The organism is Shewanella sp. A22 (assembly GCF_053850585.1).
The window spans coordinates 1-42,614 of record NZ_JBSQBN010000024.1; the positions used below are offsets into that span (position 1 = coordinate 1).

Sequence of the window (42,614 nt, forward strand, 5' to 3'; positions counted from 1 at the left end):
CTCAGGTATTCCACTTCTGTGTTACATCGATTTAAAAGGCAACAACCATTTCTACATCAATGTGCCTTGAATTGAAAAACCTGAGAGACTCTGAACTGACCAGATATTTAATGGGATTGGTATAACACTCATTTGTTTGACTGAGCGTAGTGACCCTACCGTGATTAACTAATGAGGATACAACAATGAGTAAGTTAAATGCCGAAGAGCGTAAGGCTCGAGATAACGAACGTTTTTCACAGCGTGTTGATGAACGTAGAGTAAAAGGCGAAGATGTGGTTGCATATGCACTTGCCAATGATAAAGCGTTTAAGTTTCTGACCAAGACAGAAAAACACAGCTTTAAAGAAAGAAAAGCAGAGCTTGAAGAACAAGCAAAACTGAAAAAACAGCAACAATTTGATCTTAAAGCCCAGCAAGAATTAGAAAAGGTTGAAGCAGAGTTTACCGATACCCAAGAGTAAAGCCCCATCAACAGCCATTGTTAATAATGATGGCTATTCAAATGAGTTTACTCTGTACTCTGCCCCTATATATGCGGCTAATCGCAAAAACCTAATCACTCAATCACGCGTTTCACACACACAAACAAGGCATTGCCAGAATCCAAATCCCACGGGATGATTTTGTCGTAATCGTGTTCAAATATATGAATATCGAAATACGGGCTTAACAATGCGTTAAGTTCAGTAAAGCTAGTGGCAACCATCGCATGAGAATCTTGCCATAACTGCGTTGCATCAAACTGGGTTTTACCAATGCTTAAATTAAGCGACTGCATATCACCTTCACCGCTGTAATGCCAACCCGATTCAAACACAAACTGACTACCATCAAATTCGGCACTGTGTTTCACCAACGACTTGTTATTGATTTTATGTTTATCAACCGAGTTAAAACAAAACAGGCCGCCAGGATTTAATGCGTTATGCACACTGGCAATACAGGCTTTAAGCGCCTCGGTTCCTGGGGAGTAGTGAATAGAGTACAAAAAGCAGGTAATCAAATCGAGTTTTTCTTCAACATAAAACTCAGTCATATTTTGTAAACTAAACTGCGCTTCAGGACAACGACGCATAGCAATATCAAGCATAGGCTGATTAATATCGAGCCCACTGCTTTGAAAACCTAAATCGATAAAATGCCTAACATGCGGCCCGGTTCCACAAGCTAAATCTAAATGCTGTTTACCATTGTTTCCCAAAAACTGGTGTAAGCGCGCTACGCTATTGCTTTGTTGTTGGTAGTTAATGTCGCGACACATTAAATCGTAATAACCGGACAAGTCGGTATAAAGGGCATTAGTAGACATAAAAAGGGATCGAAGGCTTAGGCACATTTAGGGTGGCGCATCATATATCAAAACGCACGATTGCGGAATAATAAATCGCTAGCATCTAATAAGGACTTAAACAGATTAGAAAATAATTTATTTTACCTCCACACGTTCTGTCGTATAAACCACTCTATATAAAAGTGTAGCAACATACACTTTTTGGGAAGATAAGCCTTAAACGGGTCATGAAGTGTAACTTCATACACTATTTCTCTGGCTCAGATATTAAAAAGCCTCGATACGATTATGTATCGAGGCTTTCTTGAAATAGGGGCAAAACAACTCAATTATCACCAATATAGACCCGATAAAAGCGGGTTATGAATCACTTAATCGCTCACCTAATCACTGATAGCAATCACGCAAAAATGACTAACGTACCCATCGCATAAGCTGATTAGCATCTATGACGGCAGGCTGCCTTTTAATTAACGTTCCAGCTGAATCAAAGAGCAATAGTTCAGTGCTCCTCGCACTATACTTAGCAATGAACGCCTGTCCTTCTGGTGTCGCCTTTCTGGCAAGAAGAAAAAACACGTTATCACCAAGATGATCGCGAGCTTCATTCATCTGCTCAGTCTGGGTGATACTTGACACAAGGTTAGGGTCATACACAAATACCACCGCAGGCTTACCCGTACCAATTTGTTCATGAGTCGCCTTAAAACCCTTGGGCATCTGCGTTAGCAATATTCCGAACAGCAGCACTATGGCGGCAATAACACTTATCGTCACCCAAGGCAATTTACGAGGCGCGTTTGAATTCTGTTTATCCATAATGATAGGTCTCTCTTTTTAAGTCTTGAAATTCATAACCATGCAACACAGTGTAGTCAACTAACCTGAGGCCTAGATTAAAAATGATCAAAATAAACAACCAACAAATGATTTACCCTTGTTACAACATCTAAAGACATGATGCATCCCAAATGTATAAATGACACATCATCAAGCTTGCCACAGTATGCAAGCACAGTTACAGTTCATTATATTGTTGTTTTACAATGACTGGTTAGATCAACTGCTAGCGTATTTTATTTAAAGGGTTACTATTTTTATGGAAAAAGTGTTTGAAAAATTGATGTATGCATCGCGCTGGATCATGGCGCCTATTTATTTAGGATTAAGCTTTGTCTTATTTGCCTTAGGTATAAAGTTCTTTCAAGAAATCTTTCACATCATACCCAATATTTTCTCAATAGCTGAAGTGGATCTCGTGCTAATAACACTATCACTTATCGACATCACCTTAGTCGGCGGCTTGATTATCATGGTGATGTTTTCTGGTTATGAAAACTTTGTATCACAGCTTGATGTCGGTGAAAAAAGTGAAAAACTCAACTGGCTTGGCAAGATGGATTCAGGCTCCCTTAAAAACAAGGTAGCAGCGTCAATTGTCGCGATTTCATCCATTCACCTGCTTAAAGTATTTATGAATGCCGAAAATACCGCTAACGACAAAATCATGTGGTATCTACTCATCCACATCACGTTTGTATTATCGGCCTTCGCCATGGGATATTTGGATAAAATTACCCGCAAGTAACCATCCATATCCAAATAAAAAGCCCTGATACATCACTGCATCAGGGCTTTTCCTTTGCTATCGATTAGTACCACACATTAGGATCAGCGTTATGATTCTGCGCTGTATCAATACTAATTCCCAGACCATTTAGAATTTTGAACACTGTCGAGATATAAACATCATTACCTTTCTCAACACGGATTAACGTCTTTTTGGTCACGCCACACAGCATCGCCGCCACATCTTGAGTCAGTGCAGCGCTGTTTCTGGTTTCTTTAATGAGTAAGCCTAAAGATTGTTGATTAAGTGCAGGTGCCATAACGTTAGTCCAAAGTGTACATTGCTACACTTTAGCTCTGAATGCTTGATATTTCAACAGTAAAAAACTAAAACACTGCAAATGACCAAAACACCGCAAACGATAGCGGGTCAAAAACAAGAACAGGATGTGGCCTTCTTCTTACGTCGCGCATTTAAAGATCATCCCGAAGTTCTGGTTATCAATGACTTCAAATTCAGCTTTAACGATGAAACCGCTCAAATCGATCACTTGATCGTGTATACCTATGGCTTCGTGCTCATTGAATCAAAAAGCATAAAAGGTCACGTTAAAGTAAACAACCAAGGCGAATGGACACGCAGCTATAACAGCCAATGGTCAGGTATGTCTTCGCCCATTAAGCAAGTTGAGCTGCAACAAGCCTTGTTGAAAGAAATGCTCATGCATCATAAGAGTGAAATATTAAGCAAGTTACTGGGTATAAAACAACAAGGCTTCAGTGGCCGCTGCTGGCACTATTTATGTGCGGTATCTAGTAATGCTGTGATCGACCGGAAAACCATGCCCAAAGAGATTTCGGACAAACTGTATAAAACCGAATTTCTGGTCGATGAACTCAAAAACATCATGAAGCTTAAACACAAACTGCTCCGCTTGGTCAGCGTAGCAGACACCCGTCCAGACTTTAGTCAGCAAGAACTCAATTCAATAGGCCAATTTCTTATTAGCCAACATATCGACTCAAATATTCAGCAAGTTGACACTGCACCGGCACAACTAAAGCAAACCCAAGCGATAACAAACACACCAGAGCTTGAGCCAGAGCTTAAACCAATGTCTGCGCCCACTAATCATCTAGCTCAATCTACTGCCGCAATACTTGCACCGGTAGCCGCATTACCACCAGACCAACACCCAATACTAAGCTGTAAATATTGCGGTGAATCAACACTATATACACCGATGTATGGCAAGTTCGGTTACTACATCAACTGCAACCAGTGCAGTAAAAATACATCGATGAAACAACCATGCCCACAATGCATGAGTAAAAACACCAAGGTCAGCAAACGCAAAGAAACCTACACATTGAATTGTGTAGATTGTGGATTTGAAAAACAGATTATTTAATCATTAACAGCACTTACAGGCATAAACTGTAATGATCTGACTAGGACGTCAATATGAAAGATAAAATCGCAGTATTTATTGATGCTGATAATGCACCAGCTAAGAAAATTGATAAAGTACTGGCAGAGCTTGCTCGCTATGGTGTGGTAAACATACGTAAAGCATACGGCAATTGGAAAAACGCTAATCTAAAAGCTTGGGAAGATGTATTACATGAGTATGCGATTCAGCCCATACAGCAATTCGATTTAACTAAAGGCAAAAATGCCACAGATATGGCACTTGTTATCGATGTGATGGATGTTTTATATACAAAAAATGTGGATATTATTTGTTTAGTTTCATCAGATTGCGATTTTACTCCCTTAGTCACGAGAGCTCTCGCCGATGGTAAAACCATCATAGGATTTGGTGAACGCAAAGCTCCGATGCCATTTGTGAATAGTTGTTCTCGCTTTTTATTTCTCGATGATGACCCAAGTGAAGATATTCCATTACCTACAGCCACTAAAAGCTTAAACAAAAATACAAAACTCATCAGTTTATTGAGGCAAGCTATTGAGGCTGTAGAAGATGATGACGGGTGGGCAATGTTGGGGCCTATAGGTACTCATATTTCGAATCATGCCTCGTTTGATCAACGTAATTATGGCTTCAAGAAGTTGAGTGATTTATTCGTATCTATAGATCTTTTTGAAATGAAGAAAACCCATGGTTCAGTCATTTGGATAAGGGATAAGAAAAGACATAAAATAGTAAATAGCAAGGGGAAATAACAATTATCTTTTCTCTTCCTTTTGCTCAATCAGATCACATTTGTAAACTTTGCGTAAATGTTCTTCCTTATATCGAATTCCTTTCTTATTGTTTCTAAAACAGTTTCTAAAACAGTTAGTTGGTATTCGATTTTTTGACTATTCCATGGAGGTTTTTATGTTTAAAAAAATTATATTATCAACTTACCATCCTTTCTTATTAGCTAATGATGATTACTTGCGAAAAGACTTAATTCACTACCCAGATCTATCCGTATATTCAGGAGTAGAATTTACGGTAATCAACAGACGAAGATTAGAAAGAGCAATAACTAAGTTTTATGCTCAAGAAATAAATAATGCCTCAGTAGGATGCTTAGACATTTATGAATGGGGAGAATCAAGACTCCTTGTAGATATAGTCCCCGATGCGAGTTTTGTTATTAATCATGGAGCGGTATTTTCAGGGATGTCTTGTGAATATTCATTCTAGAAAGTTTTTAAAGTTTTTTCGTTGCGCAATATTGATGCTTATAGCATCAACTATTGGTTTTTATGTACTCATAAATAATGAATATATATATATTTCCCCACAAGATGAATTATCTGAACATATAGTGAAAAAGCAAAGTGATTTAATTACTTTGAAAAAAAAATCAGATTCAACATCTTTATCTAATTCCTCTCAAGTAAGTGTAAATACTTTGGAAACATGGCTTGATTTGATTTCAGATACAAATATCAAGGAATCAGAAAAGTATTCAATATGTCTTCGTCTTTCGGATCAAGAAAACTATCCGAAAGCTATGTTGCAACGACTGGCTAGCACTTTTGACTTCTGCCGTTTGGTACGAAATCGTTATGGTATTAGCGCTGAACGCTTAGAAAAATGGAAAGAAGTCCGTCAAATAATACGAAATGACGGCTGGGAGGTATTAATTAAAGGCATAGAATTAGGACTTTACTCTGTAGATATATCATTACAAGAGGGAGAACCTAGACACGACTTGTTTGTGGCATTTGCAGCAGAAGGAATACAAGATATTGAAGCTTATAATGCATTGTCCAATTTGGGTTTAAAGCCCAATATTAAACTTCTATCGGTAGGTCTAGCAAATAACAATTTAAAAATATTGGATTATTACACTCAAAACGCTGACCTTTTCGCTGTTGATGATATGGGGTATAACGTTTTTTATACAGCAGCAATATTTGGAGCTGGACAGCTTGATTCAATGCAGTATATGCTCGATTTAGGTGTAGCTTATCAAGATAAGCTTGGTCGAGATGCTCTAGCTGAAGTGATAACTCGACATGGCGTACGCGTCAACACGGAGCAATTCCTAACCTTCATTGATAACAACCAATTGCCGGTGAACCCTCAGTTACTTCAAGCGGCTAAAAAATTCCCTGAGTTACATCAAGAATTAAAAAAACGACAGTCTGTAGATTAATGGTTTTGTCGCAAACAATGGTGGTAGGTTATGATCCCTCAACTGTAATGATCAGCCCCTCCGCCACATGAAACGCAACACTTTATACTCTACGCTGCTTCAAATGCTGCATAAATATGTCGTAAGGTGAATAATACCGCCCTCTGGTGTTTAAGATGCGCTCTGAGCGGTTCACCGACTGTTTATGTTTGAATTTGTAACTTTTTCAAGTTTGTTTTCACTGAAAACACTTAATTGAACTTAAATCTTACTCGAAACGTGAGTGGCATCAACTTGCTTTTTTTTGTGCACTTTTGGTTTTAAACTTTCAATTCCAAACAGTACCTTTTCGATGAGAATAGCTACCTAAAAGATAGCTTTCGTTAGCTAGAGCTGGGGTAACACCTATTTTCAGTGGTTAAGTGGCCTATTTAACATAACTGCCAATTGGACGAAGTTATGTTAGTTATGGGATTACTTATATAGTACCTAAAAAGTATTGACGATATTGTCAATGATGAATTAATATTACACAATAATTGTGTAAAAAATTCCTATTACTAAGGGTTAAATATGATTTTATTTTTAGATAGCGAAAGCGGTCCTGGCCCAATCATCTTGGCACCTTTATATGTGCTTACTTTCATTGTTTTTTAAAATCTTCAATAAATCAGAAGCACCTTTCCTATAACTATTAGACGATGAACGGCTTTTAAGTGAACTACAACCAAAAACACTGGAATTCATCAAGATAAAAAACTCTTCAACTGCATCAAATAAAGCAGAAATCTCACCTTCTACAGGATCGACAATACTTGAGTTCATCATAGTTGAATAATCAGCATGGGCTTGTAATTTATTTCTAAATTTTACCAGCGGTTTTCTATATAGTTCAATTTTATGGATATATACATCAGTGATCTCTTGATATTTGGCGTTTTTTTTAACCTCACTAGTACCTAATAAGTACTCTAAAGTAAGATTCTTATTTACACCCTGCTTTGCTGGGTCTGTCAGCTTACACAATTGCAATATCATTGAGTCACGGAAAGACCAATGTACTAATCTAAAAAACTCGAGTGAAGCCTCTGAAATAATCTGTCGATTTTCTGCATCACTATAGAGCTGTTCATACGTGAGCTTAAGATGCTTAATCTCGTAAAATATCTCTCTAGCCTTAATAAACTCGCTCCTAAACGGCTCCATAATTTGCCCTTCAATAATTGTTTGAAATCTAGGTAATCCGGTATTCATCAAGTTATACACCGCAATGAGGCATAAGAGGAGGTTTAAATTTATGAAGTGGCATCACTCAATATTTGATTTAATGATTTCAGGTCGCCTAAATACCCTTGAATGTTTGCATTTACCCATTCATCTTTCGAAATATCAGGCCAATTAACACTCAGCTCAAAATAGAAAAAGAGTTCTTCAAAGAAAAAACGTTGTGTTCTTCCATTACCCTCTCTAAATGGGTGAATAATGTTCAGCTCACAAAAAAATATCGGCAATTTCAGTGATTAATTTATCTTTTGAATCCAATCGTTCCAATAATACGATTCGAGAGAATTGTTTGTTCGCTTCGGCCTCAATTCTTGAGCAGGTACAAAACCGCGTGTCACCCTTAGCAATATCAACGGTTCTGATGTCACCAGCCCAATGGTAGATATCTTGGAATAATTGCCTGTGCAGGCTTTGAAGATGTTTTAGGTTAAAGTCGTATACCGAGGTGATTGTTGATGAGTATTCACTATACCGTATAGCAGTAAAGGCTAATTCTGCTTCGGCGAGGTTGTCGTAATCTTGAATATTAAGCTTATTTTGCAGTACTTCAGAATTGGAGTAGCAGTAATTATCGTGACTTACCCCGTATTTATCGCGCATACTTCAGTTTCAAATCATTGATCGATTTTCCGGTATTTTCTTTCTTCACAGATAAACCTTCATAACTAGAGCTCATTTCAAAATTGCTCATTTTCGGTGTGAAAATTCGAGCGTTTTTAGGGGTTTTATCTTTTGTTGAATTTGCCATTATACCCTCCACGATAACACTTATATTATAACCTAGTTCAGCCTACTCTTCTAGATAGCCCAGTCTTTATCCATGAGATAAACGCCCTTAACAAAAAGCCCCGATACCGTGAGGTATCGAGGCTTTTTCTATTCTTTTACAAGAAGTTTGTCTTTAAGCTTTTAGGCTTGAAACAACATTTGATCTAACGCAGGAATAATCAGCTTAGAGCAAGGCTTTTTGTCACGAAGCGTAGTGTTTTTCTACGTGAGTGGCAAAGTAACGCCGCTATAACTGATTTTAACCAGTTAGATTACATGCCCATGCCGCCCATTCCACCCATACCACCCATTCCGCCCATATCTGGAGCAGAATCATCTTGTGGTACTTCAGCAATCATCGCTTCTGTGGTAATCATTAAGCCTGCAATAGATGCTGCGAACTGTAGCGCACTACGAGTCACTTTAGTTGGGTCTAGGATACCCATTTCTAACATGTCACCGTAAGTGTCGTTGCCTGCGTTGTAACCGTAGTTACCTTCACCGTTTTTAACAGTATTCGCGACAACTGATGCTTCTTGACCTGCGTTAGTTGCAATTTGACGTAAAGGCGCTTCCATAGCACGCAGCGCAATCACTACACCGTGCTTTTGGTCTTCGTTTAATACTTCAACGTCTTTAATTTTGCTTGCTACGCGAACAAGGGCTACACCACCACCGGCGACCACACCTTCTTCTACCGCTGCGCGAGTTGCATGTAATGCATCTTCTACACGGGCTTTTTTCTCTTTCATTTCAACTTCTGTTGCTGCGCCAACTTTAATTACTGCAACACCGCCAGCTAACTTAGCCATACGCTCTTGAAGTTTTTCTTTGTCGTAGTCAGATGTTGACTCTTCAACTTGTTGTTTGATTTGCGAAACACGTGATGAAATTTGTGCTTGATCGCCGCTACCATCAATGATGGTGGTGTTATCTTTAGTGATGATAACGCGCTTAGCTGTACCTAAATCTTCTAGAGTCGCTTTTTCAAGTTCTAGGCCGATTTCTTCAGCGATAACAGTACCGCCAGTTAGGATAGCAACGTCTTGTAACATTGCTTTACGACGGTCACCAAAGCCAGGCGCTTTAACAGCAGCAACTTTAACGATGCCACGCATATTGTTAACAACCAATGTTGCTAATGCTTCGCCTTCAACGTCTTCTGCAACAATAAGCAATGGCTTACCTGTTTTAGCTAGACCTTCAAGAATTGGCAATAATTCACGGATATTAGAGATTTTTTTGTCTACTAATAAAATGAATGGGCTGTCTAATTCAACGCTACCTGTTTCTGGCTTGTTGATGAAGTATGGTGATAGGTAACCACGGTCAAACTGCATACCTTCAACAACGTCTAATTCGTTTTCAAGCGCTTGGCCTTCTTCAACGGTGATAACGCCTTCTTTACCGACTTTTTGCATTGCTGTTGCAATGATTTCGCCGATAGACTCATCAGAGTTTGCAGAGATAGTACCGACTTGAGCAATGGCTTTAGAGTCTGAACATTCTTGAGAAAGCAATTTAAGTTCAGCAACGGCGGCAATAACGGCTTTATCGATACCGCGTTTAAGGTCCATTGGGTTCATGCCTGCGGCAACAGCTTTTAGGCCTTCAACAACAATAGATTGCGCTAATACTGTTGCTGTTGTGGTACCGTCACCAGCGGCATCGTTGGCTTTAGAAGCAACTTCTTTCACCATTTGTGCGCCCATATTTTCGAACTTGTCTGTGAGTTCGATTTCTTTGGCAACTGACACACCATCTTTAGTGATTAGCGGAGCACCGAAGCTCTTGTCTAGAACAACGTTACGACCTTTAGGGCCTAACGTTACTTTAACTGCGTTGGCTAGAATGTTAACGCCTGCAAGCATTTTTACGCGAGCGTCATTACCAAATAATACTTCTTTTGCTGCCATTTTTTGATGTTCCTTTAAATTTAATGATTAATTGGAAAGTCGAGTTGATGCGTGAGGCTTAGCCTACAACTGCCATCAGGTCAGCTTCTGACAGGATTAAGACTTCTTCACCGTCAATTTTCTCTTTTTTAACGCCATAACCTTCGTTGAAGATCACCACGTCGCCCACTTTAACGTCAAGTGGTGTAACTGTGCCATTTTCTGAGATGCGACCATTGCCTACAGCAAGGATTTCACCGCGAGTCGATTTTTCTGCAGCGCTGCCAGTAAGGACGATGCCGCCTGCTGATGTAGACTCAACTTCTAAACGTTTAACGATAACGCGGTCATGTAATGGACGAATATTCATCTATGAACTCTCCTAATGATTTGATGCCCAAAAAACGAGGCTATTGACTAACAAATAAGGGTTTCCCCCTTGATGCATGTGATATGGGGGTGATTGATCACAGATCCAAGGGGAATTTAAAAAAAAACTACACTTTTTTTAAGTCTGTTTTATTAATGAAGTGCTAATCCTGATAGAATCCTGTTTCTTCGAAATACTTAAGCTGAGAATTAATGAAAGACAGACACGGGTTGCTTACTGCGCCAATTGGTCGTGTACTGCTTAACATGACCTTGCCTAACCTAATTGGCATTATGACCATTCTCGGTGGCAGCCTAGTAGACATTTTCTTTATTAGCCAACTTGGCACAGAAGCGTTGGCGGCTGTGAGCTTTACGTTTCCGGTAACCTTAGTGATTTCAAGTATTGGTATTGGTATTGGTGCAGGGGTGTCGACCAACCTAGGGCGCTTAATTGGTTCTGGGCACGCGCCAGAATCAAGGGTGTTTTTGTATGACACCTTGTGCATGACCTTATTAATTATTTGGGGGTTATCCATACTCGGCTGTATTTTTATTGAGCCCATTTTTAGTTTGCTGGGGGCCAATAACGCCAGCTTGCCCTTAATTAATGACTATATGTGGTATTGGTATTTAGGCGCTCCGGCATTGGTATTGTTGATGGTGGGTAATCAGGCATTACGTGCCACGGGTGACACTCACTCACCGGCTAAAATTATGATATTAGCCGCCATTGTAAACTTGATCCTCGACCCGTTACTTATTTTCGGCCTTGGGCCTTTTCCACGTTTAGAAGTACAAGGCGCAGCCATTGCCACAACATTGTCTTGGTTTGTGGCAATGTCATTAGCTGGCCACTTGATTATTGTAAAACGTAAATTGGTCAAGTTTGCTGAATTTGATATCGGACGGTTAATTTTACATTGGAAAGCGCTTGCCCATATTGCCCGCCCAGCGGCATTAATGAATGTGATTAATCCGATTGCCAACGGCATTATTATGGCGATGTTGGCACGAATTGATCATGCTGGTGTGGCGGCATTTGGTGCGGGTATTCGCTTAGAGTCAGTGTTGTTGATTGTAGTGATGGCGTTGTCGTCGAGTTTACTGCCCTTTATTGCGCAAAACTTGGGTGCAGGCCAAACGGTAAGAGCCAAAAGGGCGTTGTTAGTGTCGTTGCAATTCGTGTTTGTATTTCAAACATTGCTGTTTATTCCGCTGTATTTTAATGCCGACTTTATCGCCGGACTATTCACTCATGACCCAATGGTCATCGACTGGCTAAGTTTTTATGTCATGGTATTGCCTGCCGCTTATGGTCCACTAGGCATTGTGATTATTTTTGCTACCAGCTTGAACGCTTACCATAGGCCATTAAGTTCACTGCTGATTAATTTAAGTCGTTTAATGTTGTTGATGTTACCGCTAGCGATATTGGGCGGTATTGTAGGAGGGGTAAAAGGCATTTTACTCGCGTTGCCTATTACCAATACGCTTATGGGAATAGCTTGCTACTATTTGGCGACCAAAATTACTGAACCCGACAACATTAAACACACTGTTGCTAAGCCTAAGTCGGATGATACCGATGAGCAAGCCGATAACAGAAACTCAGCCTCTCACCTAAAAGAATATTAAACTGTGTTAATCATGCTTATCGAACTTGATTTTTAATCACTGTAAGGTGATTAATACCAATATAGTAGACGAATACAGTGACGTTATAATGAAAAAATCCATTTACGCCGCCATGCTTTCTGGCATTATTTGTCCTGGTAGTGGTCAACTCTGGTTAGGTAAAAAGTTACTCGGCTGGGGATTTATCAGTGTCAGTGTGGTGTGTATTTTAGTGCTAATGAATCAAATTATTATCCGCGCCCAAGTGATCGCAGAGCAAATTTTAGCGGGCTATATTGGTAACGATTTGGGCTCTATTTATGCGGCGGTCTCTAATGTGGCACTCGACACAGGCAGCTCAAGCATGGCAACACTCACTTGGGTATTTATTGCTAATTGGAGCTTAAGTATTATCAGTGCATTTTGGCTTGGTGCTCAACAAGACAAACAGGTCCAATAAACACAGCCAAGTAGTGCTCGACTTGGCTGACCATCAAACTGAATGACATTATAATGGCTTGTTGTCATCTTTAGGCTGAGTAGGCTCTACATCAATGATGTCATCATCTGTTGTATTGTGTTCAATATGGTGACTGCGAGGTTGACCGTCTTTGTGTTCAAAGTCGCCGTCAAAGGTATTACCCTGCTGATCAAATGGCCCGGATTGCCCAAAGGGACTGTTGCCACTACCAAACCCTGGGGGGAAACCACCATTAGCGACCACTTTAAGTTGCATTCTTTTATATAAAAACGCAGCAATAGGTGCACGGGTTAACGGCGTTAACAACACCAAACCAATAAAGTCGGTGACAAAACCAGGTATAAGTAATAACACCCCTGCGGCAGCTAACATCATGCCTTCAACAATTTCTTGCCCCGGGGCTTCACCACGGGCTAGCTTTTGTTGCATTGTCATTAATGTACTTAACCCTTGGCTGCGCACTAATGACACGCCAACAATTGCGGTAAATAACACCAAACCAACGGTGGCCCATGAGCCAATAGAGCTAGCAACTTCAATAATAACATTGAGCTCAATAACCGGGACTAAAACAAATATTAACAATAAAATAAAAAACATATTGGCCTCTAATGATCGCTTTTTGATAGAGTGGCGATCGATAAAATCACTGTTGCCGATGAAACTTAAATGGGGGTGAACGGGTCTATTTTCAAGACACGTCACGAATATCACCTCAGTTTAATGAAAATGCGCCCCAAAAAGCGTAATGTGATGACATTTAGCATGATAACAGTATTAACTTAAGTAAACTTTAAGACAACTTATGTATAAACCTGAACAGCTACTTATTTTAACCACTTGCCCCGACGCCAAAACGGCTAAAGGCATTGCCAATGCACTCATTGACGCGCACCTGGCGGCTTGTGTACAAATAGGCCAAGCCGTTGAGTCAATTTATTGTTGGGATAACAATATTTGCCAATCGCAGGAAGTGCCAATGCAAATAAAATGCATGGCATCTCATTATCATGCCATTGAACAACTCGTGATCCAAATGCATCCTTATGAAGTACCAGAATTCATTGCCACTCCGATTATCGGTGGTTTTGGCCCTTATTTACAATGGATAAAAGACAACTCACCATCATGAAAAAAATCGTCGCAATATGCCTCACATCATTGTTACTAATGACCTCAATCATACTCGCACCAATGGCAAGCAGTGCCAATGCCTCGAGTAGTCAATTCAGCTTCTTAAGTAGCGAACCTGAGTTATTAAAAGTTAACGATGCTTTTGTGTTTGATTATCAACAACAAGGTAATCAACTCAAAATCAACTTTGTGATAGCCGATGGGTATTATTTATACCGCGACAAGTTACAATTTTCTGCTGATGGTGCCGTCATTGGTGACATTGCATTGCCCCATGGTAAAAACCACCACGACGATTATTTTGGCGACCAAGAGGTATTTTACTCGTTTGTTGAAATCCCGATTGCCTTTAAAGAAGCACAAGCCGATGCCGTATTTCATGTCACCTTTATGGGTTGTGCTGAAGGCACCTTATGTTACCCCCCTACCAAACACGATGTAACATTAACCGCCATCGAGGCAAACGACGGCACGTTAACCACTAAAAAAGTGATTGGCGCCTCTGAGACATCACGTTCAACAACGGCAACCGATGCCCCTATTACCCAGCAAGACACGTTAAAGCAAATGCTCCAAAACGATAGCCTACTTTGGACCTTAGTGATTTTCTTTGGTTTAGGCATTGGTTTGGCGTTAACGCCTTGTGTGTTTCCGATGTACCCTATTTTGTCCGGCATTATTGTTGGTCAAGGCAAGAAGTTATCTACCGCTAAGGCCTTCACCCTATCGATGGCTTATGTACAGGGGATGGCAATTACCTACTCGATATTAGGCTTGGTAGTTGCTTCTGCAGGCTTGAAATTTCAAGCAGCTCTGCAACACCCCGCTATTTTGATTTTCTTGGCGGTGATGTTTGTGCTACTAAGCTTATCAATGTTTGGCATGTACGACTTAAAACTGCCGTCAAAATGGCAAGAAAAAATGAACTCGATGTCAAACAATCAAAAAGGTGGCAACCTAATTGGTGTGTTTATGATGGGGGTTATTTCTGGCTTAGTGGCTTCACCTTGCACTACGGCGCCATTATCTGGCGTACTTATTTATGTGGCTCAGTCTGGTGATTTATTACAGGGCTTTTTAGCCTTATATGTGCTGAGCATGGGCATGGGATTACCATTATTAATCATTGGAACCTCGGGAGGTAAAATTTTACCGCGCGCAGGAGCTTGGATGGATATTATTAAGACTGTTTTTGGCTTCTTATTAATATCGGTGTCTATTGTGATGATTGGTCGCATTTGGACCGGTCTAGTGTCCGATTTACTTTGGTCTGTATGGGCAATAAGCTTGATTGGCTACTTGATGCATCAAAACAAGCGAACAGAATTTAACTGGAAGCAAAGCACCCGCGGGGTATTGTTATTGCTGGCACTACTGGCAAGTTTTTCATATGGTTTCCAAGCCATAATGGCAAGCTTTGGCCATAATGCACCCAATATGACCCAAGCAAGTATTGATGGTAAAACCTTAGCCAAAACCGAAGCGAATCACTTTATCCGCATTAAGTCGCTTGAAGACTTAGAAGTGGAGTTAGATAAAGCCAGTATTAGCGGTAAAACGGTAATGTTAGATTTATACGCCGTCTGGTGTGTGGCCTGTAAAGAGTTTGAAGCCATTACCTTTAAAAACGATGAAGTCGCCACGCGCATGAGCCAAATGGTGTTATTGCAAGCCGATGTGACCGACAGTGACGACGTTGATAATGCCTTGCTTGAACATTATGGTGTATTGGGTTTACCTACGTTATTGATGTTTGATCAAAACGGTAAGCAACGTGAAGACTTAAGAGTAACGGGGTTTATGGGCCCTAAAGACTTTGCGGCCCATTTAGACTTGTTATTAGCAAAATAGATTAAAAAACTAAGTAAAAACAGCACCTTTAGCAAATAAAGGTGCTGTTTTGTTTGTATTAACAATATTAAAATCATCGAAAGTTAACCTTTTTCTTATACAATGTAGTTTTATATCCTTCATTCAAGGCGTTTTATGGAACCCGCTATTCTTATCATTACCCTACTGTGCGGCATGCTGGTGAGTCGAGTTGGCCTGCCGCCACTCATTGGTTATCTTGTTGCTGGGTTCGTATTATTCACTTTAGGTATCGAAGACTCTAGCTTACCCATTTTACAGCAACTAGCAGACTTAGGTGTCACCTTACTGTTGTTTTCCATTGGCCTTAAACTTGACCTAAAGAGCCTCTTTAAAGCCGAAGTGTGGGCGGGTTCAAGCTTACATTTAATCGGTTCGATTATCTTTTTTGTGCCAATGCTGAAGCTTTTAGGCTTTTTAGGCATAGAGCAGCTCGACGGATTTAGTTTTAATCAGCTCATGTTGATCTCATTCGCATTAAGTTTTTCCAGTACTGTATTTGCGGTAAAAGTACTTGAAGACAGCGGTGATATGCAGTCGCTTTATGGTCGAGTTGCCATTGGCATCTTGATTATGCAAGATATCTTTGCGGTAATATTTCTCACCATTTCAAAAGGTAACATCCCTTCGGTATGGGCCTTTGGCTTATTATTATTACCACTTGCCAAACCACTCATTTATAAAATTTTCGATCGCGTCGGCCATGGTGAAATGTTAGTGTTATTTGGTTTAGTCATGGCCTTGGTCGTGGGGGCATGGTTGTTTGAAACTGTGGGCTTAAAACCTGATTTAGGCGCACTGATAGTGGGTGTTTTACTGGCCGGACACGCCAAATCATCTGAACTAGCCAAATCAATATATTTCTTTAAAGAACTCTTCTTAGTCGCCTTTTTCTTAACCATTGGTTTAAACGGATTACCGACATTAGCTGACATTGGTTTAGCGGCCATTTTGGTTATGTTAATCCCAGTGAAAATTTTGATGTTTGTCTATCTGCTAACTCGCTTTAAGTTACGGTCTCGCACTTCATTGCTGGCTTCATTCAACTTAGGTAACTACAGTGAGTTTGGGTTAATCGTGGCCGCTGTTGCCGCACATAAAGGTTGGTTGCCGCCAGAATGGTTGATTATTATTGCTGTGGCATTGAGTATCAGCTTTTTGTTTGCCGCACCGCTTAACAACAGTGTCAGCAAAATTTATCAACGCTTTCAATCTAAACTAGCCAGATTTGAGCGCCATCCATTACACCCAGAAGACAGACAGATTCGTATTGGAGACCCGCGCTTTTTGATTTTAGGTATGGGCCGGATTGGTTCAGGTGCTTATGATGAATTGCAGGCTAAATATACTGGTGAAATTTTAGGGATAGAACATAAACAAGAACTGGTTGATTTTCATCGCAATCAAAGCCGCAATGTGGTTAAAGGTGACGCTGGCGATACTGACTTTTGGGAAAAGCTCGAACGTGCTCCTAATTTGGAACTCGTGTTACTGGCGATGCCAAATCATATTGGTAACTTATTTGCCGTTCAGCAGCTAAAAAAGCTTAACTACGAAGGTAAAATCAGTGCAATTGTACAATATGCAGAGGATGCTGAATCACTCAAAGAGTCAGGTGTCCAAGCTGTGTATAATTTGTATGAAGCCGCAGGAGCTGGTTTTGTTGACCATGTGATAAAAGAATTGCTCGATTCACAGCCAGAATTGATCCCCGATACCGCTTCTAACAACGAGACGGGAACTGACAATTCACCCCTTGAGCAGCCACAAACACCATCGCCATCATAAAACTAATGGTAATAAACAGACGCCTAGATAAGGCGCTAGGCGTTTTTGTTTACGACAGAGGATTTTCATTTTTACTTCGGATAAAAAAATCTAAGTTACAGACACGGTAAAGTCATGCTATAACTCCATTAATAGCACTTTTCTTGTCACCTTTTGTTGGATTTTTTGAAGTATGTCAAACCCTGCTCAACGCGCCACTAAATTATTTGTTCAAACATTTGGCACTAAGCCCGATGATTTATATCAAGCGCCTGGACGAGTGAACATTATGGGCGAACATACCGACTATAACGAAGGACTCGCACTGCCTGCGGCAATTAATTTTCATACCGTAATTGCGGTAAAACACCGTGATGACCATCTATTTAGGGCGGTAACCACCGCTTTTCCTGGGCAAATAAAACAGTGGCAGTTTGGCGAAGAAGGTTCTGTGGCCGCGGGGGATGATTGGAGTCATTACCTCAAAGGCGTTACCGCTGCCATGAGTCAGTCAGGTTTACACGCCAAAGGGTTAGATTTAGCCATTGTTGGCGACGTGCCTCTCGGAGCGGGCTTGTCGTCGTCGGCTGCACTTGAGGTCGCATTTGGTACTGCCATCAGTTATGCCAGCCAATTACATTTATCACCTTTAGCGATTGCTCAATTAGCCCAGCGGGGCGAAAGCCAGTTTATGCAATTAGATTGCGGCATCATGGACCAAATGATTAGCGCGATGGCCGAACCAGATCATGCATTATTGATTGATTGCTTAGAACTTGAAAGCGAACCCGTATTATTACCTGAAGAATTAAGCCTAATCGTCATTGACGTAAAACAAGATCGTCAGCACTTTATACAACAATTTGAACAACGTAAACGGGAATGTAATCATATTACCGAGTTACTTGAGCTTGATTCACTAAGGGATTTATCTTTAAGCCAGCTAGCACTACATAAACATAGGCTCAGCGATGAACAGTTTTGTCGCGCTCGCCATATAATTACCGAAAACCAGCGGACCAGTCACGCAGCGCGGGCGTTACAACAACATAATATTTCCCGTTTTAGTCAGTTAATGGCGCAATCTCAAGCATCAATGCGCGATGATTTTGACATTATCAGCCCCGAAATTGACACCTTGGTCTCGATGATTTCGATGCTTATCGGCGACCAAGGCGGTGTACGCATGAGTGATGGCTGTGTATTAGCGTTAATTAATCACGACCTTACTGACGACGTGATTAACTTAGTCGAAAATCAATACCTTAAACAAACAGGTATTGAGGCAACTATTTACTTATGTTCAGCCAGTGGCGGTGCAGGACGCATCGGATAACACGTTACAGTTTAGAGAGGCATCAATGGTACGTTTTAGTGTGCTGGAACCTTGGCAAGATCCCCGTGGCGGTGAAATTGAACGGGTTAGAATTGATAATGGCATCATCGCACTTGAAGTATTAAGTTTAGGCGGCATCATTCGCTCACTATGGACTCCAGATCGCTATGGTGAACGTAAAAATATTGTTTTAGGTTGCGATAGCGCCGATGATTATTTAGCCCAACAAGCCCATTTAGGTGCTATTGCCGGACGCTATAGTAACCGAATTGCCAACGGTAAAACCCAGTACAATGGCGAGCAGTTCCAATTAAGCGTTAACCAAGCGACTAACTGCCTACATGGTGGTGTTGAAGGTTTTAACCGCAAATTATGGCAGCTAGGCACCTTAAGTGACGGCGTACGTTTAACCTTAAAAAGCCCAGATGGTGACATGGGATTTCCCGGTAATTGCACAGTACAATTAGACTACCGTTTAGTGGGGAATAATTTATATGTTGAAATACTCGCCAGCACAGATAAAGCCTGTCCGATTAGCTTGACTCAACACAGCTATTTTAACCTAGAGGGTAATCGTAGTGACACCAATAGCCAACATACCTTGCAAGTCGATGCTAAAGCTTATCTCACCATGAACGATGTGGGTGTACCTACGTCAATACAGCCTACTGCTGGCAGCGACTTAGAGATGAGCAATGCAACACCTATGTCGGTACAAACTGAACGCGCCGCACTCGCGGCCACTAACGGTTTTGACCATTGTTATGTATTAGACAATCCCGGTGCAGATTTGCAACGCTTTGGCTGCTTAACAAGCCCCAATAGTGGTCGCAGTATGACGGTTTATACTAACCAACCAGGTGTTCAAGTTTATGGGGCTAACTTTTTACATGGCGTTATAGGCAAAAAACAGCGCGTATTTAACGACCACCAAGCTGTGTGTATCGAACCACAAATGCTACCCGACTCACCTAATCAACCCAACTTACCCGGTGAGGCTTGGCTAACGCCAGGTAAGGTGTATCACCACATTAGTCGATATCAATTTGATGCAAAATAACCAACCAGTTAAACCCACTTTTAATGCCGAAGATATCGGCCAGATTGCCGTTGGGGCTTTTGCGCTTTCAGTCCCGATTGCATTTTCGGAAGAAGCCTGGCGATTATCGGCCAGCTTACCAACATTAAACTTGGTGCTAGTGGTAGTGTTGTCACTGGCATTTATTACCCTATTTGCTTATCAAAGCGTATTTCAAGCCAACATTATTAAACGCAGACGCGCCTTTTTGTTGCGGGTAATTGCAGCGTACATATTAACGTTATTAGTGGTGAGTATTGTGCTACTGGCATTAAATAAATTGCCATTAATGACAGAGCCAATATTGGCGTTAAAGCGGATTATTTTAATTGCGATGCCCGCGTCAATGGGGGCCATTATTGTCGACAGTTTCGACAAAGAATAAACGACATAAAGAATGGTTAATATTCTTTATGCCGTTAACTTGAATAATAACGATTAACGATTAACGATTAATCATCAATGTTATCTCCCATTTCATCATAGTCATCATCGTCGTCATCGTCTGAATCATCAAAGTCTGGAATATCATCATCTGAATCAACGACCTCATCTGGCTCAACCACTGGTTTGGCTTTACGAGGTGGTGCCGTATCTGGCACTTTTGACAAGTCTATCCGTGATTGGTGCTTTAACATAAACTCAGCACGTGCAGCTTTCCAAGCATCCCCAAACTCAGCCATAGCAGCCTTTGTTTGTTCGTCATCTAAGTCATGTAAGTTAACTTTAACGATGTCTTCTACGTACTCAACAATCGTATTACGGATGGTGTTGTACATGAAAATTCGTCCTGGTGACGCTTCTGGCAGCTGATTATCATGAACTACAATCGTGTTACCTTTTGCGGTTCTTAATTCACCAAACCAAAGTTGTTTCTTTGCTGTGTTATACATATATGCTAACGCCCTTAAATCAACACATATCCTAAAAATGATGCAAGGAATGGGCGTAAATCGCCCAAACTGCACCACGATTACCTGTTCTGTATTTACGTGGGTATTTAAACAGAATATTTCTGAGAATCAATGCCTAAAACAATGAAATTTTCGCGTAATTGCACAAAATTGCCCGTTGGAGCCAATTTTTAACACCTTAATGCTATATGTTTCACAAAAAAATTCTCAATTGAAAATTGATTAGCCATATTGGCCCAATCATCTTTCACCACGACTTTAGCCTAAAAAAATCAAGCTTCAAGTTTTTTATCAAAAAATATCGCAATCAATCACAACCATTCGTCTTGCGAAATAAGGTGCCCCTGACAACGACTCACCACTTAAGCTTGCAGGTTTAATACAATTTTACCTTTATGCAGCCCCGACTCCATACGCTGATGTGCTTCGATCACCTGTGAAAATGCAAATACACTGTCAACTGGAATGCTCATTTCTCCACTATTTAATAGTGGCCATACGTATTGCGCTAAACCGTGAGCAACTTGAGCCTTATTCACCACACTTTGCGGCCGAAGTGTTGACCCTGTCCAAATAACCCGCTTAGCCATAATGCGGAAAATATCAACAGTGGCTTGCGGACCACGTTGCATGGCAACCGATACCATGCGCCCATCTGTTGCGATGGCTTTGAGATTTTCATTAATAAAGTCGCCACCCGCAATGTCCATAATCACATTGACACCTTGGCCACCGGTTGCCTCTAGGATTGGCTCCACAAAGTGTTGCTCGTTGTAATTAATTGCCACACTAGCACCTTGTTCAAGACAGTATTGGCATTTCTCCGCACTGCCTGAAGTGGCAAAAACTCTCGCGCCTAAACGGCTTGCCATTTGAATAGCGGTAGTGCCAATACCACCTGACCCACCATGGATAAGCACCGTTTCGCCTTCTTTAAGTCCACCGCGAATAAACAAGTTACCCCACACAGTAAAAAAGGTTTCAGGTAAAGCCGCTGCTTGCACATAACTGTAGCCGGTTGGGATAGGTAAGCAATGAGCTGCGTAAGTGTTGACTAACTCTCCATAGCCGCCACCGGGCACTAAAGCACATACTTTATCGCCAACTTGCCATTGAGTAACATCATCTGCCACATCAACAATCTCACCCGCTACTTCTAAACCAAGGATCGGACTGGCGTCTGCCGGCGGTGGGTAAGCACCAACCCGTTGTTTAATGTCTGGGCCATTAACGCCCGCGGCATAAACCTTAATGGTCACTTGGCCTTTTGAGGGCATTGCCAGTGTTGATTGGGTCATGGCCATGACATTGGGTTCACCGGGCTGGTCTACCACTACATGGGTGAATTGCCTATTTAATGTCGACATTAAATATTACCTCCGTCAATTGTTAATTAAATGAAACGCAAATGAGCTGCTTGTTATCAGTTTTCTGCAAACCGTTCACAAAACCAACGTCATTTGTTAGTAAACACTAAAGTAGTATCTTTTTTGAGCAAAAAAGGTTGCCTATAAACGTTAAACAACTACTATACCCGCCCCTTTTACATCATGGAGCAAAATACTTGCTAAAGTACTTGATCGTTTTACTGTCTCTATTCAGTATTCACGCCCATACAGCGCCTATACGTATTGCCTCAGATATTTGGTGCCCCTATATCTGCGAAAATCAAACAGGTTATCTTGTTGAACTCACCCGCCGCGCGTATGAAGTACAAGGTAAGCCGGTTGAGTTTATTACAATTCCTTATAAACGCGCCTTAATTGAACTGCAAAGGAACAATGTTGACGCTGTACTCGCATTAACCCCAAGCACGATAGTCGAAAAGCAATTACTCAAAGCTGATGTGATTTTGGGCTACAAGAGCAACGACTTTTATACTCTTGCGGCTAGCGATGAGTCATTTACAAATATTACGGATCTTAATAAGACCCAACAAGCGGCAGTCGTAAACGGTTACAACTATGGCCCAGAACTCGAAAACTGGTTTCGAGATCATGCCAATACTTATTTTGCATCCGGGAGCGACCCACTAGCGATGAACATTATTCGCCTAGTGAAAGGACGTCACTCAGTGATTGTCGACAACAAAAATGTCATTGAATACACCGCTAGACAATTGCACTTAAGTGAACAACTTCGTTATGCGGGCACGATAGGTAACCCTGTGCCCTTGTATGTGGGTTTTAATCAACAAAACGAGGCCCATGCAAAAACCTTTACTCACGGCATCAATATGCTAAAGGCCAATGGCGAATATCAACAAATTATCAATAAATATAATGCATTACCTAAAGTTACTTTTGATAAAACCCGCCACAAAAATCTACGGAAATTTCTTCCTTCCTTAAAATAATGTCACTCGCTGTTTTATGCCATACGGAATTGGCATCAGCAAGGTGCAAAACTTCGTAACATTCTAATCACTGCATAAGCTCGCCAATTTAGTTACACTCCGCCGACAAAAAGATAAAGAATAGTATTTTGAAATATTGGTATCAGCTCACTGACGCCAAAGGAGTGTTTATGCGCGTGTATCGTCAACTGCTGTTATTGGCATTAACCAGTTCAATTATTTTTTCTAGTTCGGCTTCTGAAATAGTGCAAAGCAAAGGTCATTTTGACGACAAGTTTCGTCAACTGGAAGAAAGCCTCCCAACACCAAACGACTACCGCAACGCCGCTGGAGAGCCAGGTAAAGACTATTGGCAACAACAAGTTGATTACCAAATCAAGGTCACTCTTGATGAACAACAACGCAGCATAAGTGGCGAACAAGTGATTACTTATCACAATAACTCACCTTACACGCTTAAGTACTTGTGGTTGCAACTAGAACAAAACCGCTTTAAATCAGACTCAATAGCTGAGCGAAGCGCCACCTTTACAGGTGTGGATGATAGCGTCAATGCCAATGAAACTTATGGTGATAAAGCGTTTGCTAAAATAGATTTGCATACTCTACGTCGCCAACAATTTTTAGCCGATAACGACATGGGCTATCGCATCAATGGCGTGACAGACACAAGTAACAAGCCATTAAAATACACCATAGTGGGTGCGCAAATGCGGGTTGATTTACCGCAGCCGCTTAAAGCCAACAACACCACTAAGTTAAAAATTAACTACGCATACAATATTTTAGAAGAAGATGCTGTAGGCGCGCGTTCAGGTTATGAGCATTTCCCTGATGACAAGCGTGAAGGCGGCAATGACATCTTCCTATTGGCGCAGTGGTTTCCTCGCGTGGCCAGTTATTCCGATTACGAAGCTTGGCACAACAAAGAATTTTTAGGCAGTGGTGAGTTTACCTTAGAGTTTGGTAATTACGATGTCAGCATGACGGTACCCAGTGACCATATTGTCACCGCCACTGGCGTTTTGCAAAACAGCAAAAACGTATTGTCATCTCAACAACTACAGCGTTTAGATAAGGCGAAAACCGCCGACAAACCAGTATTTATTGTCTCAAAAGACGAAGCGATCGCTAACGAGTCTAGTACCGAAAAAGGCACTAAAACCTGGCATTTTAAAGCCGAAAATGTGCGTGACTTTGCTTGGGCATCATCACGCAAATTTATTTGGGACGCACAAGGCTATCAGCAAGGCGGCAGTAATCCGCAAGTGATGGCGATGTCTTTCTACCCTAAAGAAGGTGGCGAACTGTGGCAGCGTTATTCAACCGCATCCATAATCCACACGTTAAAGGTCTATTCACGCTTTACCTTTGACTATCCTTACCCTACGGCCAATAGCGTCAATGGCCCAGTAGGCGGCATGGAATACCCAATGATTAGCTTTAATGGTCCGCGCACTATTTGGCATGACGATGAAAGCCGCACGTATACCTTGTCTGAAAAACAATTCTTAATCGGCGTGGTGATCCATGAAGTGGGCCATAATTATTTTCCGATGATTGTAAACTCAGACGAACGCCAATGGACCTGGATGGACGAAGGCTTAAACAGCTTTTTAGATGGTATTGCCACCCGCGAATGGGACCCAAATCTGTCGTGGGGTCGTGAGCCGAGTGACGTGCTCGAATACATGAAGTCTAACGTACAAGTGCCAGTAATGACCCAGTCAGACAGTGTGTTACAGCTTGGGCCAAATGCTTATGTTAAACCTGCGGTGGCATTAAACATTTTACGCGAAGTGGTTTTAGGCCGTGAGTTATTTGATTTTGCCTTTCAAGAATACAGCCGCCGCTGGATGAATAAGCGCCCAACACCAAGCGACTTTTTCCGCACCATGGAAGAAGCCTCTGGAGTCGATTTAGATTGGTTTTTCCGCGGCTGGTTTTACACCACAGATCATGTGGATATTTCACTCGACCGTATATACAAATTACGTTTAGATACCAATAATCCTGATATTGATTTTGAGCGCCGTCGTCAGGCATACCAAGAAAAACCGCTGCCATTGTCGGTTGAACGTAATCAGCAAAGTGGCCAAAAAACCTGGGTTGAATTAAATGCTGACAGTGCCGATTATCATGACCAGCATGATCAATTTAGCGTCACCAATAAACAACGTAATAAATACAATAAAAAGCACGCGGAGCTCGATCCATGGGAGCAACAAGCTCTGGCAAGAGCATTAAAAGAAGATAAAAATTATTACGTGTTTAACTTCAGTAATCTTGGCGGCTTGGTGATGCCGATTTTACTCGAGCTCACTTTTGAGAATGGTGATACAGAATCAATGATGATTCCAGCTGAAATTTGGCGTCGTTCACCGTTTGAAGTCAATAAACTGATTGTGACTGACAAAGATAAGATATTGGTGTCTGCGGTAGTCGATCGTCGTGGTGAAACCGCCGATGTTGATATTGAAAACAATTATTACCCAAGACAAATTATTCCGTCACGCATTGAAGCCTTTAAAGAAGAGGAGCGTAAAGGGAATAAGTATCGCGATATCATGCACGATAACAAAGAAGCACTAAAAGACCCTGACATTAAAGTGAAGAAGAAATAATGCGTATTTCAATGTTCTTTTGGCTCAGTCTGGTGGGTTTATTATGTTTTGCTGGTGCGGCTAATGCCCACCAGCAAAAAGAAGCTTATACCAGTATCGTGTTTAATCAGCACAGCGGAATGCTGGAAATTCAACATCGATTTTATCTGCATGATGCTGAACATGCGGCACAACGAGTGATTGATAAAAATACTGATATTATTAGCGATCCCGTTAGCCGTGAAGCATTTGCTTATTATGCTATTTCAATGTTTTCGATGCTGGATCAACAGCAACACCCATTAACCTTGACCTACGTTGGCACTGAATTACAAGGTAAGTATTTGTGGGTTTATCAAGAAACACCGATAACAGCTGACATGGAAGGGTTTTATTTAAAAATGACCACTTTGCAAGAATTATGGTCAAAACAGGTTAATCACATCAATGTTGAGCGCGACAAAAAAGTGAATTCTGTCAGGTTACATGTTGGCGAAAGTTGGCATTATGTTGAAGTGGCAAAGTAATTCTTAACGTTGCCTGGCTGAAAGACTCTATCCATTTAAACTCACACGCATGGCTGCGTGTGAGTTTGTAAGTTAGTCATACCAATTCCACTAATGATAATAAACGGCTATCAAACAGACTTATTCCCTGCTGTTATCGATCCTCTAACATAAACTATTTGGGCTCAGGTACCGCCACAGCATCGAGGGCGTCAGCCAAAGTAGAATAAGTCACACATTGTACACCATCGGGCTTAAAGCCTGCTTTAGCCAAGGTTTTAAGCGGTTGAAATTGAAAGTCAGCCAGCAATACTCGAGTATTATGGTGATGACATTTATTGATAAATTTATACAAGGCAGACACCCCACCTGAGTCGAGTATAGACACCCCATCAAGATATAAAATTACCCCATCTTCGTCGGTACTTAAATAGCCTAATTCGCCAAAAACACTATCTGCGGCGGCAAAAAACAATGGGCCATTAATTTTAAAGACTTTCCAGCGTGGAGGTAAGGTGACATTAACCAGCTTTTTATGTTCGCTAATATCATGAACCTTGGTCATATCGGCCACTTGTTTCATAAACAATAATGACGCCAAAATAATCCCGAAACTGATCGCTATCACCATGTCGAAGAAAATCGTCAATAACAAGCACACCATTAGAACCAGTATTTCACTTGAAGGGGCTTTTTTAATTAAATGAACAATTTTTGGTGCTTCACTCATGTTCCATGCCACCATCAGCAACAATGCCGACATACCAGCCATAGGAATATAAGCCAAAATAGTCGTAAGAGATAACAATGACACTAACACCACAACGGCATGGATCATTGCAGCAAATGGCGTAACCGCACCGGCTTTATAGTTAGCAGCCGAACGAGCAATAGCAGCGGTGGCAGTAATACCGCCAAAAAATGGCGCAATAATATTACCAATACCTTGGCCGAGTAACTCGCTATTCGCGCTGTGTTTCTGCCCCGACATTCCATCTAGCACTACTGCACATAATAATGATTCAATGGCGCCTAACATGGCAATGGCAAACGCTGCAGACAATAAATCACTGGCCAATTGCCAACTGAATACCAATGGCACGTCATCTACCTGAGTGCGTAACCAAGGCCATTGAAAATCGGGTAACATTGATGGAATACCCGCCCCTGTGGTGCCATCAGCCAAGGTAAAGCTAAAAGTGGAACCGATAGTCGCCACATTAAATCCTTGTAGGTTCAATACTAAGGCAACGAGACTAGCAACGACAACGGCAGGAAGATGGGCTGGAACGGGCAACTTAAATTTAGGCCATATGATAAACACCAGTAATGTGCTTACTCCCACAACCACTGTCGGTAACGACAATTCAGGTAACGCTTGCGATAATGCCGCCACTTTACCCACAAAGCTTTCGGGCATTTCCTCAATGCTTAGTCCAAAAAAGTCTTTTACTTGCAGCACCGCAATCACCACGCCAATACCGCCGGTAAAACCTAAAGTGACTGGTTCTGGAATATATTGAATATATCGCCCTAGCCGAAACAGCGCCATGATGATCAAGATAATTCCAGATAAAATACTGGCAAGCAATAAACCAGACAGGCCATATTGGTGAACAATGGGATATAGAATCACAACAAACGCGGCAGTAGGACCCGATACGCTATAACGAGAACCACCAGATAATGGAATAATAAACCCGGCAATAATGGCGGTATATAACCCATATTGAGGTGCTACACCTATGGCAATGGCCAACGCCATCGACAGGGGTATAGCAATAATGCCAACCGTTAAGCCAGCTAATAAATCTTTAGAAAAAGTACTGGCTTTGTAAGGGGCGTCTTTTAAAGACTCTCTAAGCGCATTGCCAATACGAAGTGAAAATAAATGTGAACGGTATTTCATTGAGGCGATCCCATAACCTAATGCGGCGTCGGTATGTAAGAGATACCCCTCATTATAGGCCGATTACTGCCCAGCACAATCAAATTATATTACCACTTAGTGATAACATGATTATCATTTCATTATAATGTAAATAAAAGTAATACGTTGGGATTCCGCACATACAAAAATGCCACCTATTGTTGTAGATGGCTTTTATAGCTTAATGCCTTACAGGCTAAAATTGACAGAAACTTTACGGCCACCGCTATCCGTTTCAATATTTTGATAATCCCAATCATATTGGGTAATCAGTCTTGTGGTGAGTTCAAGCCCTAAACCAAAACCTAAATCATCATTACTGTTAGTGTAAGATTCACACTGATTAATAATACTCACCGACGTGCCCGACTGATGAATAGTGACACTCCCTTCAATGGTGTGCTGCAAAGCGTTACGGATCAGATTGGTCATAATAATCCTGCACAGGGTTTCTGGCAGTTGATGCTCTGAATCATCGGTTGTGATTTTAATTTCAATGTTTTTACCGTGAGTTAAATAGGTTAAATCTTGCACTAACTGGTTAATAAGATGCCCTAAATGGACATTGTTTATAGGTAAACTTTTATTATCTCGTCGTGTTAACCACAATAACGTCTCGGTGAGATCGGTCATGGTCAGCCCGGCACGCTCAATGCGATTAACAACTGGCGCTTGTTTTTCAGCACTACCACCTTTGCTTATCAGCTTTTGCAGTAACTCAGTATTAGTACGAATAACCGCAATGGGTGTGCGCAGTTCATGACTGGCATAACTTAAAAACTGCTGCTCTCGGGTTAAGCTGTCTTGAACCGAGCTTAAACTGGATTTAATGATATTCGCTAAAGTGTTGAGCTCGCTGTAATGAAAGTCGGGCATTGGCTGCTCAAGCTGTTGGGTGTTGAGCTCTTTAGCCCAATTCTTTAAATTTCCCATAGGCCGTGCCACTTTGCGCATCATCAACACCAGCACAATAGTAAACATGACAATACCTAAAACAGCCGTGATTAATATCACCAAAAAAAATGGCATTCTTCCAGATTGAGAAATGTTATGAGTTTGGCTATCAAAGGTACTCGAGACATATCGGACCTCATCGCCTTTAAGCACTTTTATCACAAAAAAGCCTTTTTCTGGTGGCTTAATAGGGGATCCGCCAATGATGTTTTTATGTAACACATTAAAAGCGCTCGGTTCTGGTGTAATATTTTGTTGGATCGCTTCTGGCAAATCTTGCCAACGTGAAGCCACAGTAAAAAGACGTGTTGTTTTTGGCTGGCCATCCACGACCTGCTGCTCTTGTGCTTGAGCATACATTACAGATTCTAAGGTTTGATCCATACCAAAAATAAAATAATGCACACTGAGCACAGATAAAATTAAAATAGTGCTAATACCGGTAAACAGCATAACCAGCAGCACAAACAGTCGCAGACTCGGAGTCAGTTTCATTTAATCACTGTCCTGTTGGCTATTTTTAATCGCAAAACCATGGCCACTTACGGTATGCAGCAACTTTAGCTCATTGTCGCCATCAACTTGTTTGCGTAAATTAAAGATGTGTACTTTTAAACTGTTACTGTCGGGTTGTTCATCGCCCCACACGCTTTGCATCAGCTTATCCCGCGTAACCGGGTTTGGGCTGGCGCGCATTAACACCGTTAGGATTTTTAATGCTGTTGGCGACAGCTTTAATGCAATATGACTGCGATAAGCCTGCTTTTGCTGTAAGTCGACACTTAAGTCTGCAACAGTAAGGCGTTGTACTTGGCCACTGCGGCGCCTTGCTAACACTTTAACCCGTACAATCAATTCTTCCATGGCAAACGGCTTAACTAAGTAGTCATCGGTGCCGTTAGCAAAACCGCTAAGTTTATCATCTAGTGTATCGCGGGCTGTTAACATTAATACTGGCACATCAATGCCTTGAGCCCTCACAGAGTCGCATACTTGCAAGCCGCTCATTTTAGGCAAATTTAAATCCAAAATAACGGCGTCATAATGATTTTGCTGGATCAAACTAAGCCCTGCGAGCCCATTTGCGCTGTGATCACACAGAATATCTTCTAACTCTAAATACTCGATCACCGCCGTAGCTAAGTCGAGATCATCTTCAACCAATAACAACTGCAATTTAGCGGTGAACATCAAGTGTACTCCTTAGTGTGACGACGATATTGGCGTTACCGTATTGCTATTTGGATGTAACTTACTCTTTATTTTAGAAATAAACGCTTTGATATCACATTGAATCAACAGCAATGACGGCGTCAACACTAAGGTAATTACGGTCGCAAACAAAATACCATAACCCAAAGCCGCGGCGGCGGGGATCAAAAATTGTGCTTGTAGTGACGTTTCACCTAACAATGGCGCTAGCCCTGCAAAGGTTGTCACCGAGGTTAATAACACCGCACGTAAACGTCCGGTACAGGATTCAACAATAGCATCACGTACCGACATTCCTTCGTCTTTAACTAATTCATTAAAACGCGACACCAATAATAGGCTGTCATTGACCACCACTCCGCTGAGCGCCAATATACCATTTAGCGATAATATACTAATGGTTAAGTCATTCCACCAATGGCCTAAAATAGCGCCAACAATACCAAACGGAATGGCGGTCATGATAATTAATGGCTGAGCATAAGATTTTAACGGAATAGCCAATAAGGCATAAATTGCAATTAATGCCAGTACAAACATGGTCTCCATTGAACTGGTTGTTTCAGCTTGCTGCTCAGCCTCGCCAGCAAAATCAAACGTTAAGCTTGAATATTGTGCAGATAACTGTGGTACTAACGTCTGCTGTAACTGGCTGACTAATTCATTGGATGCAATAATATCTTTATCTAGCACTGCACTAATGTATACCGCCCGTTGGTTATCAATGCGGGTAATTTCAGACGGTTGATAGTCCGATGATATTTTTGCCACACTACTCAATGGTACTACGATACCATCTGCAGTTCTGACATTAGCTCGTTGGATATCGGCCAAGGTTTGACGGGCAGATTCAGGATAACGAACCCGTACTTTAACTTCATCTTTTCCACGCTGAAAACGCTGCACAATACCACCACCAAAAGACTGTAATATCTGTGCCGATAAGGTTCCAGTGTCAAAGCCTAGTGCGCGGCCTTGCTCAGTTAATTCAAAACGATATTGGGGTTCGCCCAAATCTAAATTATGATCAATCCCGCTAACTCCTTTTATGGTTTGTAACTTGGCGAGTAATTGATTGCCCGCAGCTGAAACGGTGTCGTCATCCCACGCTTTAAGCTCAACTTTAAAGTTATCCAACATTTCCATTTTAGATAATATCTTGAGTTTTTTTACGCCTTCCATCTGCCCGACAGCTAACTTCCATTGTTGGGTAAACGCTTTTAATGTGTAAACACTGTCTGCTGACAATTCGACCTTCACTTGGCCTGATGCACTGCTTTGAGCAATAACCTGTAAACTGGTAATGTCGCTGTCATGATGCTCTGTATCATTATTAGCCTGCCGATATTGAGCCAATAACTGTTGGTCTACTTGCTTAGCTGCTGCTTCTAACGTTAGCAAGTTTTTATGGGTCTGACCAAAACTAGTATCATTTTGCATTGTCATATCGGCGCTGACAGAATCCCCAGGAATATCAGGAAAAAAGGCAATTCGCACACTGCCTGTTAATGGCATACCGGCAACCAATAAAAACAACGCCACAAACATGACAACAACCGCATAACGGAACCGCAGTGTAAAGGCAATAACCTGACTGTATATCACACGGCTAAACCACTGTAAGCCAAAGTCAGCTCCGTGCTGAAGGCGACTAAACCACCCTTTGCTATGCGGTTTATGGGTATTAATATGAGCCAAGTGAGACGGCAAAATAAACTTAGACTCCACCAGCGACAGCAACAAACAAATGGTCACCACTATGCCAAATTGGGCGTAAATTTCCCCCATGCGGCCTTCAACATTGGCCAATGCTAAAAAAGCCACTACGGTAGTCAATACGCCAAAAACGGTCGGAGTGGCAACTTTCATTGTACCTAAAATGGTGTTTTCTATTGTATCGCCTTCTTTTTTACGCGTGCTGTAAACGCTTTCGCCAATGACCACTGCATCATCAACCACAATCCCCAATGCCATAATGAAACCAAAGGTGGTCATTTCATTAATGGTTAATCCGGCAAATTGATTGGTCATAAAAAATAAGGTGCCAAAAAACACAAACGGTAAACCTGCCGCAACCCAAAATGCGACCTGAAGATTTAAAAACAACGCCAAAATAATAAAGACCAGCGCAATACCATTAAGAGCATTTTTAACCAATAATGCTAGACGTTCAGTGATCAATGAACTTTTGTCATTCCACGTCGCAATATGCACATCTGCAGGTAACATATTGTTATTTTGCCAACGTTCTACCACTTGTTTAGCTTGCTCAACAATGTTGACAATATCGCCATTTTCATCCATTACAATTTCAATTGCACTGGCATTGACTTGGTTGTAACGAGACAACACAAACGTGTCATCGGCAAAGTCATCTATGACTGTCGCAATATCCCCTAAACGGATCAGTGAACCATCGCTATTACTCATTATCGGAATCGCGATAAAATCTTGAACATTGTAAGCTTGATCAGACACTTTGAGCCTGACAGATTTTTCGTCGTTATATAAACTGGTAGTAATGGAAGACGACGATTCAGCGTTAATTGCATCAGAAATATTGGCTAATGTTAATCCGTAAGATTGCAGCTTAACTTCGTCGATTTCGATAGAAATCATCGGTTCAGCTTTGGCTTTAATTTCCAAATCATGGATTGCTGATTGACTCAACAAATCGGATTTTAATTGCTCAGCCAATGCTTGTAAGGTGGTCCTATCCGCTGCACCATAAAGTTGTATCCACAAGGCATGATCTTGCATGCGCATTTTATCAATAACCGGTTTTTCAGCTTCGGTAGGAAAGTTATTAATCGCGTCGACATTGGTTTTAATATCGGTTAACAAGGTGTCTAAATCATAAGAGCTGGTTTTCTCTATCATCACACTACTGCCATTAGCGTTCGACGTTGAAGTAATGCGTTTAATTCCGGGTACCGTTTCCAGCGCATCTTCAATCTTAATCGCAATACCTTCTTCTGCTAAAGCCGGATCGCCACTGTCGTACGTTACAGACACTGTAACCCTGTCTGGTTGTAAGCTGGGAAATGCCTCTTTACGCAATGTATTAAGCGAAAACACTCCTACCACAATCATGCCAATGAGTAATAAATTAGCCGCGACTGAGTTTCTGGCAAACCAAGCAATTGCACCAGTGTGTTGTGATGATTGCGTCATGATTTATCCCTCAACCTTAGCCAACACTTTGGTGCCAACTTTAAAACTGCTTAAGGGACGTTTTACCACTTGGGTAGGCAAATCATCGCTTTGATTAACTGGCTCTACATACACAAAACTGTCTTGCTCGAACAAGACTGTTGCAGGCGCTTTAGTTAATAATCCTGCCTCATCTACAAACCAAATATCACCTTGTTGAGAAATTGCCGAAGACGGTAATTGCCAAATATGTTGCACCGACTTACCAAGAATGTTGGCTTTAACAAATGTACCAGGGTAAAGCCTAGCCGGTTGTGCTAATGGACGATCAACCACCACAATGAGTGAGCGTTGGCGGGATTGTTCTGTCACATGTTGTTCAACTCGTTCCACGTAACCTTGCCATCGATTGAGGCCATCAGCACTTTGTAGCGTCACCGCCCATGGAGCTTTACTGAGTTGTTGATTCGTCACTTCAGGCAAGTTTTTCCATTGTTGTTCAGACAAAGGAACATTCACTTCCACTTCTGCCACGCTATACAATGTCGCAAGTTGAGTGCCGGCTTGTACATAGCTACCCGGTTGTATATCACGACTAACCACTAAAGCATCAAACGGCGCTTTAACATGGGTGTATTCAACATCTTGTTGGGCTTTCTTTAGCGCAAGTTTGGCGTTAGTTAATGCAGCCGTAGTTTGGGCTAATTGTGGCGTGCGTAATACTAAAGGTGATGCAGGCTCTCCTGCCACGCCTGAGCGTAACCATTCTGATTTAGCCTGTTCGCCTTGGCGTTGTTCTTCTAACAAATCCAGTTCAGCTTGGGCAACATTTGCCTGAGCTTGTGTTAACGCTTGTTGATAACTCAAGTCATTAATTATTGCAATTTCAGTACCTTGCTTAACCACTTGGCCTGATTCAAACTGTTGATTAAGCTGTGTCACCCGACCACTCACCTCCGAGGTAAATGTCAGTTGATAACGAGAGTTAGCCTCACCAAACCCCACCACCTTAGCTTGATATTGTTGTGCCTGAGCCAATACCACGCCAACTTGTGGCAGTAATTGTGTCGGTGCAATATCTAATGCAACGACCGTATACTCCGGTGCGGCTTGACCGGCAGTGTTATTTTTGGCCTTTGGGCTTGGCGCAGGCATTTGCGCAGCGTTAAATGCTAAAACACCAAAAATACTGCCAACAGAAAAAAGCGTCACGATAACGTTCATGCGGTTCAGTTTCATGCGGATACCCCTAAGCCAAGCGCTAGACCCAAATCAATACGGTTTATAAGACGGTTATAAATGGTGGTAGCGAGCTGAGATTGAAGATCATAGGTTTGCTGTTGCACCGTTAGTAGATCAAAAATATCAACTAAGCCTTGACGATATTTTTCTTGATAACTCACAACACTGCGATCAGCACTCTTGAGCGCCTCAGCCACATGTTGTTGCTGTTGTGCTAATGAATATTCCTGTCCCACAGCGTTTTCAACTTCGTTAACAGCGGTTAACAAGGTGTCTTGGTATATCCAAAAATGCTGCTCAGTGGTTAACAGCGCGAGCTCTGCTTGTGATGTTAACTTGCCACCTTGAAAGAGTGGCGCAGACAACTGCCCTAGTACACTCCACAAAGGACCTGTTAGTAACGCTTCACTGGGCGACTCTGCCATATCAGACAAACTGGCAGACAAATTAATAGAAGGCAGCATCGCTTTATAAGCTGCTTTAGTCCGTAATGTTTCTGCTTCTATATTATAAAAAGCCACTTGTAAGTCAGGACGTCGGCCAAGATGCTGCTCTGGTAAATGGCTGATAGGATTCAGCACTGTGGGGAATTGAGCTGGAATCGTTAACGGCAAATCCTCCCCAGTCCATTGGCCTGATAACAGCGCTAAGCTGCGTTGGCTTTGTGCCAGCTGTTCTTGATAATCAATTAATGTCGCTCGTTTAGACGCACTGTTAGTATTGGCACTGTCTAAATCTTCTAAACTGCCAAGCCCCACACGGTAGCGATCAAGGATCAATGATTTATTATTATCGAGCACCTCTAAACGCTTAGTTTCTATAGCAACCAATTGTTGTTTAAGACTAATGGCTAACCAACTTCGCATTATATTGGCGGCAACAAGATCTTGTGCGCCTCGTAAACTGGCTTGGGAACTGGCAATATCTTTTTGAGCCGCATTACTGCTATCAGCAATTTTCTGCCATAAATCTAACTCCCAACTAACGGTGATATCACTCGTGTAACTGTCAGTACTATCTTCGGTTGACGTTCCACTAAAACTGGCATCAACACTGGGTAAACGACTCGCCGAAGTTATTCCGTGTTGGGCGTAAGCCATATTTAACGCAACCACAGTTTGTTGAAGACTGGGGTTGTTGTGCATAGACGCTCGAATGAATTTCTTTAGTTCAGGTAAATCAACAAGATCCGTTAGTAATACCACAACTTGCTGTGGCTCATCTTGCACGGTAGAGCGGGCTAATAAATCAGCGAGTAATGTTTGGCTAACATTAGTTTCGGCATTAATAGCCAGCTCATTAAAATTTGTAGATGGCATCACACTGCAACCTAACAAACTCATTGTTATTAATGCCAGCATACCAACACGTACAGTCGTGTTTACGGTCATGAATTACGTCTCCAAAATTGTGTTTTACACAACAATGGAGCAAGCATACCGACAGGCTGGTTAATGCAGGGTTAAGAGGATGGTAGCAATTGGATAAATCAATCTTAATCAAATTTATCTTAACACTTCATTATGCAGAAAAAATAGAACAACAGCTATTAGCCGCCACGCGATTTATGTCAGACTGTTATATTTTCAAGCTCGAACCTTATCAATAAGCACTACTCTGATATAGCCATCTTCCGAACACGGGTAATAAAATGTGCTCTAACACTTACCCTGGACGGTCGTCGTTTTTATTAATGCTAATCTCCCTTTAGTCGTCGACTTAAGGCACTTTGGCTGATCCCCAGCATTTGTGCTGCAGCGGTTTGATTATTAGCTGTGCGGCTCATTGCTTCATCAATTAACGCCTGATTCATCTGTGCAATTGTTGGCAATAATTTGGGGAATATAATTTGGTCTTGTGGTGCGTCGGTTAAAGACTTGTGTTCATTGATTGCTTCCATAAAAGAACAAGTATTAAGCCCAATACCATCGCTTCTGCTCACGGCATCAAATACCATGCCTTTCAGCTCGTGTAGATTGCCGGGAAAGTCATAACAGGCTAACTTAGAGGCTAAATCTGCCGGTTGAATTGGCGCTGGTAAATTCATTTCTGCTGCCGCTAAGGCTATAAAATGATTAATTAACATCGCAATGTCCAACTGGCGATCGGCTAATGGCGGTAATTTAATTTTATGGGCGCGCAAACGATAAAGTAGATCGCTTCTAAACTCACCGGCTTGATGAAGTTTTAGTAAATCATCTTGGGTAGATACCACAAACTTACATTTTACTGGGTAGGCTGTGTCGCTACCTATAGGGTAATATTGTTTGGTTTCTAATAGTGCTAATAACTTAACTTGAGCATCAAGCGGCAAGGCACCAATTTCGTTTAGGTAAAGCACCCCACCACCCACTTGATGTAATAAACCTGCTACAGCTTCTAGTTCACCATTGCTGTGATGATACAACTGGCCACACATTTTTTGCTCAAAATATTCACTACTAATGCCTGCAAGGCTAATACTCATAAACGGCTCATTAGGGCTATAAAGTGCGTGACAAGATTTAGCAAATTCACTTTTACCTGTTCCACTTGCACCATATATTAATAAAGGTTCAGGACTACATGATACTGCCTCAAGATATCGAAACTGATCTAATAACTGTGGCTCACAAGTTAAAATATTATTGAACGCTTGGGGGTTATCTAATGTACGGCTTAAAAACTTCTCTTTTATAAAGAGGTAGTTTCTTTCAAGCCCGACAACTTCAAGTGCTCGGCGAACAGTACGTGCAAGGTCATCGACATTATCTGTTTTAATAAAGTAATCATAAGCACCATTTTTAATGCAACGTACCGCAGTATCGACCTCATTGACACCGGTCACAATAATGACGCGGGTATTCGGAAAGTCGCTGCGGATCATCGCCAATAACTCTTCACCAGAGTGGAATGGCATAGTGAGATCAACTAACACGAGTGCATAGTCGCCAACTTGTAAGCGACTCTTTACTTGGCGACTATCAATACAGGTATCAATATCCGCTTCAGGAACAAGTCTATTTAACGTTACCGCAAGTGTCCGTAACCAAGCGGCTTCATCGTCTACTAAGAGAATATTTCTAGCAAGTTTCATGTACTAACCTTGTTGCTCTAATGCAAAAACCAAACGAATTTTTGTGCCTTCACCGACATTTGACTGTACCTGCATTTCACCTTGATGTTCTTTTATTATTTTGCTGCACACCGATAATCCTAAGCCACTGCCACCTTCATTGCGTCTGGTGGTAAAAAAGGGCTCAGTAATGCGCTTTAACGTCGAGCTGGTCATGCCACATCCATTGTCGATAATACTGAGTATGGCTTTATTGTCTTCTATGTTTGTTTCTATAACTATGGTTCCAGGTTGTGCAGCACAAGCATTACACGCATTTTGAATGAGATTAATTAATACCTGATGCAATTGTTGAGCATCACCAATAATCGTTGGCTTGCGCTCACATTGTACTGTAGTGACTAAATGGTATTTTGTTTGATTAGCGGTCAGGCGCAAAGCAACTTGCACAACATCATTGAGACAAACTCGCATATATTCATCTGCAATATGCGGCATGGCGTAACGTTTTAAATCATTAACGATCCGGCTGATCCGTTTTGCACCCTCTTCTATTGAGCCACAACTATATTGCAGTTCTTTTATTGCAACCTCTGGATTTAGCCCCGCAATCAGCCAAAAAGGGTTCTGTTTTTGATAATGCGTTGCCGCGGGTGTTAAGTCTTTCAATGCCGCTGTAAACAATGATACGGCATGTACAATTAACCCCGTTGGATTATTGATTTCATGAGCAATCCCCGCTGATAATTCTCCTAAAGAGGCTAACCTGCTGGCTTCTTCATTGGCCTGACGCAGTCGATGTTGCTCGGTTGATTCCTCAAGTAGAACCACCACCTGATCTTTCGCAATAGGATGTATTTGTAATTGCCAAAATTGTTGTCGATATACCATATCTGCGGTTAACGATTTTTGATTAGATAACACATCGCTCACGGCCGCTTTAAATACAAATGTTTGATTGTCGATGTAATAAAAATCATCTGACACAAGCAAGTCAATATTATTATCGTTACTCCATAAGCGTTGTAATTCTTGATTGACGATAGTTACGCCGTGGGGCATACCATCAAGCACAGATTGAAACTGTTTTGACAATTCAGATATCTCAGCTTCAATGCGGTTTCGTTGAATTAATTCAGCATCGAGAGCTTTAGTATGACGACGCAGACTGACGCTAATAAGTCCGGTGTAGACCATCCCCATGGCAGAGACAATCGCGACTAGAATAGCAAGGGAGAACATGCGCTTTTCGGTAGACGTTAAGTCTACTTTTTCTCGCCCAGTACCAAACCATTTATTAACAAGTCTGTCGTATTCACCTGACAGTTTTAACTGCCTAAGCGCTTCGTTTATTTGATACAACAGTGCCGCTTTTTTACCATGACTGACAAAATTAAAAGCACCGAAAATTAGCGCATCGCTTGAACTGCGAACAGATGGATAAAGGGGAAGTAAACGACGAGCGACAAAGCTTTCAGCAATAACTACATCGACTTGGTTTGTAATCAGCTGTTGAAAACCGGTTTCATAAAGATCAACGTCAACTCGATCGAAGTTTTGCAGATGGCCTGACAAATAAACATCAACAAAAGCGCCTTTTTTAATGGCAACTCGCTTACCAACAAGGTCTGCCCAATTATTGATTAACGCTTTACCCTGCAAAGTATACGCTTTAGCATGAGTCGCGTAGATAGGATCAGATTGGCTTAACTTGCGGTCCATATTCACAGGGCTTACTACTGCAATAACATCAATATCACTATTGGGGTTATGTACATCTTTAACTAACTGCTGAAAACTCTTACGGCGAATAATAATGCGCTTATTTGTGAGTTGACCGATCCTATCCATTAACTCAACATTAAAGCCTTGATCCACCCCGTTATTACGCCACTCTAAGGGCGCCGTTTTTGAGTGTACACCAAAGACAATACTTTCTTGAGCAAGCACAGGTAAGGTGATAACGATAAGTAATAGAAGTAGATATCTCATGGCGCAATATTACCTATTTAGCACATGTGAAACTGTGCTGCATTACGCGAATTAGTAAATCGTTATGTACGGTTTTAATGATTTTTATCGATGTGATCTAGCGCTACATTGACTATGCAAAATTGCATATACCTCTTTTTAACTATGCATCTTTGCATAGCGTATCTTTATGCTTGTGATTGAGTTGTCATTTCCACCAACCCTTCAAGTTATCTAGTTGTTGATTGTCGCCGCTTAGGTAAAAATTAATTTGAGCGAAAGTAATGACTGGACAAATTGAGTGCGAATTTAGCCAGTACTTTTGAAATGAAGTGAATAGACTTCAACCAAACAAAACAATGAGAGGACTTCTATAATTAATGGATTGATGATCATTAAATGTAGAAGGGGGAGCAAAAATGAAAAAGATGAAACTTGCAGTGTGCCTTGCAACATTAATGGGAACAGCAGGCCTAATGGGCAATGCTGTTGCTGCTGATAACTTAGCTGAATTCCATGTAGAAAACCAAGAGTGTGATAGTTGTCACCAACCTGATGGTGAACTATCAAATGACAGCTTAACTTATGAAAATGCGCAATGTGTGTCTTGTCATGGCACGTTAGAAGAAGTTGCCGAAACCACAAAACATGAACATTATAATGCTCATGCGTCCCATTTTCCTGGTGAAGTTGCATGTACCTCTTGTCACAGCGCGCATGAAAAATCGATGGTTTACTGTGATTCTTGCCACAGCTTCGATTTTAACATGCCATATGCTAAAAAATGGGAACGTAACGAACCCACAATTGCTGAATTAGCCAAAGACAAATCAGAACGTCAAGCTGCTCTTGCTAGTGCACCTCGCGATACTGTTGATGTTGTGGTTGTTGGTTCTGGTGGTGCAGGTTTCTCTGCCGCGGTATCAGCACATGATAATGACGCAAAAGTGATAATCATTGAGAAAGAGCCCGTTATTGGTGGTAACGCTAAATTGGCAGCCGGTGGTATGAACGCTGCTTGGACTGACCAACAAAAAGCCAAAAACATTACTGATAGCCCAGAGCTAATGTACAAAGACACCATGAAAGGTGGCCGCAACATAAACGATCCAGCCTTAGTCGAAATTTTAAGCTCGCACTCTAAAGGTTCTGTTGACTGGATGACCGCAATGGGCGCTGACTTAACAGATGTCGGCCGTATGGGCGGCGCATCAGTTAACCGTTCACACCGTCCAACTGGTGGTGCTGGAGTTGGTGCTCATGTTGTACAAGTGCTTTATGATAACGCAGTAAAACGTAATATCGATCTACGTATGAACACTCGTGGCATCGAAGTCCTTAAAGATGATAACGGCAAAGTTAAAGGTATCCTCGTTAAGGGTATGTATAAAGGTTACTACTGGGTGAAAGCCGATGCAGTTGTCTTAGCTACAGGTGGGTTTGCTAAAAATAACGAACGTGTCGCTAAACTTGACCCTAAACTAAAAGGCTTTATCTCGACTAACCAACCAGGTGCAGTAGGTGATGGTCTTGATGTTGCGGAAAATGCTGGCGCAGCAATGAAAGACCTTGAATACATTCAGGCTCATCCAACGTTGTCTGTTAAAGGCGGGGTAATGGTTACTGAAGCGGTTCGTGGTAACGGTGCGATTTTGGTTAACCGTGAAGGTAAACGTTTCGTTAACGAAATTACCACTCGCGATAAAGCTTCTGCGGCTATCTTGAAACAAACAGGTAAATCAGCTTATTTGATTTTTGATGATTCTGTTCGTAAGTCACTGTCTAAAATTGATAAGTACATTGGTTTAGGCGTAGCACCATCTGCTGATAGTTTGGTTAAACTAGGCAAAATGGAAGGTATTGACGGAAAAGCATTGACAGAAACCGTCGCGCGTTACAATAGCTTAGTGACAAGTGGTAAAGACACTGACTTTGAGCGTCCAAACCTACCTAGAGCGCTAAACGAAGGTAACTACTACGCAATCGAAGTAACACCTGGTGTTCACCACACTATGGGCGGCGTAATGATCGACACGAAAGCTGAAGTCATGAACGCTAAAAAACAGGTTATCCCTGGTTTGTATGGCGCTGGTGAAGTAACTGGTGGTGTTCATGGTGCCAACCGTTTAGGTGGTAATGCTATTTCTGATATCGTCACCTTTGGTCGCTTGGCAGGTGAAGAAGCAGCTAAATACTCTAAAAAGAACTAATTCAGTTGAGAGACTAACCGACAAGAAAGTAACGTGATTTACGCAACAATATTAAGGTGTTATGGATAACACCACCCAAAGCCACAGCCCTACGCTGTGGCTTTTTACATCGTGTGTTGCATATACATATCGTCAACCCTGAATTCTACTCCTCCATAACATACTCACGATTCAGCCATTGGTTTTTTCGTACATTCACTAGGGCCTGTTGATCTTTGCTGGTTAAGTTTTGTTCGAGATAAAAACGTTTTAATCGAGGTGAGAGGATTGCTGCCTAGCAATCTAAGCTACTTTTGCTTAACGAAGAGGACTCAACAAAGAGTAATACCAATCCTATTAAATATGTGATCTTTCAGCGGGAGTTCAAAGTGCTGTAGGCAAGGCAGATGATTGAAGCGAATAGTGATCCTCGGTAACAAGCTCCTGCGTTACTCTACCTCCAGCATC

Annotated in this window: 38 protein-coding genes; 18 read left to right on the top strand and 20 right to left on the bottom strand. The window is 41.6% G+C overall.

The window, feature by feature from the left end; genetic code table 11:
- Nucleotides 1-185: 185 nt before the first annotated feature.
- Nucleotides 186-464 carry a DNA polymerase III subunit epsilon gene (locus ACWXWT_RS06460; RefSeq protein ID WP_456040797.1) on the top strand — a complete coding sequence of 93 codons (279 nt, stop codon included), beginning with the start codon at nucleotides 186-188 and terminating at the stop codon, nucleotides 462-464.
- A gap of 95 nt (nucleotides 465-559) precedes the next feature.
- On the opposite strand, the gene ACWXWT_RS06465 is transcribed toward ACWXWT_RS06460, so the two are convergent.
- Together ACWXWT_RS06465 and ACWXWT_RS06470 are read right to left on the bottom strand one after the other, a co-directional pair.
- Entirely contained in the window at nucleotides 560-1,312 is a 753-nt protein-coding gene (locus ACWXWT_RS06465) for a class I SAM-dependent DNA methyltransferase (protein WP_456040798.1), read from the bottom strand.
- Nucleotides 1,313-1,708: 396 nt separating this feature from the next.
- The gene (locus tag ACWXWT_RS06470) at nucleotides 1,709-2,113 is read right to left on the bottom strand and encodes a hypothetical protein (protein ID WP_456040799.1); all 405 of its coding nucleotides are present in this window, start codon (nucleotides 2,111-2,113) and stop codon (nucleotides 1,709-1,711) included.
- Between the two features lie 280 nt (nucleotides 2,114-2,393).
- Here ACWXWT_RS06470 and ACWXWT_RS06475 point away from each other — a divergent pair, with 280 nt between their 5' ends.
- Nucleotides 2,394-2,882, top strand: coding sequence for a TIGR00645 family protein (locus tag ACWXWT_RS06475; protein WP_456040800.1), 489 nt, complete (start codon nucleotides 2,394-2,396; stop codon nucleotides 2,880-2,882).
- A 64-nt stretch (nucleotides 2,883-2,946) separates the two neighbouring features.
- Here ACWXWT_RS06475 and ACWXWT_RS06480 read toward each other — a convergent pair whose 3' ends face one another.
- Nucleotides 2,947-3,183 carry a helix-turn-helix domain-containing protein gene (locus ACWXWT_RS06480; RefSeq protein WP_456040801.1) on the bottom strand — a complete coding sequence of 79 codons (237 nt, stop codon included), beginning with the start codon at nucleotides 3,181-3,183 and terminating at the stop codon, nucleotides 2,947-2,949.
- An 81-nt stretch (nucleotides 3,184-3,264) separates the two neighbouring features.
- Between ACWXWT_RS06480 and ACWXWT_RS06485 the strand changes: the two genes are divergently transcribed.
- From ACWXWT_RS06485 to ACWXWT_RS06500, 4 genes are all read left to right on the top strand, one after another.
- Nucleotides 3,265-4,275, top strand: a complete 1,011-nt coding sequence (locus ACWXWT_RS06485) for a nuclease-related domain-containing protein (protein ID WP_456040802.1) — start codon at nucleotides 3,265-3,267, stop codon at nucleotides 4,273-4,275.
- 53 nt (nucleotides 4,276-4,328) lie between these two features.
- Nucleotides 4,329-5,051 (top strand): NYN domain-containing protein, encoded by a 723-nt coding sequence (locus ACWXWT_RS06490; RefSeq protein ID WP_456040803.1) that lies wholly within the window; start codon nucleotides 4,329-4,331, stop codon nucleotides 5,049-5,051.
- Between the two features lie 157 nt (nucleotides 5,052-5,208).
- Entirely contained in the window at nucleotides 5,209-5,523 is a 315-nt protein-coding gene (locus tag ACWXWT_RS06495) for a hypothetical protein (RefSeq protein WP_456040804.1), read from the top strand.
- Nucleotides 5,507-6,484 (top strand): hypothetical protein, encoded by a 978-nt coding sequence (locus ACWXWT_RS06500; protein ID WP_456040805.1) that lies wholly within the window; start codon nucleotides 5,507-5,509, stop codon nucleotides 6,482-6,484. Before ACWXWT_RS06495 ends, ACWXWT_RS06500 begins: the two co-directional genes overlap by 17 nt.
- A gap of 606 nt (nucleotides 6,485-7,090) precedes the next feature.
- On the opposite strand, the gene ACWXWT_RS06505 is transcribed toward ACWXWT_RS06500, so the two are convergent.
- The 6 genes from ACWXWT_RS06505 to ACWXWT_RS06530 all read right to left on the bottom strand — a co-directional run bounded on the left by ACWXWT_RS06505 (nucleotide 7,091) and on the right by ACWXWT_RS06530 (nucleotide 10,780).
- Complete coding sequence (locus ACWXWT_RS06505) at nucleotides 7,091-7,717, bottom strand: AbiU2 domain-containing protein (RefSeq protein ID WP_456040806.1); 627 nt, start codon at nucleotides 7,715-7,717, stop codon at nucleotides 7,091-7,093.
- Between the two features lie 41 nt (nucleotides 7,718-7,758).
- Nucleotides 7,759-7,974: a Fic family protein gene (locus ACWXWT_RS06510; RefSeq protein WP_456040807.1), complete on the bottom strand. Its 216-nt coding sequence runs from the start codon at nucleotides 7,972-7,974 to the stop codon at nucleotides 7,759-7,761.
- Nucleotides 7,955-8,347: a Fic/DOC family protein gene (locus ACWXWT_RS06515; RefSeq protein WP_456040808.1), complete on the bottom strand. Its 393-nt coding sequence runs from the start codon at nucleotides 8,345-8,347 to the stop codon at nucleotides 7,955-7,957. Before ACWXWT_RS06515 ends, ACWXWT_RS06510 begins: the two co-directional genes overlap by 20 nt.
- On the bottom strand, nucleotides 8,337-8,495 hold the full coding sequence (locus ACWXWT_RS06520; RefSeq protein ID WP_456040809.1) for a hypothetical protein: 159 nt from the start codon (nucleotides 8,493-8,495) through the stop codon (nucleotides 8,337-8,339). The genes ACWXWT_RS06515 and ACWXWT_RS06520 overlap by 11 nt, the downstream gene beginning before the upstream one ends.
- A gap of 292 nt (nucleotides 8,496-8,787) precedes the next feature.
- Nucleotides 8,788-10,431, bottom strand: a complete 1,644-nt coding sequence (groL, locus tag ACWXWT_RS06525; RefSeq protein ID WP_456040810.1) for a chaperonin GroEL — start codon at nucleotides 10,429-10,431, stop codon at nucleotides 8,788-8,790.
- 58 nt (nucleotides 10,432-10,489) lie between these two features.
- A complete protein-coding gene (locus tag ACWXWT_RS06530; protein ID WP_456040811.1) occupies nucleotides 10,490-10,780 on the bottom strand; it encodes a co-chaperone GroES in 291 nt (96 codons plus the stop codon).
- A 212-nt stretch (nucleotides 10,781-10,992) separates the two neighbouring features.
- Here ACWXWT_RS06530 and ACWXWT_RS06535 point away from each other — a divergent pair, with 212 nt between their 5' ends.
- Both ACWXWT_RS06535 and ACWXWT_RS06540 read left to right on the top strand, forming a co-directional pair.
- Nucleotides 10,993-12,417, top strand: a complete 1,425-nt coding sequence (locus tag ACWXWT_RS06535) for an MATE family efflux transporter (protein WP_456040812.1) — start codon at nucleotides 10,993-10,995, stop codon at nucleotides 12,415-12,417.
- An 88-nt stretch (nucleotides 12,418-12,505) separates the two neighbouring features.
- Nucleotides 12,506-12,856: a hypothetical protein gene (locus ACWXWT_RS06540; RefSeq protein WP_456040813.1), complete on the top strand. Its 351-nt coding sequence runs from the start codon at nucleotides 12,506-12,508 to the stop codon at nucleotides 12,854-12,856.
- A 48-nt stretch (nucleotides 12,857-12,904) separates the two neighbouring features.
- Here the strand turns inward: ACWXWT_RS06540 and ACWXWT_RS06545 are convergent, their stop codons facing one another.
- A complete protein-coding gene (locus tag ACWXWT_RS06545) occupies nucleotides 12,905-13,477 on the bottom strand; it encodes an FxsA family protein (RefSeq protein ID WP_456040833.1) in 573 nt (190 codons plus the stop codon).
- A gap of 205 nt (nucleotides 13,478-13,682) precedes the next feature.
- Between ACWXWT_RS06545 and cutA the strand changes: the two genes are divergently transcribed.
- From cutA to ACWXWT_RS06575, 6 genes are all read left to right on the top strand, one after another.
- Entirely contained in the window at nucleotides 13,683-14,009 is a 327-nt protein-coding gene (gene cutA, locus ACWXWT_RS06550) for a divalent-cation tolerance protein CutA (RefSeq protein ID WP_456040814.1), read from the top strand.
- Nucleotides 14,006-15,862, top strand: a complete 1,857-nt coding sequence (locus ACWXWT_RS06555; RefSeq protein ID WP_456040834.1) for a protein-disulfide reductase DsbD — start codon at nucleotides 14,006-14,008, stop codon at nucleotides 15,860-15,862. Before cutA ends, ACWXWT_RS06555 begins: the two co-directional genes overlap by 4 nt.
- Nucleotides 15,863-15,997: 135 nt before the next feature.
- On the top strand, nucleotides 15,998-17,668 hold the full coding sequence (locus ACWXWT_RS06560) for a cation:proton antiporter domain-containing protein (protein ID WP_456040815.1): 1,671 nt from the start codon (nucleotides 15,998-16,000) through the stop codon (nucleotides 17,666-17,668).
- Nucleotides 17,669-17,840: 172 nt separating this feature from the next.
- The gene (gene galK, locus ACWXWT_RS06565; RefSeq protein WP_456040816.1) at nucleotides 17,841-18,983 is read left to right on the top strand and encodes a galactokinase; all 1,143 of its coding nucleotides are present in this window, start codon (nucleotides 17,841-17,843) and stop codon (nucleotides 18,981-18,983) included.
- Between the two features lie 25 nt (nucleotides 18,984-19,008).
- Nucleotides 19,009-20,043 (top strand): aldose epimerase family protein, encoded by a 1,035-nt coding sequence (locus ACWXWT_RS06570; protein WP_456040817.1) that lies wholly within the window; start codon nucleotides 19,009-19,011, stop codon nucleotides 20,041-20,043.
- On the top strand, nucleotides 20,033-20,446 hold the full coding sequence (locus tag ACWXWT_RS06575) for a DUF2391 family protein (RefSeq protein ID WP_456040818.1): 414 nt from the start codon (nucleotides 20,033-20,035) through the stop codon (nucleotides 20,444-20,446). Before ACWXWT_RS06570 ends, ACWXWT_RS06575 begins: the two co-directional genes overlap by 11 nt.
- Nucleotides 20,447-20,513: 67 nt before the next feature.
- Here ACWXWT_RS06575 and ACWXWT_RS06580 read toward each other — a convergent pair whose 3' ends face one another.
- Together ACWXWT_RS06580 and ACWXWT_RS06585 are read right to left on the bottom strand one after the other, a co-directional pair.
- Nucleotides 20,514-20,954 carry a hypothetical protein gene (locus ACWXWT_RS06580; RefSeq protein ID WP_456040819.1) on the bottom strand — a complete coding sequence of 147 codons (441 nt, stop codon included), beginning with the start codon at nucleotides 20,952-20,954 and terminating at the stop codon, nucleotides 20,514-20,516.
- A 383-nt stretch (nucleotides 20,955-21,337) separates the two neighbouring features.
- Nucleotides 21,338-22,342 (bottom strand): NAD(P)H-quinone oxidoreductase, encoded by a 1,005-nt coding sequence (locus ACWXWT_RS06585; RefSeq protein WP_456040820.1) that lies wholly within the window; start codon nucleotides 22,340-22,342, stop codon nucleotides 21,338-21,340.
- 197 nt (nucleotides 22,343-22,539) lie between these two features.
- Between ACWXWT_RS06585 and ACWXWT_RS06590 the strand changes: the two genes are divergently transcribed.
- From ACWXWT_RS06590 to ACWXWT_RS06600, 3 genes are all read left to right on the top strand, one after another.
- A complete protein-coding gene (locus ACWXWT_RS06590; protein ID WP_456040821.1) occupies nucleotides 22,540-23,331 on the top strand; it encodes a substrate-binding periplasmic protein in 792 nt (263 codons plus the stop codon).
- 170 nt (nucleotides 23,332-23,501) lie between these two features.
- Entirely contained in the window at nucleotides 23,502-25,955 is a 2,454-nt protein-coding gene (locus tag ACWXWT_RS06595; protein ID WP_456040822.1) for a M1 family metallopeptidase, read from the top strand.
- Nucleotides 25,955-26,461 (top strand): DUF6702 family protein, encoded by a 507-nt coding sequence (locus ACWXWT_RS06600; protein WP_456040823.1) that lies wholly within the window; start codon nucleotides 25,955-25,957, stop codon nucleotides 26,459-26,461. The genes ACWXWT_RS06595 and ACWXWT_RS06600 overlap by 1 nt, the downstream gene beginning before the upstream one ends.
- Before the next feature lie 154 nt (nucleotides 26,462-26,615).
- Here ACWXWT_RS06600 and dauA read toward each other — a convergent pair whose 3' ends face one another.
- From dauA to ACWXWT_RS06640, 8 genes are all read right to left on the bottom strand, one after another.
- Entirely contained in the window at nucleotides 26,616-28,349 is a 1,734-nt protein-coding gene (dauA, locus tag ACWXWT_RS06605) for a C4-dicarboxylic acid transporter DauA (protein ID WP_456040824.1), read from the bottom strand.
- A gap of 210 nt (nucleotides 28,350-28,559) precedes the next feature.
- On the bottom strand, nucleotides 28,560-29,819 hold the full coding sequence (locus tag ACWXWT_RS06610; RefSeq protein ID WP_456040825.1) for a sensor histidine kinase: 1,260 nt from the start codon (nucleotides 29,817-29,819) through the stop codon (nucleotides 28,560-28,562).
- Nucleotides 29,820-30,515 carry a response regulator transcription factor gene (locus tag ACWXWT_RS06615; RefSeq protein ID WP_456040826.1) on the bottom strand — a complete coding sequence of 232 codons (696 nt, stop codon included), beginning with the start codon at nucleotides 30,513-30,515 and terminating at the stop codon, nucleotides 29,820-29,822. It lies immediately after the preceding gene.
- 12 nt (nucleotides 30,516-30,527) lie between these two features.
- Nucleotides 30,528-33,710 (bottom strand): efflux RND transporter permease subunit, encoded by a 3,183-nt coding sequence (locus ACWXWT_RS06620; protein WP_456040827.1) that lies wholly within the window; start codon nucleotides 33,708-33,710, stop codon nucleotides 30,528-30,530.
- A 3-nt stretch (nucleotides 33,711-33,713) separates the two neighbouring features.
- The gene (locus ACWXWT_RS06625; protein WP_456040828.1) at nucleotides 33,714-34,928 is read right to left on the bottom strand and encodes an efflux RND transporter periplasmic adaptor subunit; all 1,215 of its coding nucleotides are present in this window, start codon (nucleotides 34,926-34,928) and stop codon (nucleotides 33,714-33,716) included.
- The gene (locus ACWXWT_RS06630; protein ID WP_456040829.1) at nucleotides 34,925-36,322 is read right to left on the bottom strand and encodes a TolC family protein; all 1,398 of its coding nucleotides are present in this window, start codon (nucleotides 36,320-36,322) and stop codon (nucleotides 34,925-34,927) included. Before ACWXWT_RS06630 ends, ACWXWT_RS06625 begins: the two co-directional genes overlap by 4 nt.
- 305 nt (nucleotides 36,323-36,627) lie before the next feature.
- Nucleotides 36,628-38,007, bottom strand: a complete 1,380-nt coding sequence (locus ACWXWT_RS06635; RefSeq protein WP_456040830.1) for a sigma-54-dependent transcriptional regulator — start codon at nucleotides 38,005-38,007, stop codon at nucleotides 36,628-36,630.
- Between the two features lie 3 nt (nucleotides 38,008-38,010).
- A complete protein-coding gene (locus tag ACWXWT_RS06640; protein WP_456040831.1) occupies nucleotides 38,011-39,978 on the bottom strand; it encodes an ATP-binding protein in 1,968 nt (655 codons plus the stop codon).
- A gap of 398 nt (nucleotides 39,979-40,376) precedes the next feature.
- Here ACWXWT_RS06640 and ACWXWT_RS06645 point away from each other — a divergent pair, with 398 nt between their 5' ends.
- A complete protein-coding gene (locus ACWXWT_RS06645) occupies nucleotides 40,377-42,167 on the top strand; it encodes a flavocytochrome c (RefSeq protein ID WP_456040832.1) in 1,791 nt (596 codons plus the stop codon).
- Nucleotides 42,168-42,614 lie beyond the last annotated feature (447 nt).

What these genes read in the sequence shown, in the direction of transcription:
- ACWXWT_RS06460 (WP_456040797.1), top strand. Translation starts at nt 186, where the DNA reads ATGAGTAAGTTAAATGCCGAAGAGCGTAAGGCTCGAGATAACGAACGT.
- ACWXWT_RS06465 (WP_456040798.1), bottom strand. Translation starts at nt 1,312, where the DNA reads ATGTCTACTAATGCCCTTTATACCGACTTGTCCGGTTATTACGATTTA.
- ACWXWT_RS06470 (WP_456040799.1), bottom strand. Translation starts at nt 2,113, where the DNA reads ATGGATAAACAGAATTCAAACGCGCCTCGTAAATTGCCTTGGGTGACG.
- ACWXWT_RS06475 (WP_456040800.1), top strand. Translation starts at nt 2,394, where the DNA reads ATGGAAAAAGTGTTTGAAAAATTGATGTATGCATCGCGCTGGATCATG.
- ACWXWT_RS06480 (WP_456040801.1), bottom strand. Translation starts at nt 3,183, where the DNA reads ATGGCACCTGCACTTAATCAACAATCTTTAGGCTTACTCATTAAAGAA.
- ACWXWT_RS06485 (WP_456040802.1), top strand. Translation starts at nt 3,265, where the DNA reads ATGACCAAAACACCGCAAACGATAGCGGGTCAAAAACAAGAACAGGAT.
- ACWXWT_RS06490 (WP_456040803.1), top strand. Translation starts at nt 4,329, where the DNA reads ATGAAAGATAAAATCGCAGTATTTATTGATGCTGATAATGCACCAGCT.
- ACWXWT_RS06495 (WP_456040804.1), top strand. Translation starts at nt 5,209, where the DNA reads ATGTTTAAAAAAATTATATTATCAACTTACCATCCTTTCTTATTAGCT.
- ACWXWT_RS06505 (WP_456040806.1), bottom strand. Translation starts at nt 7,717, where the DNA reads ATGAATACCGGATTACCTAGATTTCAAACAATTATTGAAGGGCAAATT.
- ACWXWT_RS06515 (WP_456040808.1), bottom strand. Translation starts at nt 8,347, where the DNA reads ATGCGCGATAAATACGGGGTAAGTCACGATAATTACTGCTACTCCAAT.
- ACWXWT_RS06520 (WP_456040809.1), bottom strand. Translation starts at nt 8,495, where the DNA reads ATGGCAAATTCAACAAAAGATAAAACCCCTAAAAACGCTCGAATTTTC.
- groL (WP_456040810.1), bottom strand. Translation starts at nt 10,431, where the DNA reads ATGGCAGCAAAAGAAGTATTATTTGGTAATGACGCTCGCGTAAAAATG.
- ACWXWT_RS06530 (WP_456040811.1), bottom strand. Translation starts at nt 10,780, where the DNA reads ATGAATATTCGTCCATTACATGACCGCGTTATCGTTAAACGTTTAGAA.
- ACWXWT_RS06535 (WP_456040812.1), top strand. Translation starts at nt 10,993, where the DNA reads ATGAAAGACAGACACGGGTTGCTTACTGCGCCAATTGGTCGTGTACTG.
- ACWXWT_RS06540 (WP_456040813.1), top strand. Translation starts at nt 12,506, where the DNA reads ATGAAAAAATCCATTTACGCCGCCATGCTTTCTGGCATTATTTGTCCT.
- ACWXWT_RS06545 (WP_456040833.1), bottom strand. Translation starts at nt 13,477, where the DNA reads ATGTTTTTTATTTTATTGTTAATATTTGTTTTAGTCCCGGTTATTGAG.
- cutA (WP_456040814.1), top strand. Translation starts at nt 13,683, where the DNA reads ATGTATAAACCTGAACAGCTACTTATTTTAACCACTTGCCCCGACGCC.
- ACWXWT_RS06555 (WP_456040834.1), top strand. Translation starts at nt 14,006, where the DNA reads ATGAAAAAAATCGTCGCAATATGCCTCACATCATTGTTACTAATGACC.
- ACWXWT_RS06560 (WP_456040815.1), top strand. Translation starts at nt 15,998, where the DNA reads ATGGAACCCGCTATTCTTATCATTACCCTACTGTGCGGCATGCTGGTG.
- galK (WP_456040816.1), top strand. Translation starts at nt 17,841, where the DNA reads ATGTCAAACCCTGCTCAACGCGCCACTAAATTATTTGTTCAAACATTT.
- ACWXWT_RS06570 (WP_456040817.1), top strand. Translation starts at nt 19,009, where the DNA reads ATGGTACGTTTTAGTGTGCTGGAACCTTGGCAAGATCCCCGTGGCGGT.
- ACWXWT_RS06575 (WP_456040818.1), top strand. Translation starts at nt 20,033, where the DNA reads ATGCAAAATAACCAACCAGTTAAACCCACTTTTAATGCCGAAGATATC.
- ACWXWT_RS06580 (WP_456040819.1), bottom strand. Translation starts at nt 20,954, where the DNA reads ATGTATAACACAGCAAAGAAACAACTTTGGTTTGGTGAATTAAGAACC.
- ACWXWT_RS06585 (WP_456040820.1), bottom strand. Translation starts at nt 22,342, where the DNA reads ATGTCGACATTAAATAGGCAATTCACCCATGTAGTGGTAGACCAGCCC.
- ACWXWT_RS06595 (WP_456040822.1), top strand. Translation starts at nt 23,502, where the DNA reads ATGCGCGTGTATCGTCAACTGCTGTTATTGGCATTAACCAGTTCAATT.
- ACWXWT_RS06600 (WP_456040823.1), top strand. Translation starts at nt 25,955, where the DNA reads ATGCGTATTTCAATGTTCTTTTGGCTCAGTCTGGTGGGTTTATTATGT.
- dauA (WP_456040824.1), bottom strand. Translation starts at nt 28,349, where the DNA reads ATGAAATACCGTTCACATTTATTTTCACTTCGTATTGGCAATGCGCTT.
- ACWXWT_RS06610 (WP_456040825.1), bottom strand. Translation starts at nt 29,819, where the DNA reads ATGAAACTGACTCCGAGTCTGCGACTGTTTGTGCTGCTGGTTATGCTG.
- ACWXWT_RS06615 (WP_456040826.1), bottom strand. Translation starts at nt 30,515, where the DNA reads ATGTTCACCGCTAAATTGCAGTTGTTATTGGTTGAAGATGATCTCGAC.
- ACWXWT_RS06620 (WP_456040827.1), bottom strand. Translation starts at nt 33,710, where the DNA reads ATGACGCAATCATCACAACACACTGGTGCAATTGCTTGGTTTGCCAGA.
- ACWXWT_RS06625 (WP_456040828.1), bottom strand. Translation starts at nt 34,928, where the DNA reads ATGAAACTGAACCGCATGAACGTTATCGTGACGCTTTTTTCTGTTGGC.
- ACWXWT_RS06630 (WP_456040829.1), bottom strand. Translation starts at nt 36,322, where the DNA reads ATGACCGTAAACACGACTGTACGTGTTGGTATGCTGGCATTAATAACA.
- ACWXWT_RS06635 (WP_456040830.1), bottom strand. Translation starts at nt 38,007, where the DNA reads ATGAAACTTGCTAGAAATATTCTCTTAGTAGACGATGAAGCCGCTTGG.
- ACWXWT_RS06640 (WP_456040831.1), bottom strand. Translation starts at nt 39,978, where the DNA reads ATGAGATATCTACTTCTATTACTTATCGTTATCACCTTACCTGTGCTT.
- ACWXWT_RS06645 (WP_456040832.1), top strand. Translation starts at nt 40,377, where the DNA reads ATGAAAAAGATGAAACTTGCAGTGTGCCTTGCAACATTAATGGGAACA.